Here is a 57671-nt window from a genome sequence, read left to right as displayed (position 1 = left end):
CCATGAATGCAAAAGACGCGGTGGCAGCGTCCCTTGCCGAATGCTTTGTGACCATCGACGGCCGGCGCTACAATTTCATGCAGGCCATCAATTTGGAGGCGAACTTCAAAAAAACCAAGGCCAAGGTGCCGATTCTCGGCAAGCCCGGGCAGGGCAACAAGTCCACCGGCTGGGAGGGCAGCGGAAAAGCGACCTTCCATTACAACTCCTCGGTGTTTCGCAAGCTGTTTTACAACTTCAAGGAAACTGGCGAGGACATTTACTTCGACATCCAGGTGACCAACGAGGACCCGGCTTCCTCGGTGGGCAGGCAGACCGTCATTTTGAAGGACTGCAATTTAAACGGCGGCGTGCTGGCGAAATTCAGCGCCTCCGACGATTACCTCCAGGAGAGCATCGACTTTACCTTCGAGGACTTCGAAATGCCGGAGACTTTTAAAAACCTGGCCGGTATGTAGGCCGGGGGAGCCGCCCTCCGGGAGAGTTTTCCCGGAGGAGCGGTTTTGTTTTTGATGAGAAGATTCTTCGTCCTGCGCGGGGAGGCAGCGGGTCCGCAAAACGGGCGGTCTCGTCTGTCCCGCGGGGGGCGGTTTATAGAGGAGGAAGGAAAAATGGATGGTTTGAGCGGCTTTTTGAAACAGAACGCGGTCAAGGTGGAAAACGAGAAAACAGCGGTGTCGGCGCGGTTTTTGGACGGGGAGAAAAAGCCCCTCTTATGGGAAATCAAGTGCATCACGCCGGCGGAGGACGAGGAAATCCGCCGGGAGTGCCTGCGGCGGGCTCCGGTGCCCGGCAAAAAGGGGCAGTACGCGGCGGAGGTGGACGCCGACCTGTACCTGGGCAAGCTGGCGGCGACATGCACGGTTTTTCCGGACCTCAATGACAGGGAATTGCAGGACAGCTACGGCGTTATGGGGGCGGACAGCCTTCTAAAAGCCATGCTGACGCCGGGAGAATACGCCGAATACCTGAACCGGGTGCAGGCCTTAAACGGCTTCGACGTGACCATGGACGAAAGGGTAGAACAGGCAAAAAACTGATCAAGGGGGGCGACAGCGACGCGAATCTGGCGTACTATTGCCTCCACAAGTTTCAGATGCGGCCTTCGGAGTTTTTGGGCCTCGACCCTTTCGAGAAGGCGTTTCTCATCGCGGCGATCCAGGTGTACGCCGAGGAGGAGAAAAAGGCCGGGGGCGGCCGATAGCGGGGATTTGACCGCAAAAATGTCCTTTGCCGTCAAGAGGGCGGCGGGTTTTGAATGTACCGCGGAGGCGGCCGGGGATTTCGCCGGCGGCTTCGGCAGAATGAGTTTGCGGGAAAGGAGGAAGATAGATGGCGACGATAACAGATCATCTCAGGCGGCGGGTGGCGGCCTACGGAAGCGCGGCGGCGCTGCGGGCCTTTCAGATGGACGGCGGGTTCGGCGGCTGGATTCCCGGCGCTGTTCCGGAAGGGGCGTCCCAAGTGGGCGGCCTGTCCAAAGCGGCGGCACGGGCGGGGGAATGGGTTTCCTCGGTGCTGCACCTTTGGGAGCGGGGCAAAGCGCCGGGCGGGGTTCCGGCGGCAAGGGCGCTCCATATGGCTCCCGAAGCGGCGCGGGCGGCGGTGACGGCGGCGGGGAATTACGCTCCGGTGAACAATTTGTTCCAGGCGGGCGGCTGGTCCGAAACGGTCACGAACCGCTGGGCAAACAATATGACAAGCAATCTGGCTTTACAGGCGGCGAACGCCCGATATCCGGCGGTTTTCGGCGTTGCGGGCGGTGGTTCACCCATGCTGGCGGCCGGTGAACAGAGCGCCGCTTTGGCGGCTTCGGCTGGGGTCGCGGCGGGGCTCGGCGCCGTTTCCGGCGACGGAAGCGGGTACCGGGAGTTGGCGGCGGCTTCTTCGGGGGCGGCTGGCGGCGCGGTGGTTCAGGTGGAAATGGTGAACCACAATTCGGTCAGCTCTGAGCTGGATTTGGACCGGGTGGTTTCCTATCTCACCGACAAGGTGGCGGAAGGCCTGCAGTCGGCGGCAGAAGGGGTGCATTGGTAAGATGAACCCTTTTGTTGAAAAGAGATCAAAAGGATGATAGAATAGGGATGAAAAGTCAGCGCTACTTGCAGTGGAAGGCTTATTTGGGGCCAACCACCTGCATGATGTGCAGAAATCTGCACGGGAAAGTCTACCCGGTGAGCGAACCGCCGAAAATGAGGCCTCCGCTGCATCCCCACTGTGAGTGCCAGATCGAATTTATCAGGGCAGTGGCGGCCGGGGAAGCGACCAAAAACGGAACGGACGGGGCAGACTGGTGGCTCAAGTACAAGGGGACGCTGCCGGATTACTACATAACAGGGCAGGAAGCAAAGAAATTAGGTTGGGTTCCAAAAGCAGGAAATCTGGATGAGGTTGCGCCGGGGAAGATGATCTTCGGCGGCGTGTACCGAAACAGCAACGGCCATCTGCCCGATGGGCCGGGCCGAGTTTGGTATGAGGCGGACATCAATTATAAATGGGGGCACCGGAATCGGTCACGGCTTCTGTTTTCCAGCGATGGGTTGATGTTTGTGACCTATGACCATTACGAAACCTTTCAGGAAATCGTTTGACGTCCGATCAGAAGGAGGAACCCAGATGGGAATTTATGAGGAACAGGCGGCGTGCGCCTTCAAGCCGATCCACGACAACCCGATTGTGCTGGACTTTACCGGGTGCAAATACCTGGGCGTGGTGCACCAGATCCTGAAGGAAAAGTTTGGGCTTCCAGATTACTACGGGGAGAACTGGGATGCACTGTGGGACTGTCTGCGATACTTGTTTGACGAGAAACAGAAGGTGGAAATCCGGGGATATGGGACGATGCCGAAGGAATTGCAGCAAGAGTGCGTCAAAATGCTGCAAGTTTTCGACGACGTGCACGAGGACACCCCCAACGTGACGTTTACGGTGATTTCCTGAGAAAATAACAGGGAGGACGGGCGATGAGCCTGTCCTCCTTTTGCGTGGCGGCAGGTTATTTCCCGCATATTTCCCGATTATTTCCGGAGTATTTCCCGAAAAGGGCGGTTTTATTTCCCCAATATTTCCCGGGGAGGCTCAGAGGGATGTAGGGGCGGTCAATGGCCGCCCGCAGTTCATTGAAAGGCGGAGGGGTGAGGGCGGGCGCGCGATACGCGCCCCTACAGATTTTGCTCTCGTCAAAACGGTTTACTTTCCTCTCCCGGCCTCTTTGACGTTTGCTCAATCACGATGTTCCCGACGGCGTATTCCAGCATGATGTTAATCAGTTCATTGCGGGAGTGACGGGTTTTAGCGGATAGCTTATCCAGACACCGGAGCAGCTCTTCCGAAATCCGGATGGTGGTTACGCGGAATCCGTCTTCACCTCGCACTCTTATTTTCAGCGGGTTGGGGCTGCTGTCAGACATTCTATCACTCCTCAGTTGACTGTCATTGACATGATGATAGCACAATTTTGCCGCCCTGTGGAAAAATGACGAAAAAATGACGCAATGGAGCGGCGACAGCACCATTTTAACAGATAGAAATCATCATGGATTGAAATGAGCACTTTGTGAGCTCACCGTGTCCCTCAAAATAGATATATTTGTGAAAATTGCCTAAAAAAGAGGCAACCCATACACGCGGACGTGTCCGGCTCGCTGACGAGCCTCGGGCACGTCTTTTTTCATCCAAAAAGACTTGTGACGAAAGGCAGGGATCCATTTGGCCTACATCTTTTACATCGACGGGGTGCCGCTACCGGTGGCTCCGTCCAAAATGAAGCTCTCCATGAAAAACCGGAACGGTTCCTCCACCCTCCTGAGCGGGGAGGAAGTCAGCATCCTCAAGGCTCCCGGCCTGACCGAGATTTCCTTCGAGGCCATGCTCCCCCAGAAAAAATACCCCTTTGGGTACTACCCGGAGGGGTTTATTCCGGCTTCTTATTACCTAAACCGCTTAGAGGCGCTGAAAATGGGCAGGAAGCCTTTTCAGTTTCTGGTGTCGCGGGTGACGCCGGAGGGGCGGCTTTTGCACGACACCAATTTAAAAGTGAGTTTGGAGGATTACGCCGTCAGCGACGACGCGGGGGAGGGCCTGGACGTGACGGTGTCCGTCCGGCTGAAACAGTATCGGGCCTACGGGCTCAAGGAGATTTCCAGCGGCGCTAACGGCTCCGGCGGGGCGGCTTCCGGCGGGGCCCGAGAGAATAAGGCCCCTGTAAAGAGCTACGTCGTCAAAAAGGGCGACTGCCTCTACAATATCTGCAAGGCGCAGCTGGGCCGGGGGGACAAATGCTGGGAGATCGCCAAATTAAACGGCATCAAAAACCCCAATCTCATCTATCCGGGGCAGGTGATCCGACTTGGCTGAGTATCTGCTGCGCATCACCCACGGGGGCAGAACCTACGAGCCGCCGGCAGAGGGCGGCGTCAAGTGGGAGACCTCCCGAAAAGGCGCACCGGGGAAGCTTCAGTTCACCGTGCTGGACGGGGGGCTTCCCGTGGAGGAAGGGGACGCGGTCACCTTTTCCGTTGACGGCAGGGGGCTGTTTTACGGCTTTGTGTTCACTTTGAGCCGGAGCGGAGCCGACGGGCGGCTCAGTATCACTGCTTACGACCAGCTCCGGTACTTAAAAAACAAGGACAACTACATCTACCAGAACAAGGCGGCGGGGGAGCTGGTCCAGATGATCGCCGACGACTTTTCCCTGAAAACAGGGGCGGTCGCGGCCACGGGCTACCGGATTCCCTACCGGGTGGAGGACGGGAAAACGCTGTTTGACATCATCGAGACGGCGCTGGACCTGACCTACGAAAACACTGGGAAGGAATTCGTGCTCTACGACGATTTCGGCAAGCTCCGTTTGGCGGCGGCAGCCGAGCTGGAGCTCCCGCTCCTCATCGACGAGACCGCGGCGGAGGGGTTTTCCTACGAGAGCTCCATCGACCGGGGGACCTATAACAAAGTGAAGCTCCTTCACGAGGACGGGCGGAAGAAGCTGCGGCAGATTTTCGTCAGGGAGGACGCTGAGACCCAGAAAACCTGGGGCGTTTTGCAGAGCTTCAGCCACGTGAGCGGCGACGAGGACGGCAATCAGAAGGCCCAGACGCTCCTTAAAGAGCATAACAAAAAAATGAAGTCCCTGAGCCTCCGGAAAGCGGCGGGGGACGTGCGGGTGCGGGCGGGAAGCAGCCTTTGGGTGCGCCTGGACCTGAAAAACGAGCGGGTGGACCGGCAAATGACGGTGCAAAACGTAAAGCACAGCTTCTCCAACGGAGAGCACCGGATGGACCTTACTTTGGAAGGGGGCGGTTTCGGTGGCTGATCTTGTAAACCTCATCAAACGGGCGGCGGTGGACGCGGTGGAGGGTGAAAAGCCCGCAGGCGTGCTGTTCGGCACGGTGACAAGCATAACACCTTTACGGGTAAATGTGGAGCAGCGGCTCACCCTCGGCGCCGAAATGTTGGTGCTCACCTCCAATGTGGCGGATTATACGGTAGAGATGACCTTTGACCACCGCACCGAGCCCACTATTTTCAATACTGCCCACGACCATCCCTGCGTGGGGGCGACGGTGGGCGAGGGGTCTTTTAATTCCGCCCACAGCCACCAGGTGCTGGGGAAGAAACAAGTCACCGTCCACAACGGCCTGAAGGCCGGGGAAAAGGTGATTCTTTTGCGGATGCAGGGGGGGCAGAAGTTCCTCGTTCTCGACCGGATACGGAATGAAGCATAGCTTCATTCCCGCAAAACGCCATTCGGAGTTTTTTAAGGATATTATGACAGGGTGTGCGTATATCCGGTAATAAAACAAGCTCGAGAACGACGGGCAGAGCAGAGCCCCGCCCCTACAAGGGGAAGGGTGATTCCCGGGGAGGGCTTCCGAACTGGCTGAGTATTTCCCGGGAAAAGCGTTTTGCCGGAGACAGCAAAGACAGATCAATCGGGCGGATACGCCCGGAAAGGACGTGATGATTGATGATACCGCAGACATCCCCTTTGACGGACACGGCGGCGGAACTTGCCGCGGAGCCCACCCGCACCTACGCGCTCAGCTGGGAGCGGGGGCGGATTCAGGGCCACGCGGACGGCGCCGAGGCCGTAAAGCAGGCCATCTACCTGATTCTCAACACCGAGCGGTACCAGTACCCCGTTTACAGCTGGAATTACGGCGTGGAGATGATGGAGCTGTTCGGAAAGCCGGTGAACTACGTGCTGCCGGAGCTGAAACGCCGGATCGCCGAGGCGCTTTTACAAGACGACCGGGTGACGGCGGTGGACCAGTTCGCCTTCGAGACCGAGGGCGGCAAGGTCCATGTGACCTTTGTGGCCCACACCGTGTTCGGGGAGATGGAACTAGAAAAGGAAGTGGATATTCATGTATGAAGAGATGACTTTTGAGCGGATCGTGAGGCGAATGCTTGACGCCGTGCCCCAGAACGTGGACAAGCGGGAGGGCTCCATCCTTTACGACGCCGTCTGCGGCGCGGCGCTGGAGCTGGCGAACCTGTATATTGAGCTGGACGTGGTGCTCAACGAAACTTTCGCCGACACCGCCAGCCGGGAGTACCTCATCAGAAGGGCGGCGGAGCGGGGCCTCAGCCCAGAGCCGGCCACAAACGCCGTCTTGCGGGGGGAGTTCAACATCGACGTACCGATTGGCAGCCGGTTTTCCCTGGAGGAGCTCAATTACGCGGTTTTTGAGAAGATTGGGGCCGGCGTCTACCGGCTCCGGTGTGAAACGCCGGGCGAGGCGGGCAACAAGAGGCTTGGGGACCTGGTTCCCATCGATTACATCGAGGGGCTCCAGAGCGCAAAGCTCACCCAGCTGCTTCTGCCCGGCGAGGACGAGGAGGACACCGAGGCGTTCCGAAAACGATACCTCGACAGCCTGACGAGCATCGCCTTCGGCGGCAACCAGGCGGACTATAAACAGAAGGTGACCGCCCTGGACGGCGTGGGTGGGGTCAAGGTGAGTTCGACCTTTTATGGGCCGGGAACGGTGCAGCTCATTATCAAGGATTCCGACATGGGGGTGCCTTCTGCTGAACTGGTGTCGGCGGTGAAACAAGCGGTGGACCCGGCGGCAAAAACCGGACAGGGGGTGGGGATCGCCCCCATCGGCCACAAGGTGACGGTGGAAGGAGCGGAGTGGACCATCCTGAACATTGCGGCGACTATCACCTATCAAAGCGGCTGGAACTGGGCGGCGGTAAAAACCAGCGCTGAACAGGCCATCGACGAGTATTTTATGGAACTCCGCACCCGCTGGCCCGACGACGGGGCAATCGTTGTCCGCATCAGCCAGATCGAGATGCGGCTACTCAATCTGCCCGGGGTGCTGGACGTGACCGGGACCACTCTCAACGGCAACTCCAACAATCTGTTGCTGGCCGGGGACCGGCTCCCTAAAAGGGGGACTGTAAGTGGCTAGAAAAGCGGATGTTTTGAGCGCTCTGCCGCCTGTTCTCGGCGAAATCTATGAGATGCAGGCGGCTGCCGAAGCGGAAAACAGCGAGCTGAACCTGCTGTGGCAGGGGGCGGAGGACTTGATGAACGACCAGTTCATCGAATCGGCCACCGAAAACGGCGTTTCCCGCTGGGAGAAGATGATGCTGCTGGGACACAAGGACACAGACACGCTGCCGCAGCGGAAATTCCGCATCCAGTCGGCTGTGAGCGGGCGGCTGCCCTTCACGGTCTGGGTGCTCAGAGAACAGCTGGATCACCTCTGCGGCGCAGGGGGCTATGAGCTCACCGTCGATCACGCAAACTACAAGGTGACGGTGCTGCTGGCCCTGGCGGCGCAAAATGAATTTGACGCGGTGACGGAGCTGCTCCAAAAAATGCTGCCGGCGAACCTTATCATCGAGGTTTTGGTGCAGTACCGCCGATACGGCGAATTGACTGAGTGGGGACATGAAGATTTGGCGTTTTATACCCACCAGTACATCCGAGAAGGAGGAGATTTGGCATAATGGCGACTAACACAACGAATTACGGGCTGAAAAAGCCAGCTACCAGCGATTTTTACAACATTGCCGACTTCAACGGGAACGCGGACATTGTCGATGCCCAGTTGAAGGCCAACGCAAACGCGGCTCAAAACGCTTTGGAAATAGGTATGGGTGCGGCATCCAGGACCGGCAACATGGAACCGAAAGTAACCTTTACCCTCACCTGCACCAAATCGGGAAAGGTGTATACTTTGGGAAATCCGGACAAAAATGTGTCGCTTCCCGTGTCCGGCCTTGCGTCCTGCCTGTTCAAGGTGCCCGCAAACGCGGATTACGCGGCGGGTGATTCCTTCAAGATGGACAACACGACCTATGCCGTAGCTACAAGCGACGGGGAGGAACTGCCGGACAAGGCGTTTGTATCAGGGGCCGTCGTCCCGGCGGTGCTGGACCAGACAAGCAAAACCATAAATTTTAAGCAGGCCGGAAGGAAGCTGACCCTTTCGGCCGAATCTTACATCATGGTGGCCTGCTATACCGAAGATGGAACTTTCACCGCCCCTATGACCGGAAAATACCGGGTGACCTGCATCGCTAAAGGCGGGGCCGGCTCCGGGGCCCAAAGAGCCGGAACGGGCATTTATCAGCAGTACGGCGTCAACGGAGCGGGAGGAGGCGCCGGAGGTGCGGGCCAAATTACCGTCACGTTGAAAAAGGGAACTTCCACCGCTATTACGGCAAACGCAGGCGCCTCCTTCGGCAGCCTTTTGTCCGCCACGGCGGGAAGCGCCGGTACTGTTCAGGGCAGCGGCAACGATTATGAGGCGGTGCCGGGAACAGCGGGAAGCTGTGCCGGAACGGGAAGCACCACATTTTCCGCCACCGCAGCCACCGCCGGAACCAACCAGGTAATCATCGACACCGGAACCGCCCAGGGCGGCAGCGGCGGAGCTTACGCCGCGTCCGGCAGCAGGTTCCTCTCCCGCGAAGGCGGAAAAGGCGGGGATGTAACCTCCTTCATGGGCGGAAGGACTTCGGTCAAGCCGTCCCCGTCCGGGGCGTTTCCCTATGGGACCGGCGGCGGAGGCGGGGCCTACCGCTGCTACAGCGCTGTTTTGGGCGGGTCCACCTCTATATCCTATCTGCCGGAGTACGGAAGCGGCGCGCCAGGCGGACAGGCGGCGGTCATCGTCGAGTTGTTGCTTGATTGAGGAAAGAGGTTCACGAAAAGGCTGTTGAGCCGACAGGTTCCTCTATAATTTGGAAAGGAAGAATAAAAATATGGCGAAAAAATATGCATTTATCGACTACGGCGGACAGGTGCTCAGCATCGAGACCCGCTGTTCCTGTGTACATCGCGCAGACAAAAAGACAGGCGAGCTTTCCATCGAGGATATCGTCCACCCGGAGTTCGTTGGGCGCTATCAGGAGATTCCAGAGAGCGCTGCCGTCGTTGAGGGGATGATTTTCTCAAACGGCGAGTTCAAAGAAAATCCAGCCGCACCCGGAGCTAGGGTAGACCAGCTGGAAAATAGGGTTTCCGCTACCGAGGATGCGGTACTGGCCCTGATGATGCAATAGAAAGAATCCGCTCAGGCGGCAAGTTCTTTCAGAACCTGAGAAAGGAGAGACAACATGTATAATTTTATCCTGAATTGCTGGCAGATGGGAAAAATCGCCGCAGCCGATGTGGAAGCCTTTGCGGCAAAAGGCTTCATCACCGAAAAAGAGGCCCAAAAAATCGCCTCCGAGCCCCAGCAGGCATAAGAGAAGAAATTCCGGGGAAGGACTCAAAATCGGCTTCCCCGGTTTGAGAAAGGAATGATAAAGGATGGCAAACGAGATCAGCATTTCCGTCGAGAAGCGGAGACTGACCTGCACCGTCGAAACAGAACTGGTGGGCGGAGGCGCAAACAGTATCGAATGCGTCTTTTCCTTTGACAAGGAGTGGGACGGGCTCACAAAAAGCGCGGTTTTTCAGTCAGTCCGGGAAAACGGAGAAATCGTCGAGACCATTCCTGTGATACTGATAAACGACCGCTGTATGGTGCCTTCGGAGGCGGCTTCCTCCGGGGAGTACCTAAAAATCGGCGCGGTGGGCACCCGGGACGGCAATGTGATCGTCCCCACCACCCTTTGCCAGGTGTTCTTCCACGAGGGCTGCTACACCGGAAACGTTGTCCCCACCATGGATATATATTCGCAGATGCTGGGCGTGTTTGGAAACAGCATGTCGAAGTTGAGCGCCACCGCGGATTTTGTCAAACAGTACGCCGATGAGGCGGAGAAAAACCAGCCCCTTGTCCGGCAGGACGCGGCCACCGCAGCGCAAAAGGCCGCCGAGGCCACCGCTGCGGCGGCAAAGGCCAAAACTTCGGAGATAAACGCAAAGGAAAGCGAGGATTCTTCCAGTCAGAACCTGTTGGACTTTTTGGCCATGCTGGGAACCGACGTGGCGACGCTGGTGGGGGGCAAAATACCGCCGGAACAGATTCCCGCTATCGCCACCACCGAGGTCTATACCGCTTCCACGGCGGCGGAGATGAACACTTTCACGGCCCAGAACGGCGACATCTGCATCCGCACCGATGAAAACAAGAGCTACATCTATAAAGATACCGGCTGGGTTTACTTGGCGAGCCCCACCGATTACGCATCCAGTGCCGGCCACGCAAACACGGCGGACAACGCGGTAAACGCCTCGATGATCAACAGCCACCGCCTGGTGGAGATGGCGGCGGAGGAGTTTCAGACCGCCGTCAAAAACCCGGATACCTATTACTTAGTGGGGTGAGGAAATGCCGATTTACATGGGCGAGACGAAAAAGACCTTGTTCAAGGGCGATTACCACCCGGCTGAATTTTATAAGGGCGGCGAAAAACTCACCGGGTACGAGGTGCAGACGGTGTCGGGGGCGGATATCACTGTAGAAGATACGTATAACGATACTTTGGCTCCTGCAATAAAGGGAAACGGAAAACAGCAGACGTATACCGGGAAAAATCTTTTTGACATGAGCAACTGCTTTCCGGGGGAGACAAGGGAATATAAAGGCATTACCTATGAAAAAACAGCCGATGGGATTCTGGCAAACGGTGTGGCAACTGCCCAGTCCTATACAATTCCCTATAAAATGAAGGAGATTCTGGAAGCCGGGAAGACCTACATCGTCAGTACAAACGACCAACGGGCAGTACCGACGATGGAAATTGATAAAAGCACCGGAACATTATATAGCCGCACATACACTGTGACAGGTGATGAAACGAGTATCGGTGTCTACTTTTATTTCAATTCCGGCGTGACAGTAGAAGATCTTTTGGTGCGGTTTCAGCTTGAAGAAGGCTCCACCGCTACTGAGTATGAGCCGTATGTAGGAGGAATGGCCGCACCAAACCCAGGCTATCCGCAGACTCCAACTTTCAGCAACGGAGCGCTCAACAGCGAGGGCTTAAACCTGCTGCCGGATACGGCGGTATTTACCAGCAGTACAAGGGACGGAGATGTATTTACATTCGCAGACCAGGTGTACGACCGGATTCTGAGAAAAGAATACTGGACGCCAAAGGAAGATACCGAATATACCATTGTACTGGATATTCTTGAAAACACTTTTACAGACGAAATGGTTCTAATTTCTGACAATAGATTTTATTTTAATGAAATGAGATACGTAATTCCTATTGGGATGATTGGAAGAGCAGCAGTCAATGTAAAAACATGGAGCAGTTTTGATAGTGTGACATCGGGCTCCATTTGGCTGAACACCCCTAAAACAGTGACCGGAATATTTAAAGCAAAAGTTTCTATCCTGCTTGGAACTTATACAGTGGACAATCTTCCTGAGCATCAGCCCTACCGTCCTCCCGTCTCCATCGAACTCCCCATCCTCCGGGCCATCCCCGACGGAAACGGCGGATTTTCAGCCCGGGACAGCCTCACCGCTGTGGAGGGGATGCCGGGGTGGTACGACCTGCGACGGGAAGTGGGGGAAGAACAGATTAGCAGGCTGGTGCGCAATGACCGGACAGCGGGAAGTTATATCTATTACACCGACGTTCCAGCAGAAGGACCGGGCGTTAAAATGTGCAGTCATTACAGATATAGGCCGGAGTTTAACCATGATGAAGGCTTTTTCTCAGACGGCGGTCTGAAATTTGGACAAGTGCTGTTTTTCAATCTGAAAGGATTTGTGTCTCAGGACAACAGCGAAATACCGGACAACACCGAGGCGATGGCGTGGCTCCAGGCCCAGGCGGACGCCGGAACCCCTCTCACGGTATGGTATCCGCTGGAAGAGCCTACAACCGAGCGAATCGAGCTGGGAGAACTAAGCACCTGCCCCTATTACACCCACATCTACACCGACTGCGCCGTGAAGCCGATGATAGAGGCGGATCTGAAGCGGATGAATACACGAGTCAGAAAAATCACCGACAGCGATGAGTCATATGCAAAAGCCGTACCGGACGGCGCCGATCACGCGTCGGTGGAAATGATAGGAGGACGCACCGGAGCTGTTGACGGCGGGCTGGTGAGCGCGGAAGTGGAGAGCGTCAAATGCAACGGAAACGTCATGGGAAAAATTCCCGGCGCAGTGCGGGCGCTCACAGGATATGGATGGTCCGCCGGAAGCGTATACAACAGCATAGAGCGGACCGATACGGGATGGCGGTACGTTCAGCGCGTAGATGCGCTTGTGTTAACCGGGCTGAAATGGCAAAGCGCTAACGGCGATTACCCCCACAAGGTTTACTATGTTGCTGCAGACGACCTCCCCCCGGACATCAAAGTTTCAGAAAACTTTATCGCCGGCCGATACGCAAACGCAGGGAACGGCGGATGGAGCGTTGTTGGAGCAAACGACAGGCAAATTACAATCAATTCATACACCGGAGCGATCAACCTGTCGGACGATCACTTTGATCCGTCCAATGCCGGAAGCATGTACTATGAGCGAAAAGAACCCATTATCACCGACGTTACCGGCCTCATGTCTGATTTTCCAAAAGGGTTTGCAGTGGAATCCGGCGGTACGCTTACGCTGGAAAACCCGGCGGAAATGCCTGTCCCAAATACCATAACCTATTTGATAAAAGAATAACTCATCGGAGGAAAGACATGATAGACTTTATCACAAAATACTGGCTTGAGGCGCTGTTCGGTTCAATTCTCGCAGGGCTTGGGACGGCCTTCAGTTTTCTTTCTAGGCGGGTTTCCAAACGGATTGAGGAGCAGGACGCCATCAAACTCGGGATGCAAGCCCTCCTGCGCGACCGCATCATCAGCGCATACAACCACTACATGGACAAGGGCTACTGCCCCATTTACGCAAGGGACAACATCCTCAAACTCTATGAGCAGTATCACAATTTAGGCGGAAACGGGACAGTGACAAACTTGGTGGGGGAGCTCAAAAAGCTCCCCACTGACAAAAGGGAGGAAAATTAAACGTTGGAAATCCTAAAAGCCTTATCGGGCCGGCTTGACAAGCTCTTGACCATCAAAAGCATCGTGACCTTGGCGCTGACGGCGGTGTTTGCGGTGCTGGCGCTGAAAAGCGTGGTCAGCGGGGAGCAGTTTCTGATGATTTTTACCACCGTCATCGCCTTTTACTTCGGCACCCAGTCTGAGAAAAGCGGCCCGGGGAAGGAGTAGCTCCCCATGAAAACCATCTTTCGCGAGAAATTCAAGGTGACCCAGGGCTACGGCCCCGTCCACGGCGGCCTCGACATCGTAGGCCTCTGCGGAACCGACATTATTAGCCCCATAGACGGAGTCGTCAAATCCTCGGCCATTATCACCGATAAAAACAACCTCACCTGGGAATGGGGAAACTACGTCCGAGTGGACGACGGGGAAGGGATGCGGTATTTTTTCTGCCACATGTCCTCCCGCTCTGTCAAAGCAGGGGACAAGGTGAAAACAGGCGACAAGCTGGGGGTCATGGGCAATACCGGCCTCAGTTACGGAGCCCACTGCCACTTCGAGGTCCGCACCGGCGGCAACATCCGGGTGAATCCGGCGAAGATTCTGGGCATCCCGAACGGGTGCGGCACCTACACCGTGGAATCCGCTCCCAAATGGGAGAAAACATCGGAGGGCTGGCGATACGGCAGCCTCAAAAACGCCTGGAAGCAGATTAACGGCCGCTGGTACTGGTTCGACGGCCGGGGAATTGCCGTCACCGGTCCATTAGTCGTCAATGGAAAAACCTTCTGGTTCGCCTCAAAGCCTTTTCACGAGGTGAAGGAGTGCCAGCTCCTGATGACGGACGAAAGCGGCGCTCTCCGATAAAACATGTCATGGAATGTCCGGTTCCCCCTGTGCTAGGATAAAATGGGGCAGGGAACTCGAGCGCCCCTTTCCCTCCGTGGAAGGGGCTTTTTCTGTTTGAGAAGCAATCCACTGACAACCGGTTTTGCAAAAGAAAGGAAAACATTATGAGTGAATTTGAAAAACGCGGCCTGGGACTATTGTCCACCGCCGCCGATCCCCGGGATTATGTGTTCGGGGCGGTTTACGGCGCGGAGACGCTTCCTGAGAGCTACCAGACCGACATTTCAGGCATCAAGGTCCACGACCAGGGGCAGTTTCAGAACTGCGGCACTCACGCCCTCTCCGCCCATGTGGAAATCGGCCTCAAAAAGGCGGGAAAATACCAGAAAGTGAGCTTTCCCTGGTACTACGGCAACCGCCGGTACTCGGAGAACAAGGGCGAAGGAACCGAGGCCCGCGGACTGTTGAAAGCCGCACAGAAGGACGGCGGACTCTACCTTGCGGACTACCCCTATGAAGAGGAAGTGCCAAAGGCCATCGAGACTTTCGAGAAGTATTTCGAGAGCTTCAAAACAAAGGCCCAGAACATCCGCATCAAGAACTATTACCAATGCAATACGGTGGACGAGGTGAAGCGGGCTGTCTATTACTACGGAAGCGTCCTCGTAGGCACCATTGTATTCAAAAGCTTCTATGAAATCACGGCCCAGAATCCGATTATGCCGGAGCCCCGTATCGACGGGACAAGCTTGGAACCCATGGCAGGAGGCCACATGATGCTCATCGTCGGCTGGGACAAGCAGGGCTTCACCGTCCTCAATTCCTGGGGGGAGGGCTTCGGCAAAAAGGGACTCTTCACCATGCCTTACAGCATCGTCACATGGAGCCAGCGCCAGGGCTTCCCATTGCCGCTGTTTGAAGCGTGGGCGGTGGACGGCGTTTACCTCAACGGCAAGCTCCTGGAGACAGGCGCAAACCCCGTCACCCCGCCGACCCCGTCGGGAAACGACGGCTGGTACAAGCAAAATGGCAAATGGCGCTACCGGGAGAACGGCAAGGACGTTGTGGGCTGGAAAAAGGTCAGCGGCGTCTGGTACTACCTGAATTCCGACGGCTATATGCGGGTCGGCTGGCTCAAGGACAAGGGGGAGTGGTACTTCCTCAATCAAAACGGCGCCATGCAGACGGGCTGGAAAAAGATCGACAGCCGCTGGTACTGGTTCGACGGTTCCGGCAAGGCGGTGAGAGGCTTTCGCACCATTAGCGGCAAGGACTACTACTTTGCCGAGCAGTGGTTCGAGGATGTGAAGGAATGCCAGATGATCCAAACCGACGCAAACGGCGCAATCCTATAGAAAAAAGCATCCCGGAGGGCGAAAATACCTTCCGGGTTTTTTTGCGTCCAAAAAAGATGTCATGGAGTGTCCGGTGGCTTTCGTGCTACCATAGAGACAGTTCCAGAGCGGGCCCGCTATGGACGGGAGATATTGTTGTATATCGTTTATAGAAGAAAGGAGTCCAGAGTCTACCTCTCCAACACCCACATCGAAGTCTACAACCGGGGCGGCTCTTCCCTTTCGGAAGCCTACGGCATTTTCATCTACAACCCGGCCGAAGGAGTGCGCTACCGGGATATCTACGCCCAAAACTGCGTTATTACAGCGGGGAGCTCCAACACTTCCGTCAAGGCCATTGGAATCAACGATGTTTTTGAGTCTTTGACCAGCCGGTACATCCGTATCAGCCTCATTGGATGCAGTTTCCCGGAACCCGAGTGGGGCTATCTGGGCGACAACGTGAGCGTGGGCTTCCCGGCAGAGGAAGGCACGCTGCGCCGGCCCTATCTGCACATCCAGGGCTGTAAATTCTCAAAATCCAGCATCTACGCGGGGACGCAGGCCTTTACTTCCAGCACCCAGGCCGACCTCTACATGCCCGCTAACTCCAACCTGTTCAACATCACTCTGTAAATTTGAGAGCGCAATCCAGCCGGAGACTGAATGTCTCCGGCCCTTTTGGTGTCCGAGGGTTTTGCGGAAAGGCCCGCCCTGTGCTATAATGGAGTTATCCCGGTTGGACCCGCACGCAAGCAGCTCGAAACCGGAGTGCTGTCCGTTGCTCTTTCAGAAAACCGGAAAAAATATTTCCCATTCTCCAATCACTTCGCCCTTTTGAAACGTCTTAGCTAATGAAGGGAGGAATCACAATTGTTGATTGAAACGGCTTACCGAACTTACAGCGAGAATATGCTTCAAGCGATGATTCGTTTCTCCCGGGACGAAACGGCGGCCAAGGACGCCGTCTCCCAGGCGTTTACCCAGGCTTTGATGAACCGGGCGATGCTGGAAGCCATGCCGGAACCGGCCATGAAGGCGTGGCTTTACTCCGCCGCCCGCAACGCCCTCATCGACCTGAAACGCAAGGAGAGCCGATACACTCTCACGGACGAATGGTCTTTCGCGGAAAGTCCCCCTTGGGACCCCACCGACCGCCTGCTGGCGGAAAATCTGGTACAGAAGCTGCCCGGCGAGCTGCAAACGGTGGTCTGCGGGAAGTATTATGAAGGGCTCAGTTCCTCGGAAATCGGAAAAACCCTTGGCATTCCGGCCTCTACCGTCCGGACAAGGCTGCGCACCGCTTTGCGCCTGATGCGCGCCATGATGAAAGGAGAAATCTGATGTTAGAAGCACTGATGAACAGCAACAAGCTCAACGTAAACTGCTCTGTCGCCTGCCTGATCAAGGATAATGAGGGCTTCCTCGACAAATTTGACGGCGTGAACCTGAACTGCGGCACCTACCTGGCCTCCGACAGCGTCAACGCAAAAATGCTGTCCCTGGGGGCCAACATCAACACCGACCGGACCATTATCACCGGGGACGACGAAAAGTTTGTCCAGATTTCCGGCGGCACCCTGGAAAACGGCGAGGATTTTACCGGCGTTTTCGTCATCGCGGAAGGAAACATCATCCTGCGGGGCGACGGGGTCCACGCCTTTGAAAAAGCGGCGGGAGCGGTGGTGTCCGGCATGGTGTACCATCCCGCTTCCTGCCCCCAGGACTTGTTGTCCCGGGTACAGGGAGAAAAGCGTCCCTATCCCGACGACGCCTTTGTCCTGCTGGGCGGGCGGGAACTGAAGCGCCTCCTGGCGGAAGTGCCTGAGGACGCCAAAAAAATCTGGCTGGCGGGGGAAGTGTCGGCCTTCGACGAAAAGGAACTGGTGGCGGCCGAAGAACGGGACCTTCGAATTACCTGTGATAGCCTTTTCACCACCGAAAGCCTCTACAGACACTACAAAACCTTATTTGAGACGGCCGACCCCATCCTGGTGCCCGACGGCTATACTGTCACCGGCCCCCTGACCTTAAACGAGGCCACTTCGGTTCTGTACGGCGATAAAATCTACGTCCGCGGCCCGTTTATGATGGAGGAGAAGGATGCCGATTGTTTAACCGGCTTCCAGTCGATTCTCGTCAAAGGCACCGCAAGCCTGCCCGTATCCTGCGCCAAGGCCTTCAAAGCGGTGGGAACCGCCGACAGCTACCAGCTGTTCGAAGGCCGCCTCTGCTCTATCAACGGGTGGCAGATTTTCTCTCACAGCCGGCTGAAAACCATGGTGGAGCGGGGAGAGCGGATAACTCTTCAAATCAACGGCTTTGCCGTTTTCCCCGAGGATGTGACAGCCCAGGACATGGACGCCATCGCTTCTTTAAGCTGCAACGGCTTTCTGATCATGCCCGGCGAGGCCCAGGGGGCGGTGTCCCAGCGCACAGCGCAGATGAACGGCTTTACCGTGGACATCGACACTGTGAAGCAGATGACCGGCCTGTCGGTTCAGGAGCTGATGGCAAAACTCTCGGGAATCGACCCCACAGGCGGAAACTTCAACACTGATATTTTTATGCTCAAGTAGAAAAAAGGCTGAATACTGACAGGCAAAGCATCCCGGAGGGCGAAAATACCTTCCGGGATGTTTTTTGTCGAATCCCGCCGGACATTTCCTGACAGAAAAATTCGCCGGAAACCCCTGATTTATGGGCATTTCTCAGCCGAAGGATGTCATGGAATGTCCGGACGCCTCCATGTTATGATGAATACAAGGAATTCATCCGGATGGTTCCAAAATAAACAATAGGAGGCATTCTCATGGCGACAATTACAAAATATTGGAATATGGCGACAGTGGAATTTGCTTGTCCCGACAGCCGCACTACTTTTCACACCCTGATCAGCGATTTTTTGACCGGAACCGGCCAGTACGCCAATACTAATTATGATAAGCTGCTTGTTACCGTAAAAGGCGGCAATCCTACAGTTGCATCCCAGCCCGATTACGGTACAGGAACCGAAGCGGATCCCTATACTTATTTCAGGTTTTCAACTCCGTCTACAACTACGCGCAAGGCCACTGTTGTAATCGACTGGAGCGGCATCAATTTGACCATCGGTTATTCAGACAACAATGTATACCGGTACATGGATCATAACCTTGCGCTGAACAGCACCATTCACCACATGAACCTCAATATCACAAACAATTGTAAGAAGGGCTATACCTGTTACATCGGCGGGCAGGGAAACGTCACCTTTGAAAACTGTGAAATTAAAGGCGGCGTCACCACAGAGGAATCCACCTATGCCGCCGTGCTGCACAACGGAGGCGGGACCGTCAATTTCCTCAACACCACAGTGGAAGGTACCAACAAGTCCAGAACCGTCTTGAACAACGGAAACGGCAAGATTTTTGCTTCTCACAGCAACTTCAAACACGACGACAAGTACTACTGGGGTATCTTCAATGATGTAGGCACCGTCTTCATGGACAACTGCAACTCCTTTGGATTGGTCAATTTAGGCGCGGCCTATGCCGATAACTGCTGGTTCAATAACGAGGTGTACTCCGAAGGCGAGATGCACCTGTCCAATTCCAAGGTCTACGGCCCCACCGGTGTCGCCGGCGGAAAATCCTTCATCGACAACTGCGAACTGTACAACCGGGTTGATTCTCAGATCCGGCTCAACGCACTCCAGGTGGAAAAGGAATCCATCCTGATGATGTCCAATACCTACTGCGTCGCCTTTAATACCGAGCGCACCTCCTCCTCTGCCGATGCGGTGGGCCTCTTTGTTGTTCCCAACCAGGACAGTCTTATCGTCTGCCGGGTCAACGCCGTAAACTGTGTGTTTGGCGGATTCCGCAATTCTGCAAACACATCCACAAAGGGCTACGGCCTTGCAAGCTATCATTCTAACGGCAAGAGCAACTGCTACATCAACCTGTCAAGCTGCCGATTCATCAGCAACGATCCAAATATTGTGGGCACCCACGATGTAGATTTGGAATTGGGCGACAAAGTGGGCAGCAATGTTTTCAAACCCAGCGGATATTCCATCGTTGGCTGTACCTTCAGCGACCCGTCTGTTTCCATCGGAGGTTCTCAGGTGACCTCGATGACTTCTTCCGGCTCTGAGTACATGCCCGCATATGCAAACCGCTTCTCAGAACCTGATTAATCCACCACTCTTTTGGAACCCTGCCAAAGAACGTCCATATAAAACATTTGCTGCAAAAATCCCCGGTGCTTCACCGCGCCGGGGATTTTTGCAGCAAGGGGCACCTTGACAAGCCCTCCCCGCATATCTTATCCTAATGGAAATCTCGCCGCGGCCAAATATCCGCGGTCGGATCAGGCGGCGGAACCTCCGCATAGCCGGGCCTTTTGGCAGCAGACCAGCGCGTCTGTGGGACAGAGAATGTTCCGTGGGCGCGTCGTTGCGTCCGAAAATTTTTTCCGGAGGGTTTTGCCATGAAAAAAGGGAACGAACGCATCGCCATGCGGGTGTCGGCCGTCAGCATCGCCTGGAACGTGGCCCTGTCGGTCTTCAAGCTGCTTGCCGGGCTCATCGGCCACTCGGGAGCCATGATTTCCGACGCGGTCCATTCCGCTTCCGACGTGTTCAGCACCGTCATCGTCATCGTCGGCGTGAAAATCGCCGGACGGGACTCGGATAAAAACCACCCCTACGGCCACGAAAGGCTGGAGTGCGTGGCGGCGCTGCTGCTGGCGGTGGTACTGGGGCTCACCGGGCTTATGATCGGCTTTACGGGGCTTAAAAATATCATTGCCGGGACTTCCGGCCACCTCGAGGCTCCTGGGGCGCTGGCCCTTGTCGCTGCGGTAGTGTCCATCGCCGTCAAGGAGAGCATGTACTGGTACACCCGGGCCGCCGCCAAAAAAATCCACTCCAGCGCTCTCATGGCCGATGCCTGGCACCACCGTTCCGACGCGCTGTCGTCTATTGGAAGCTTCGCGGGTATTTTAGGGGCGAGGATGGGCTTTCCCGTCCTGGACCCCATCGCCAGCCTTGTGATCTGCCTCTTCATCGTCAAAGCAGCGGTTGACGTTTTCCGGGATGCCGTCTCCCGGATGACCGACACCTCCTGCGGCGACGACACAGTGGAGGAAGTCCGGCGCGCCGCTTCGGATACGGAGGGGGTGCTGGGGGTAGACCTGGTGCGCACCCGGCTCTTCGGCGACCGGATCTATGTGGATATCGAGATCGAGGCCGACGGGAACCTGAGTCTTTTTGATGCCCACGCCGTGGCAGAGCGGGTGCACGACGAGGTAGAACAGGCGGTTCCAGCTTGTAAGCACTGCATGGTCCACGTGAACCCGGCGCCTCCCCTGGCGGATGGAGACGGTGCGGAGGATGACGGACTGCAAGCCTCTGCCGCCCCGGAATATGAGCGCCGCGCCGCACGGAACTCCCACCCAGACATGGCATCGCTGTCAAACGGCGAAGGGGCAGGGGAGACATCTTCCCCGAAAGCGCCGGACGGTCCCGCCACCTGAAAAACCCGGAACAGGTGCTCCTGTTCCGGGTTTTCCTTCTGTTATCCTGGGGGGAGGGAATGCCCCGCGCCCAGCAATTCATATTTTTGCCAGCAGCTCATGTTTTTTGTCGGCAAACTCCTCGTCGGTCAAAAGCCCCTGGCCGTGGAGTTCTTTGAGAATCTGAAACTGTTCTGTCAACTCCCCGGCAGCCCCCGTTTCACTGGGAGCGCCATTTTCTTTAGCCCTTTCCTCCTTCTGTAACCTGATGTAGGAATACTCCTTTTCCGGGAACCAGTCCATGAACAGATTGAAGGCGGCGTGTTCGAACCGGATGGCCTTGGGAACGCCGTTTTCTCGGTAGTGGAGGAGGATTTCCGCTTCCTCATACTCGTCCTTGGGCCTGAAATAGTCGATTTCCCCAAAGGGGATGACGGTGACCTTGGCGCTGCGGGCCAGCTCTTCCTCCAGGTGAATGGATACAAAATCCAGCGTCTCTTCGCTGGAATACCAGTCTGGAAAGAGGCAGAGGGCCTGCCCGTCCCGCCAGATGTGAAAGGTGCTGCACTCCTCAATGTCGTCCTCACCGCCGTTTCCAAAGGCGACGAGATTACACCGGAGTTGCTCGCAATCGTCCAGATCCAGTTTATCCATTTCTTCGCCGTAGCCCTCCAAAAACTGATCCTTGCCTTCCTCGTAGCGGTCCCGCTGCTCCTGCTCCTCCGGCGACAGCTCCCGGTGGGGGGTAAACGCCTGGGAGGAGGGAGCCGCCTTGTTCACCGCGGCGTAGATGATGCCAACGACGACGATCCCAATGATAACCAGTATAAACAGTTCCATATGAGTTCCCCTTACCATAGTTTTGAGGCAGTGCCTTAAAAAGCAGATTAACGTCCCCGACAAAGAACTGTCATATAACTGCCTATAAGTCTGTCTCCTGTTTCTTTCAGTATAGCAAACCCCCATTTTAAAGTCAATAAATTTGACGTTTTATGTCCCGGAAAGCGGAAAAATAACGAAAGTGGGAGGCATTTGTAGAACATTCCTAATTTTTTTCTCGGAATTTCCGTTTCCATTTCAGATTTTTCATAAAAAAGCTTGACAAATCGGCACTTCTAAGGTATGATAGACAAAGCGACAGAAGGTTAAGGTGAATGTATGTGAATGTTTCCGATACCGCTTCTCATTTAAGAGGCCTCAGCGACGCGGCACTCGTGCAGATGTGCGCCGGGGACAAGGACGCGGTGGCGGTTTTGATATCCCGCTACATTCCTTTGATCAACAAGTACGCGTTTCAGTTCAGCAAAATTTTAGATTTCGATGACTTGGTTCAGGAAGGCTCTCTAGGACTCCTGGACGCCATCAGCAGCTTTAGACCTGACAAAGACGTAAAATTCAGTACCTATGCAGCTGTCTGCATCCGCAACAAGATGCTCAAAGCGGTGGAAAAGGCCTCTTCCCAGAAAGCCGGTGCCTTTAGCGGGAGTGTTTCTCTCGACGATTTGCCGGAACGGGCCGACGACCTGACCCCCGAGAACATCTTTATCGGCAAGGAAAGCCTTTCCGCCGTCATGGACGACGTAAAGAAGGTGCTTTCACCGCTGGAGCGGCGGATTCTTTTCTCCCACCTGGGGGGATTGGATTACGGGACGATTGCACATAACCTCAAAATCTCGCAAAAGTCGGTTGATAATGCTCTGCAGCGTGTTCGAAGAAAACTGAAATCCATTCACCGGGCCTAGAGCGCGGTGTTTCACGGGTTGTTCCGTGTTTGCTAAACCCTAAGATGCCCCTGTAGCTTAATCGCAGAGCGTTGCAAAGACAAAGGTGACGGTGCAAGTCCGTCTTGCGGGCGAATATTTTATCCTAAGCGAGGTATTTTGAGATGTACGAAGACAAAACCCTAAGATGCAAAGAATGTGGCAACGAATTCGTTTTCACCGCTGGTGAGCAGGAATTCTACGCAGAGAGAGGCTTCGAAAACGAGCCCCAGAGATGCAAATCTTGCCGCGACGCCCGCAAAAACCAGAACAGAGCGCAGAGAGAGATGTTCACAGCTACTTGTGCATCCTGCGGCTGCGAGGCGAAAGTTCCTTTCCAGCCCCGCGAAGATCGCCCTGTTTACTGCAGCGATTGCTTTGCAAAGATGAGAGAAGAATAATCTTTCGTGAATGAAACGAGGCCGGTACGTCCGGCCTCGTTTTTTTGCGCCCAAAAAGGATTTTTGGGGACGTTGCGGAGAGGCCGTAGGGGCGGCTATCAGCCGCCCGCCCTGTTTCATAACTGCGTCCTGTTTATCGACAGATGCCTGTTTTGTCCTACTCCTTAATCGTTACAAATTTCTTTTCGATACGTCGCCGGGTCCCGTCCCGGCAGACGGCTTAGTCTTTTGCGCCGCCAGAAAGACGCCCTCATTTGAAAAATGAGGGTGGAACAAAAAGGCGGCCGCGTTTCCTCGGACCCCTTTTTGCGGTAACTTCGTTCCTTCAGGAATCCAAGAGCCTACACCTCCACTTCGGAATCAGGGGCACGACGACCGTGATTAACGCCGTCGTCATGTGAGCGCCTTGGTATCAAACTTTGGTTCCCCGTATACGACGACCCGCAGTGGGGCCGCTGAGATCCGAGAGCCTTGGTATACCGCCCGTCTTCCCCTCGTCTTCCGGGGCTGCGCGCTGAGGCCGCTCGCCCCTTTGGGGCCGTCGTCGCTGACGCTCCTCCGGCCCGCCTTTTTTCGAAAACGTCCCGGTTAACGACCGGGGCGGGTCCCGGCGACGTTACGAAAAGAAAATGGTATCGGCGAAGGCGAAGTCTTAAAATATTTAGAAAAAAATAAAAAAGCACTTGACTTTAGGACTCCCTAAGTGGTATACTTAAGGCGTCCTAAAGTGAGGTGATGATGTTGGGCACCAAAAAGATGGGACGTCCCACTGATAATCCAAAAGTGATTTCGTTAAAAGTTGGACTAGATAAAGGCACTTCCGCAAAATTAGACGAGTGTGTTCAAGAGATGAAGGTCTCCAAAGCGGAAATCGTCCGGCAGGGCATTCACAAGATGCATGATGGCCTCAAGAAATAATGGAACGAAACCCCTTCGCTCAGGCGAAGGGGTTTTAGCGTATATAATTATCTACAAAACATACTTGACTTAACAGGGTCAGTAAGTTATAATACTTAATGACCCGACTAAGTGAGGTGAAGAAATTGGGGAACGAAAAGAGGGATAAGCCTTAAAAAATAACGGAAGCGACGCAGTCCCGCAAAGAACACGCCGCTTCTGTATCCGCCAACAACTTCGAAAGGAAATTGCCGCATAAATATTATACCATGCGCCGCAAAACCTTTCAAGTGCGTTGGCAAAAAGATGTCAAGTAGAAATTAAAAAAACTCCTTGACTTTTGACTCCAAAAGTTATAGAATAGTTTTGGGGTCAAAAGTAGGAGGTGAAAACTTGACCGAGAAAAAGAAGATGGGGAGACCAACAGACGACCCGAAACCAAATAAGGTATCTGCTTGGGTGTCTGATGAAACTCTGGAAATTCTGGACGAATACTGCGAAAAAAAGCAGATTCGCCGGCCGGAAGGAGTTCGTCAGGCAATCAACCATCTGAAAGACAAAAAATAAAAGAAGTGGCGCAACCGTCGAAAAGTAGGCACCACTTCTATACCCGCCAACACACGCAAAAGCGTATGCGACGTAAATATTATACCATGCGCCGCAAAACCTTTCAAGTGCGTTGGCAAAAAGATGTCAAGTAGAAATTATTAAAAATCTCTTGACTTTTGGGCTGCATAATGATATTATAATTTTGGGCTGCAAAAGTGAGGTGAGTCATTTGCCCAAAGAAAAAAAGATGGGCCGCCCTACAGATAATCCCAAAGGCACTTCCATTCACGTCCGGCTAGACGACAAATGCGTCGATATACTGGAAAAGTATTGCGCACAGGAAAACGTCGGCAGGGCAGAAGCGACCCGCAGAGGAATTATCGGATTAGAGGACAAGCTCATCAAAAAATAAAAGAAGTGGCGCCACCGTCGAAAAGTAAGCACCACTTCTACACACGCCAACAACTTCGAAAGGAAATTGCCGCGTAAATATTATACCATGCGCCGCAAAACCTTTCAAGTGCGTTGGCAAAAAAGAAAGGATTTTTGCTATGATTATACGTCAGTTAAAGCACACCCAGTACGAAGATTTCTGCCATTCCCTCAGCAAAAGGGCCTGCGCCCAGCCCCTGAACGCCTTCTATACCGTCACCATGCATGTGGACGATTGGGAGTACGCCGTCCGACTCCAGCCGGAGCGCCACAACAAAATCGCCGTGTTGCAGGCGCTCCAAATCGACCGGCGAGACGATTCGCCCAACTTCGGCCTGATTACCGACGGCAAGCTCCTCTCCGCCTTCCTGGACCTCCTCCTTTGGCAGGGAATCCGCCGATAAAACAACCCGCCCCGCTTTCAAAGCAGGGCGGGTTTTCTATCCTCAAAGCTCCCGGAAATCCGTGTTCTTCTCCGCAACCGCCTTCCCTGATTCAGCCCGCTCCGGCTCGTCGGGGAACTGCCGCAAAAGCCTGCGGATGTTCAGGTAATAGGCTGTCGTCAGCGGGATGAGCGCCCCGATCCAGGCGATGGGGTTGGCGGCGCTGATGCCCGCGAATCCCAGGGGAGCCGCCAGGAAAACAGCGGTGCCGCTGCGCATGAACAGCTCGATGATGCCGGCAATCGTCGGCGTGAGGCTCTTGCCGATGCCCTGGAGCGTGTATCGATAGACAAACAAAAGCGACAGCAGAAAATAAAGAGAGCAGTTGATGATCAGGTAGGTCCGCGCCAGCTCCACAACTTCCTCCTGGCCCTTTCCCACGAAAACCCCGACGAGAGGCCGGCAGGTCAGGATGATAAACACCCCTAAAATCACGCTGGCAATGACGTTGATGAGGATGCAGCGGTTTACCCCCTGCTTGATCCGCCGCATGTTGCCCGCGCCGTAGTTCTGCGCGGCGTAGGTGGCCATGGTGATGCCGAAGGACATGAGGACCTGCACCGCCAGGTTGTCAATTTTCTGGGCGGCGGTAAATGCGCCCACCGCGGTGGAACCCAGCTGATTCAGGGGAATCTGCAAAATCATTGCCCCGATGGCGATAATGGAGGTCTGAAACGCCATGGGCAGGCCGATTTTGCAGTGAAGCCCGACAAAGGACGCATCCACCTTCCAGTCTTTTTTGCACAGCCGCAGCAGGGGAATCCGCTTGATGATGTAGACGATGCAGAGGGCGCAGGAAACCACCTGGGCAATCACCGTGGCCCAGGCGGCCCCGGCCACCCCCATCTTGAAGGCCAGGATGAACACAAAGTCCAGCACAATGTTTAATACGCAGGCCACAATGAGAAAAAGAAGCGGCGTCCGGGAATCGCCCAAGGCCCGCACCACGTTGGACAAGAGGTTAAAGAGCATCGAGGCGAAAATGCCCCAGAAAATAATGATGATGTAATCGTACGCGTCGTCGATGATGTTTGCGGGAGTCTGTAACAGCGTGAGCAGGGGACGAGCGGTGAGAACGGCAATGGCCGTGAGCACCACCGTCAAAACGGCGCTGATGAGAAGGCTTACCGTGACGCTTTTCCGCACGCCGTCGTAGTCGTCGGCCCCGAATCGCTGGGCGGTGATGACCGAAAGCCCGGCGGTGAGCCCCTGGGCGAAGCCGATGATTAAAAAGGAAAGGCTGCCGGTGGCGCCGACGCCTGCCAATGCGTCCACGCCGATGGTGCGCCCGACGATGATGGTGTCGGCCATGCTGTAAAACTGCTGAAAGACGTTGCCAATCAGCAGGGGGATGGTGAAGAGCAAAATGAGTTTGACGGGTTTTCCCCTGGTGAGATCCTGAACCATGGGCAGTCCTCCTTGCAGCGATTTTGTGGTGAAATGTAAACGTTTACTTTTAGCATAGACCATGATAGCACGAAGCGGCAAAGCCCGCAAGTACCCATCCGAAACTTTGGATAGTTGTCGAGAAAAGAGGCGGTGTTTTTCCCGCTTTTTATGCAGTTTGATAGAGGGGGGATTTTTGGCAAAAACCCCCGCTCTTCCGCGACTGGAACAAAAGAAGAACCGTCCCTATCCCGCAGCTTCGCCGCGGCTAAGGACAAAGGAAAATCTTTGCCCTCCCGCAGTCTGTGTAAGGCAAAACCCCGTCCTCCTGTAACCCCACCCTCCATGGGATAACCGGCCCCTGCCGCGGCTCTAATTGGAAACGGTTTCCTTGAACCGGGAAGGGGAGAGGCCGGTTTTGCGGACAAAGGCTTTGTAGAAGTTGGAGTAGTCGGAAAAACCGCATTTTTCCCCGGCGTCGGAGGCGGAAACCCCCTGCCGGATCAGCCGCCGGGCCAAACTCACCCGCTTTGAAAGGATGTAGTCGTAAACGGTGGAGTTGGTATAGGCCTTGAAACGGCGGCTCAAATGGTACTTGCTGACAAAAAACGCGCCGCAGATTTGGTCCAGGGTCAGCGGCTCGGTGTAGTGCTCGTCGATGTAGGCGATGACAGCCGGTATGATTTCCTGCTTCACCGGATTCGTCCCGGCGAAGGGACTTTCTCGGAAACTGTGGGAGATTTCCTCCAAAGCCGCCGTTAAGTAGGCCCGCTTGAGCACCTCCTTGAGTTGCATGCAGCGGATGAGGCGGGAAAGAGTTTCTCTGAGGTAGCGAAAAGACTGGGGAGACGGGCGGCAAAGGAAATTTTTGCGCTCCTCGGCATCGGCGAAGCAGCGGACGAAGCCGCCGCCCAGACTGTGGAGGAACCCGGAGTTTATCCATAAAACGATCCGCTCGTAGATGGGGGCGTTTTCGATGAGCACCGGCCGGTGCATCTTGCCCGGCGGAATCAGCAGCAAGTCCCCGGTGCAGAGGTCGTAGACCTTTTCTTCGATATAGTATGTGACGCTGCCGTCCAAAAACACATAAAGTTCGTAAAAATCATGGCTGTGAAAGTCCAGGGAATGAAAGTGGGGTTCCCTGTAATGGTAGGCTTCAAAATCCGTCCGGATCATCATCTGGGACGGGTTGAAGGCACTGATTTCCTGGGGCATGGCAAATCCTCCTTTCAAAATCCATCATACAGCAAGATTTGCAAGGTTTCAAGCAAAATAGACGATTTTTTTAGCAGATAGATATGATACAATAAGTTTACAGTATGAAATATATCCCCAACACGGGAAAGATTTACGCGCTGATACCAAAACATCTGCGAGAGGATGAATTTCATGGGAACCAATGACTTTCTGCTGCTCTGTCCGGCGGCTCAAAGGCTTTACGAGTCCTGCTGTGAGCTGCCGATTATCGACTTTCACTGCCATCTGTCGCCCCGGGCCATTTACGAGGACCGGACTTTTTTGAGCATCGGGGAACTGATGCTCAGCGGCGACCACTACAAGTGGCGGCTGATGCGGGCCTGTGGCGTAGAGGAGTATTACGTCACCGGCGACGCCCCCTGGTCGGAGAAGTTTAGGCGGTACGCCGCCTGTCTGGAGCAGGCCCCCGGCAACCCCATGGTGGACTGGACCCGGATGGAGCTCGCCGCCTATTTCGGCATCCACACCCCGCTGACTCCCAAAACAGCAGATGAAATCTGGACCGAGGCCAATCGTGTCATCGGGTCCAAAGCCCTCTCTCCTCGGAAGTTTATCGACGCCTCCAACGTCCGGTACATCGCCACCACCGACGACCCGGCAGACGAGCTCAGCTTCCACCAAAAGCTCCGGCAGCATGGTATGATGCGCACCATGGTGCGGCCCACCTTCCGGGCGGACAACCTGCTTACCATCCGCCGGGAGGGAAGCAGTACCTACGTGGGCAAGCTGGGGGTCATCGCCGGCGTGACCATTCGCTCTTACAAGGATTACCTGGAGGCCGTGTCCAAACGGCTTGTGGATTTTTCCCGGATGGACTGCCGGTTTATAGACGTTGGCATCGAGCGGTTCCCTTTGAGCCAGGGCGCCTTCCAGCAGGCGGAGACAGCCTTTCAAAAGGGGGTGGCCGGGCTCCCCATGTCCGACGGGGAATACGACGCCTTTTTGTTCGAGACGCTCGCCTTTCTGGCAGGGGAATGCCGCCGCCTGGACATGACGCTCCAGCTCCACCTGGGAGCGGTGCGCAACCCAAACTCTGTTTTGTACGAGCATCTGGGTCCCGACTGCGGCGGAGACTGCATGGGGGACGTGATGTCTCCGCAGGCCCTCTGCCGCCTGCTGGACGCGGTCAACAAACGCTCCGGCCTGCCCCGGGTAATCCTCTATCCCTTAAACCCCGCCATGGTGGAGCCCTTCGTGTCTATAGCAGGCAGCTTTCCCGGCGTGACGGTGGGGCCGGCCTGGTGGTTCAACGACCACCTCTGCGGCATCGATCGGCAGCTTCGGGCTTTTTCGGCCAACCTGCCCCTGGGGACCTATCCCGGCATGGTCACCGACAGCCGCAGCTTCACTTCCTATATCCGCCACGACTATTTCCGCCGGATTTTTGCCTCCTATCTGGGAAAAATCGTCGAATCCGGCCGATTTTCGGAGCAGGCGGCCATGGAAGTGACCCGCCGCGTCTTTTACGACAACGCCGAGCAGTTGGTCAACCGGCTGTAGCGGCGTTATCCCATATCGGGCGGCACATTTTGTAAAATCGTCCAAAATCCCAGTGAAATCGGCAAAAAACAAGCGGTGTTTTCTGGTACAATATTTACAGGCAGAAAAAGCAGGGACGGACGCCCACAGTGGTGTAAAAACCTCTGTTTTTTATTGATTGTTCATATGTGTATTAAAATATCTGTTGCGAAATTTCATTGGGCTTATTTCTTCATGATACATAAAAAATTTTATGAAATGATTGGCATCGGAAAATCCCATTTGCGCAGAAATTTCCTTTATGGACAATTCCGTATTCAAAAGCAAATCCCTGGCTTTTTTGATTCTTTCACTCAATATATATTTTTTTATTCCCATTCCGAAATTCATTTTGAAAAGCTTGCTGATGTAATCGGCATTATACCCGAAATGTCTTGCCGCCGTTTCAACCGTGATACCCTTATCCGCATGAATTCTGATATATTCTCCAATCTTGTTTGCAAGTGCCGATGCTTTTGTTGCCGCTGCAATTTGCGAAAGCTCATAAAAAAGCAACAATGCCGCAGAATCCTTTGCGCTGCTGCTGTAACCCGGAGTTTTTGACATATGTAACAATTTTTTCAAAAGATATTTGACATCATAATATTCGTCATCTTTATATACTTTAAAGGGCATTTTAAAATCGGTTTTAAAATGGAACCAATAAAACGATGTAGGGTTTTTACTCACTTTATAACCGAAATGTCTTTTTCCCGATTCCAGTAAGATACATTCGTTTTTATATAATTCGTAATTTTCATCCTCCTCCCGGATAAAAACTTCCCCCTTTGTTATAAAAATGAGTTCATAGCTGTCTAGAACTCTGTCGGGATGTATCCATTCGTTGTCCGATGAAAATTCACCTATACTCTCAAAACTGAAATAATTTGTATCGTCAATCTTTAACATGTCGGATTTTCTCACTTTTCCTCTGCTTTTGGGCATTGATTTTTTCTGCTAAATTATAATATATTTTATAAAAAGATGTCAATACCCTTGAAAAACCGTAAGAAAAAAGGAGCAAAAAATGGAAAAGATAGACTTTTCGAATACAAAAATAAATAACGGATTTTGGAAGCAAAAGCAGGATATGGTAAAGAACTCGACTCTGTATTCCGTATACGACCGTTTTGTCGATACACATCGTTTTGACGCGCTTTCCTGCAGATGGAAAGCGGGCGACCCCGATATGCCCCATATATTCTGGGATTCCGACGTTGCCAAATGGATGGAAGGTGCGGCATACATATTACAAGAAAAAAGAGATGAAAAGCTTGAAGCAATCATTGACGATGCCATAGATAACATAGTTAAAAACAGCGATGAAAACGGATATTTTAACAGCCATTATCTTGTCACCGAACAAGATAAGCGTTTTTCTGACCGTTCATGTCACGAGCTTTATTGCGCAGGTCATCTGATTGAAGCGGCAATTGCCTACAACAACGCCACCGGAAAGGGTAAATTTATAAAGGCGATGTGTAAATTTGCCGACTATATCGAAAAGGTGTTCAAAATCGAAAAAAGCGCCGCTTTTACCACTCCCGGCCACCCAGAACTTGAACTTGCATTGGTAAAACTATATGACGCAACCGGCGAGAGAAGATATCTTGAATTATCTAAATTTTTTATTGATGAACACGGAACAAAGAAAGAAGAACACGACTCAAACTACGACTACAATAATCTCCTTTACAATCAAGATGAAATGCCCCTTCGTAAACGTTCGACCGCCGAGGGGCATTGTGTCCGCGCTTTATATCTTTTATGCGGTGCTGCTGATATCGCAGACAGATACAACGATTGTGAACTGAAAGATGCCTGCAAGCGTGTTTTTGATGATATTGCAAACAATAAAGTATATATAACCGGCGGCGTTGGCTCAAGCCACCTCGGGGAAGCTTTTACAGTCCCGTATCATTTACCAAACAGAACCGCGTATACCGAAACCTGTGCGGCCATTTCTTTGGCAATGTTTTGTAACCGTATGCTTCAAATAGATACGGACTCAAAATATGCAGACATGGCGGAACGTGCAATATACAATGGTTTTTTATCAGGTGTTTCCATGGACGGAAAATCCTTTTTCTATGAAAATCCCTTGGAAATCGACCCGCGTTTTAACCATGTGAATCCGTCGGTCATCAATAAGGAACGCTTCCCGATAACACAACGGCTTGAAGTATTCGACTGTTCCTGCTGTCCTCCCAATATTGTCCGATTTATACCGTCTATTGCAGATTTTCTGTACACATATAATGACGAAACCGTTTATGTACATCAGTATATGGATTCTGTAACCGCATATGGGGAGATAAGCATCTCTCAAAATACCGGTTACCCGGCAGACGGTGAAATAAAAATAAAATGTACGGCACCACAAAAGAAAATAGCCTTGCGTATTCCCTCATGGTGTCAAAACTTCAGCTTAAATGTTGACTATACTTTAAAAAACGGCTATGCATACATTGAAATGAATGACAGCATTGAAATTGAATTAAAACTCCATATGCCTGTAGTATTTATCAAAGCAAATAAGCGCGTTCACGAAAATGCCGGAAGAATCGCCGTCATGCGGGGCCCTGTAGTTTATTGTGGGGAAGCCGTTGATAACGGCAATGATTTAAGATGTATTGAAATTGATACGAATGCACCAGCAAAAATTGAAGAAGGCGAATTTATTCTTCCTTCGGTTACTTTGCAAGCCTTTAGGCAAAAAGATGATGATAAACTGTACTCACCGGTCGGCGATGATTACGAGCCGTGTACTTTAAAGCTGATTCCTTATTACGCATTTGCCAACCGGGGCGAGTCCGAAATGCTTGTGTGGTTTTTAAAAAAATAATCTTTATAAAAGAGGCATCGCCCCTACCTACGGACGCCTTTCAAAAACCGTAGAAGCGTCCGCTACGTCGCGATACCTCAAGCCCGACTACAAGTATCCGCCCATCATGAACGCAGAACATAAAGGAGTTTTCCGCATGAAACTTACCTTTCGCTGGTACGGGGAAGACGACCCCGTCACCCTGTCCCAAATCCGCCAGATTCCCTGTATGAGCGGCATTGTGTCGGCGGTCTATTCCACCCCGGTAGGGGAGGTCTGGCCCGAACCGGCCATCGCCGCCCTGAAACAGCAGGCCGAATCAAACGGCCTCGCATTCGAGGTGGTGGAAAGCGTCCCCGTCCACGAGGAAATCAAGCTGGGCGGCCCCGACGCCCCCCGCCTCATCGAAAACTACTGTGAGAATGTCCGCCGCTTGGGGCAGGCGGGGGTAAAGGTCATCTGCTACAACTTCATGCCGGTGTTTGACTGGCTCCGTAGTGAGCTGAAACGGGTCCATCCCGACGGCTCTAATTCCCTGGCCTATGACCAGCAGACGGTGCTTAAGATGAATCCGGCGGCAGGGGGCCTCTCTCTGCCCGGCTGGGACGAAAGCTACTCGGCACCTGAGCTGCAGGCTCTCTTAAAACGCTATGAAGCGGTGGATGAGGAAGCCCTGTGGAAAAACCTCGAAACCTTCCTCCAAGCGGTGATCCCGGTGGCGGAGGAAAGCGGCGTCAAAATGGCCATCCATCCCGACGACCCGCCCTGGGGGATGTTCGGCCTGCCCCGCATCGTCACCTGTGAGGAAAACCTCCGGCGGCTGCTTTCCATTGTTGACAGCGAGGCAAACGGCCTTACCTTCTGTACCGGCTCGTTAGGGGCGAACCCGCAAAACGACCTGCCCCAGATGATCCGGGCTTTCGCCTCGCGGATCCACTTTGTCCACCTGCGGAACATCCGCATCACCGGCGACCGCTGCTTCGAGGAAACGGCCCATCCCACCCCCTGCGGCTCCCTTGACATGTACGCTATCGTCAGGGCGCTAGCAGACAGCGGCTTTGACGGCTATGTCCGCCCCGACCACGGGCGGATGATCTGGGGCGAGGAAGGCCGCCCGGGCTACGGTCTCTACGACCGGGCGCTGGGGGCCGCCTATATTCTGGGCCTATGGGAAGCCATCACCCGGCGAGATTCGTAAATTTAACCAAAAAGAAGAGAGAATCGGCAAAAAAAGTACGGGATTTTCAGCTACAATGGAGACGGGGAAAGATTGGTCCATAGCAGAGAAAATCCCGTTTTTCTGTTCAGCCGGGCCGCCCGGTAAAATCCCTCATAAAAAGTGTTTCCGGGGACTCGTCCCGTGCGGTGAGGCCCCAAAATCCTAAAACCGTCTCCCATTCAGGAAAGGAAGGATATTATAATGAACCCTAAAAACGTCGTCATCACCGGAGCGGGCGGAGTGCTCTGCTCCTGTTTCGCCAAAGCCCTGGCAGGGGAGGGCTGTAAGGTGGCCCTTTTAGACCGGAACCTTGCGGCCGCCCAACAGGTGGCCGACGCCATCGCCGAAATGGGAGGGAATGCCTGCGCCGTCGAGGCCGACGTCCTCGATAAGGAGAGCCTCCGAGAAGCCGCCGAAGCCGTCCATCGCGCTATCGGCCCGTGTGAAATCCTCATAAACGGCGCCGGCGGAAACCACCCAAAGGGCACCACGTCCGGTGAATTTTTTGACCCCGATGACCTGAGCAACCCTCAGCGGGTTTCCTTCTTCGATTTGGAGCCGGAGGGGGCCCAGTTTGTCTTTGATTTAAACTTTATGGGGACCTTCCTCGTAACCCAGGTGTTCGCCAAAGATATGGTGGAAACAGGCGGCGTCATCTTAAACGTCTCGTCGATGAACGCCTTCCGCCCCCTGACGAAAATCCCCGCCTACAGCGCTGCCAAAGCGGCGGTACAGAACTTCACCCAGTGGCTGGCGGTGCATTTCGCTCCGGCGAACATCCGGGTCAACGCCATCGCGCCGGGCTTTTTCGTCACAAATCAGAATAAGGGGATGCTCTTTGAAGCTGACGGAACGCCCACACCCCGGACCGAAAAAATCCTCTCCCAGACCCCCATGGGCCGCTTCGGCGAGCCGGAGGAGCTTCTGGGAACGGTGAAATACCTCCTGGACGATGAGATGTCGGGCTTTGTCACCGGCGTTGTGGTGCCGGTAGACGGCGGATTTTCCGCCTATTCGGGCGTGTAGGGAGCAATCGGCCCCTCTTTTATGAAACCACCAAATTTTGGGCGCAAGAGGCGTTTTTTCCGCCTTGCGCCCCGGTTTATTTGGTGATATAATCCCGAAAAACGGAGTGGAACGGATTACATTGCCGCAGGGAAAGGAGTTCATTATGGAAAAAGAACAGGTTTATGAAAGCATCACCCGCACCGGTGTTGTCGCCGTTATCCGGGGCGAGACGAAAGAAGAAGCCCTCCGGGTTGCCCGGGCCAGTGTGGCGGGCGGCATCGAGGCGGTGGAAATCACCTTCACGGTGCCCGGCGCGGAGGAAGTCATCCGCGTCCTGTCCGACGAGCTTGCGGGCAAAGCCGCTGTGGGAGCCGGGTCGGTGCTGGACGCCGAAACCGCCCGCATCGCCATCCTGGCGGGCGCTCAGTTCATTGTTTCCCCCTGCCTGTCGGAAGAGGTCATCCGGACCTGCAATCGGTATCGGGTGTTCTGCGCCTGCGGCATCATGACGGTGACTGAGGCGGTCAGAGCCATGGAAGCGGGGGCAGATCTGCTGAAAATCTTCCCGGCGGACACCCTGGGGATGGGCTTTTTGAAGGCGCTCCACGGCCCGCTGCCTCAGGCGAAGCTCATGCCCACCGGCGGCGTGACGGTGGAAAACACCGCCGATTGGCTCCGGGCGGGAGCTGTGGCGGTGGGGACGGGAGGCTCCCTCACAAAAGGCGACGTTTCCGAAAACGCCCGTCGCTTCCTCGCTGAGTCGGCAAAGGTTCTCAAAAAGTGAGGGCCATAAAACCGAGACGGCGGCTGAAGCCGGTTTTCTGGATGGTACTCCTGCTGTTCATTGCCCTCATTTGGGCGGGATTTTGGGCGGCCAGCTGCTTAAACCTTTTGCCTAAGCGCTCCTATACCGCCGCAGATTTCGGCATCGAGACTGCCATAAGCCCCAACGACGCAGACGGCGATGGCATCGACGACTACAGGGACATTATGCTGGGCGCCCGGGCCTTCGTCGAGACGAAACCCAAGTACGACGGCAGCTATTTCGCCGGAGGCTACCCGCCAGAGGGTATCGGGGTCTGCACTGACGTGATCTGGCAGGGTTTTCTGGCCGCCGGGTACGCCCTCAAGGATCTGGTGGACTTAGACATCGCCGCCAACCGGGAAGCCTACCCGGAAATCGACATTCCCGACCCCAACATCGATTTCAGGCGGGTCAAAAACCTGCGGATTTTCTTTGACCGCAATGCCGAAAGCCTGACCCTTGACCCCGATGAAATCGGGGAGTGGCAGCCCGGGGACGTCGTCGTTTACCCCAAGCACATCGCCATCGTCTCCGACAAGCGCAATAAAAAGGGCCGGCCCTACATCATCCACCACGGCGGTCAGCCGGTACTGGAAGAGGACGCTCTCACCCGGATGGAAATTGTCGGCCACTACCGCTGGAACTCCGCAAAATAGGAGCTTTTAATCCTGTAAACCAAAATAACTTTACATAGAAAGGCGGCGTCTCTATGATCGTCGGCGCACAACTGTACACCATCAGCAATTTTGCACAGGACGAGGCGGGTATCCGCACCTCTTACCAAAAACTCAGTGAGATGGGATACCGTGCCATCCAGTATTCGGGACTTCCCATGATCGGGGCGGAAAAGTTAAAGGAAATCGTCGATCAAAACGGCCTGTACTACGTGGTCTCCCACATAGGCGTGGAGCGTCTGCTCCACGAAACCGACGCGGTCATCCAGGAGCACCGCATCATGGGCTACCGGGACATCGGCATCGGAGGTTGTTCCGGCCGCTACCGGGAAGACGGCCTTAACGGCATGAGGGCTTTTATCCGGGACATGAAACCGGCTGTAGAAAAGATGAACGCCGCCGGAATGAAATTTCACTACCACAACCACTACCAGGAGTTCGAACGGTTCGGCGGCGTGACCCCCATGGACCTGGTCCTCGGGGAAACCGACTGGGGTGTCATCCTGGACACCTACTGGGTGCAGTACGCCGGCCTCGACTCCGCCAAAACCTTGCGGCAAATGGAGGGCCGGGTGCAGTTTTGCCACCTAAAGGACATGGAAATCTCCCAGATGGAACAGCGGATGGCGCCGGTGGGGCAGGGCAACCTGGACTGGCCGGAAATCCTCGCCGTATGCGAGGAAACCGGCGTCCAGTACGGCTTGGTGGAGCAGGATTACACCTACGGCCGGGACCCTTTTGAAGAAATGCGCCGGAGCGCGGAAAACCTGCGGAACATGGGCGCGCAATTCTAGCAAATGGGGCGTCCTTGTTTGAAAGGCCGCCGTTGGCACGCTATTTTGTTCCTCTGCCGTGAAAATTTTTGCACTCCGGGAACAAACCCCTTGGTTTTTGCGCCTTTGCCGCGCAGAACCGGCCCAAACACCTGGAAAGGAATGTTGATTTTATGGAACCAATCCGCGTCGGCGTGGTGGGCGTCGGCAACATGGGCAGCGCCCACGCCAAGAATATTTTGGACGGCAAAGTCCGGGGGATGACCCTGGCCGCCGTCTGTGACATCGAGCCGCAAAAGCTTTGTTGGGCGGAAGAAAACCTCCCCGGCGCGGCGCGGTTTTCCGACTATGAGGAAATGCTCCAAAGCGGCCTCATCGACATGGTCATCGTCGCCGCCCCACACTATCTCCACCCGCCTATGGGCATTTCCGGCTTCCGCCACGGGCTTCATGTCCTCATCGAAAAGCCCGCCGGGGTTTACGTCAAGCAGGTGGAAGAATTAAACGCCGCCGCAAAACAGTCGGGAAAGCTTTTCGGCATCATGCTGAATCAGCGGATGAACCCCCTCTACCGGAAGGCCCGGGCGCTCGTCCAGAGCGACGCTTTGGGGGAACCAAAACGCTGCGTCTGGATCATCACCAACTGGTACCGCACCCAGGCGTACTACGATTCCGGCTCCTGGCGGGCCACCTGGGCCGGGGAGGGAGGCGGCGTGCTTTTAAACCAGTGCCCCCACCACCTGGATTTGTGGCAGTGGATTTTCGGGATGCCAAAGCGCATCCGGGGCTTCTGCCAGTACGGCCGCTGGCATGACATTGAGGTGGAGGACGACGTGACCGCCTACGCCGAGTATGAAAACGGCGCTGCTGGGGTACTCATCACCTCCACCGGGGAAACCCCCGGTACCAACCGGCTGGAAATCTCCGGCGACAAAGGAAAGCTGGTTTTGGAGGACGGAAAAATGGCCTTCTGGGAGCTGGACACCCCGGAGCGGGAGCTCTGCTTTACGTCAAAGGACGGCTTCCTCACGCCTGCGGCAGCCTGCCGTGAAATTTTGCCCGACGGCGAGGACACGGCCCACATCGGCATCCTCCAGAACTTCGCAAATGCTGTCCTGTACGGGGAACCCCTCATCGCCCCCGGCTATGACGGGATAAACGGCCTCCAGATTTCCAACGCCATCCACTTTTCCGACTGGACGGGGGAGACGGTGGAACTTCCTGTGGACGGGGAGCGGTTTTATGAGCTGCTCCAGGAGCGGGCTTCCCATTCCCGGCGGAAAGAACACGTTGTGTCGGAGATCAGCGATTTACAGGGGACCTACAACGACCGGTGGAAATCGAGATAATTTATAAGGAAACCGCCTGATTTTGCAGAGATGCAAAACCGGGCGGTTTTTATAGGTAATGTAGGGGCGGCCAATGGCCGCCCGCGGTTCCTCGAACGGCCTTTCGTTTGGGACGGGGCTTGCCCGCCCGCCTTTCTTTCTGAACGTTTGCGGTTTATGGCGGGCGAACACAGTTCGCCCCTACACTCGCAACCTGCCGGAATGTTCCCGAAAACCGTAGGGGGCGATGCCCACATCGCCCCGCCTTCTTTGGGGTGTTTTCGATTTGCCGCGGGCGGACGTGGGCGTCCGCCCCTGCCTTTTCCGTTTTCCCGTCCGGGGGCCCGAAAACCGCGGCATGTCCCTCGATACCTGAGTTGCGGCGCAGTCCGATTGTACGGATAGAGGGGGTCTGCCTGTTCGCGGGAGGTGATATCAGGCCCCCGGACGGGAAAACGGAGCTGTATATTCTCCTTTCTCTTATATCCTACACCCTGTCAAATCAAAATTGGACATTCACTGAATGCCAATTCAAAAATTTTTTAAGAGCCTGTATACACCTCATCTAGCGTGTAAAAAAATAATCCGAACAAATTTTCGAAAACCTCTTGATTTTTTCGAACAGTTGTGTATAATAGAATTATAAAACAAATGTTCTATAACATAAAAACCTCGAAAGGCAAGGGATTTTCATGATGTTTGCAATCAAAATGCTGCTGGCGCTCTTCCTCTCCGGCGCAATTTTTCTTTTTACGCTATACCGTCTGCTGGGCTTTCAGTTCCGGCTCACCTACAAAAAAACCATCCTTTCCATCGTACTGAGCTTCTGTATCAGCACCCCCGTCCACGCCGTCCATCACAGCTATATGGGGCTTTCGGAGCACCTGTGGTTCGACAATTTAGGCATCGTTGTTTTTGCGGTGCTCCTTGCCTGCGCCGCGGCGGGGCTCATGCTGCCCCTTCCACGGAGGGCGGTCCGCCGACTTTTCTTGGGTAGGCGCGCCGCCGCCCCCGCCCCCCGCGCAATTTCCGGATACAGCCGTCCTGCGCCTCAGGCTGTCCGGACCTCCCTTCCCGCGGGACAAGCTGTGGCTTACACTCAGGCTGCCCTGCAAACCGAACCCTTCGATTACGCCGGGTATCCCGCCGTCGGCTTCCGCGCCCGGTAGGGAAGTGTGACCCGCTATCCGCCAAAACCTCTCTGGCACACCGTAAGGAAGGATTTCATATCCGCCCGTCACCTGACCGGCCAGCTGTTTTCCATTCCCCTCCATCGATAGAACTCTTTTCGTATAGACGCCCAAAAGGCCGAAACCCCGGTTATAAACCCGGGGTTTCGGCCGCCCAACCACAAGCTGTTTCCCTTGACAGTAGGCGGGAAACAGCCGTCATAAAAAGTACAAATTTTCGCTGAAAGGAGCGGAAGTTCACGCGAAAAAGAAAGGAGCGTCTCATGAGTGAAATCAAGCGGTACAACCTGGACGACGATTTCGCCAACGCCTGCGCCTGGTCGGAAGTCGTGGAGGCGGGGGATTTTGTTTTCCTGACCTTCTGCGTCGGGAACATCGGCGGCCCCGTGGAGGGCCAGGTAAACGGCGCACTGGACAGCCTGGAGGCCCGTCTGGCGCTGGTCGGCCTGCCCCTTTCGTCCGTCGTCAAGGTGGACGTGCTGATGAAAGACCTCTGGAACATCCCCGTCATGGAAAAGGTGTTCAAAGAGAGGTTTCAGGGGAATTATCCCGCCCGGAAGACCATCGCCACAGAGTTTGCCCATGAGGGCGGAGAAGGTGGCCTGCAAGTGCAGATTGACGCCGTCGCCTACCGCAAATGACATCAAAACCCGCCCCGGTCCTGAAACCGGGGCGGGTTTTCACCTGTTATGCTTTTTTGTCCGGTTGGGGCGGTCCGCCGTTGGGCGAACCCCCCGTTTCCACGGCGGTTTCGCCGGTTTCCCCGTCGCAAGACTGCCCGGTTTCCCCGTCGGCGCGGTTTTGGTCGGTTTTCTCCGCCTCACCGGCGGCCCCGACTGCTTCCTCTTCAGGATTTTCCGCTGTTTTGCGCCGCTTCCGCCTCCAGAGCACAGCCGCGGCCGCCGCGCCCGCGCCCAGGAGCAAAATCCCCCCGATTCCGCCCAAAATCCAGGGCAGCAGGCCGCTTTTCCCCTGAAGGATGACGAATTCGCCCTCTTTGCCGGTCTCGAACACCAGGTAACTGCCGTCCAGCTTGGACTGAGCCAAGGTGACCTTTCCGTTTTCAACCACGCCGATCCGGGGGTTTTTCACCTTGCCGGGAAGCCGCACCCGCACCCGTTGGATGCGGTACTCCTCGCCGCCTCCGTCCACCGAGAACCGGTAACAGGCCGTCAGTTGGTACCCCTCCGGGACCTGGCCATCAAACTCCGATTCTGTAGCCTCCACCGAAGCGTCCGGCCCAAAGGCCCCCTCCGCTAAGAGCAGGGGAGGGTCTCCCGCCGTTGCGATGGTAGTGCCCGCGTCTTCGTAGACCGCCCGGACGACGACGCTGCGCCGGATGTTTTCTCGCTCAAAGTCCTCCCACTGTCCGGTCAGGCCGTCTTTTTGGGGCACGGGCGGGAAATCCGCCTCCTCCACCGCCCCGCCGTAAGGCACATCCAGCGTCTTGACCGTCTCCTCTCCATTTCGGAAGGTGACGGCAAACCGGAACCGGGTCAGCTCCTCCGACTTGAGCCGCAGGGTTTCGCCCACCCACTTGGCGTCGCTGTGGACGATGGACACGAGCTGGGGCAGGGAGAGGTTCTCTGCCGCGTACCAGCTGTCGGCCCCGAAGCCCTCCATCTTGGCGGGCAGGCTTCCCTCCGACGCGAACTCCGCCGGTGGGACCGGAACGGCCTTTCCGTCGTAGTTCACGCCGTCTACGCCGCAGAGCTCCTCTTGGATGAAGTAGTTATGTAGGAGCTCCCCGTCAGCGATGCCCGCGATGGCCCCGATGCTCTCTCCCCGGGAATCCACCCGCACCATGGTGTAGCAAAGGCTCACGTCGGCACCGCTGCCGGTAATGCCCCCGGCGAAGTTTTCCGCCGTCAGGTCGCAGAGGGAGAAGCACCGGGTGATCTCAGCGGAGGAAAGCCCGGCGATGCCCCCGGCATACCCCTCCTTGGCGGAGATTTCCCCCGATGTGAAGCAGTCCTTGACGGTCCCCCGCTTCTGCTGCCCGGCGATGCCCCCGGCGTAGTAGGAGGAAGCTTCCACCGCCCCCGTGCTGTAGCACCCCCGCACCGCCGCGTTGACGCCAACGGTGGGATTTAAGGAAAAGTCCCCGTCGAATTCCACGTCGGCCTCCGGGTCGGCGCTCATCTCAAAGGCCATATTGCCCACGATGCCCCCGGCGTTGAGGGAAGCGGAAACCGCACCCTCGTTGAAGCTGTATTCGATGAGACAGCGGCCGCTGTTCTCCCGCACTTCCGCCTCATCGGGCAGGATGTTTTCAGCGGGGCGGTTTTTTGCCCGTTCCATGGTGAGGAAAGCGTCCAGCTGTCCGGCGTCGAACCCGCCGAAAGTGGCCTCCATGGGGACCGCTTCCAGCGGTTCGCCAAAGCGGAACGCGGTCCCTTGGGCGTTTTCGCCCGACGGGGAAGACGGCTCTCCCGTGCTGGGGAAAGGTTTTTCCTCATCCGGCGCGCTGCCTTCCGGCTGTGACGGAGCCTTTCCGTCCTCCGTTGGCCTTCCGGCCTCTTTAGAAGCGCCTGTTTCACCCTCCGGCGGCGCATGTTCCGCCCCGGAGCCGCTTTCCGGCATGGGGATGGGCGGCTCCTGCCTGGTGTCCGGCTCCGGCCCGCTTACCGGCCATTCGGGGAGGCCCGGAACCTCCGGCAGCCGATCCTTGATCCACTGGATCACGTCCTCGATGGTCTCCCGGATGTTCTGGAGTTCGTCGAACAGTCCGTCCAGCCGGGAAATCAGGTTTTGAAGCCGGTCGAGAATGTCGGCGATGTCGGTGACGGCCGAGATGATTTTCTCGACGAGCTGTGCCTCCTCCATCTTGCCGATGGCGTCCTCGATGGAACCCATGATCCGGTCGGCCCGCCTAAGCAGGGAGAGCACCTCGTCCCGGATTTCATACACGTCCCAGAGCAGGGAATCGAGCCGCTCCAAAAGCTGTTTTTTGAGGAGCTTCACCTGGTCGGTTACGTCGTCGATGGTATCGTTTATTTTGTCCGTCAGGGCGGTGATTTCGTCGATGGCGGTGTCCAGCGCCTCGCTGATCTCGCCCCCCACCTTGTTCACCTGGGTGTCGATGCTGTCCAGAACGCTCATCAGCTTATCCCGCGCCGCCGGGTAGTCGGCGATGAGGGGGTCGATGATGCCCTCGTTCAATTTATCGATCTCGCTGTCGATTTTCTCGAGGCTTTCCATGAGCTTGTCGGCCACCGGGCCGATTTTGTCTTTCAGTTCCCGGGCGATGCCCATCATTTCGTCGATTTGCTGCTTCATCTGCTGGATGGCGTCCTCGCCGAACACCACGCTCACGTTGGGCTCAAACTGCCCGGCGATGCCGCCTACGTCCTTGCGGCCCCGCACCGCGCCGTAGTTGCGGCACTCGGAAAGGTACCCGCTCTGCCGCCCGGCGATGCCCCCCACGTTGTAGCCGGTGCTTTTGTAGCCCACGTCCCCTGTGTTGAGGCAGTCGATAACGGAGCCTACAGAGCTCCCCGCGATGCCGCCCAGGTCGGTGGCCTTGTCGTTTGGCTCGGGGCCGATGAGCCCGGCGTTGGAGCAGGACTGGATGATGCCGCTGTTGTTCCCAACGATTCCCCCGGCCTTTTTGCCGCCGGACACCGCCGCCTTGTTGAGGGCGTTTTGCACTGTGCCCAGATTGAGCCCCGCGACGCCGCCCACATTTTCCACGCCGTCCACCGTCCCCGTTACGGTGCAGTTTTCGATACGGCCCCGGTTCTCCCCGGCGATGCCCCCAAGGTTCACGCCGGTGTCGTTTTTGATCGCGATGTCCAGGGTCAGGTTCTTCACCACGCCCTCTTCCTTAATAAAGCGGAAGAGCCCCGCATTATCCTGGGCCGTTTCGATGGAAACACCCTTGATGACATGGCCCTGCCCGTCGAAAACGCCGCCGAACACCGCCGCGGCCTTCTGGTTTTTGACGCCGCTCAGGTCGATGTCCTCGGTGAGCAAAACGGTTTTCCCGTCGGCGTAACCGTCGTTTTTGCAGCTGTCCGCGAATTTCTTCCAATCCTCCGCCGAGCCGATGGAAACGGTGCGGGAATCGGCGAATACCCCGCCCACCGCGGGCAGTACGCATCCGCAGGCAATCGCCGAGGCGACGAAAAGCGCCGCCGTTTTATGAAAAAGGCCTCGATGTGTCTTTCTGTACCGATTCATTCTTTCGCCGCCTCCTTTTCGGTTTTTTTGTTCCGGCCCTTGGGCTTTTTCCCGTTGGGGGAGCCGCCCTCCGGCCCTTCCTTCAACTTTTCCGCCCGAAAAGCGCCGTCCGTTTCGGTATTTTCTTCCCCGGAAACAGATTCCGCCGGTTTTTCGCCTTGGCGGGAAGAATTGGGCCCTTCAGCCGCTCCATCCGAGGCGCTTTCTGGGGGAACCCCTTTTTTGCTTTCCACCGCGGCGTTCAAATCGCCCCGGATAACGCCCTTGACCTCGGCGTCCAGATAGCCGGAGACATACCCCTGCACCCGTCCGTCCAAGTTCATGGCCACATTGCTTTCCTGCCGGTAGTTTTTGAGGCCGCCCACCGCGAAAGCGGTTTTCTCGATGATGGTGTCGCCCAGCATGAGGAGCTGGGGCAGCACGATCATGACGAGCAGGATGGAAATCAGCGTGCCCCGTCCCAGCAGCGACCCGAAGGACGCGATCATCGGCTCGGTGAACATGCCGCCGATGAGAAAGCTCGCCGTGGTCAGGATGGAGCCGGAGGTGAACACAGTGGGGAAGCACTGGCTGATGGTCTCGATGACCGCCTCGGTTAAAGGCATCTGTTTTTTCAGGGCCATGTACCGGTTGGTGATGACGATGGCGTAGTCGATGGTGGCGCCCATCTGGATGGCGCTGACGATGAGATAGGCTAAGAAAAAGACATTCTGCCCGGTGACGAAGGGGAAGGAGAAGTTAATCCAGATGCTCCCTTGGATGGTCAGCACCAGCAGAATGGGAAGCCCCGTGGACTGGAAGGTAAAGAGCAGGATCGCCGCCACGAACAGCACTGTAAAAATGCTGATTTTTAAGTTATCCCCCTGGAAGGAGGCGTGAAGGTCGTAGCAGTTTGTGGAGTTGCCCACCAAAATGGGGTCGTCGTAATACTGAAGGGCGTCGGCCCTGACCCGTTCCAGCAAGGCGAAGGTTTCCTCCCCCTCCACCGGCCCGTCGATGCTGAAGACAAGCCTCGAATAATGCTCCCCCTGGAGCTGGCCCTTGGCCTCGCTCAGCATCCCGCCCAGTTCGCCGATTTTGTCCCCGGCCTCGCCGCCCAGATCGATGAGGCCCGACTCCTGCTGCTCGACGAGGAAGCTGAACATGTCGATGATGGGCACCTTATACTGGTCCACGTCGCTTAAAGCGGCGTATTCCTCGTGAAAGAGCCCGTAAGCCTGGTAGAGGAGCCGGATGACTTCCACCGGCATCTCGGAGAGCTCCGAAAACTGCCGGGGGGAGAGCTTGGACGTGAGGGTGTAGTCGTCATTGATCGGGATGTTCGCAAGCCCCATGGCGGAGCTGACCATCTCCTCCTCACCGACCAGATTCAGAAGCTGCGCCTCTTTTTCGTAGTCCCCGGCGGGTACTAAAATCGCCAGCATGTTGGCCCCGCCGAACACCTCATTGATCTGCTCCGACGCCACGGCGGTCTCGGTTTTCTTGTTGCTGTTCAAGGATTCCTCGGAAAAAACGTAGGGGCAGAGGCTTTGGAGCACAAAGCTCCCCACCAGCACCACCGCGAAAATCACCGGGATGACAAACCGGGTTTTCACCACCGCTTTGCCCCAAAACCGCAGCTTCGGCACCAGCGATTTGTGCCGGGTTTTGAGAATGGGCTTGTTGAAGAGCATGACGAGCCCCGGCATCAGCAAAAACACCGACAAAAGGCTGAATACGATGCCTTTCGAGAGCACCATCCCCATGTCGAAGCCGATTTTCAGCTGCATGAGCATCAGCGCCACCAGGCCCGAAATGGTGGTCAGGGAGCTGGAGAAAATCTCCGGGATGGCCTTCGACAGCGCCGCGATGGCCGCCTCCTCCGGGGGCTTCGACTCCATCTCGTCCATGAACCGGTGGGAGTAGATGATGGCGTAATCAATGGCCAGCGCCAGCTGGAGCACCACGGCGATGGAGTTCGTCACAAAGGAGATCTCCCCAAACCAGTAGTTGGTGCCCATGTTGAGCACTGCCGCCGACCCGAACACCAGGAAAAACACCGGCAGCTCCATATAGCTCCGGGAGGTAAACAACAGCACCACCGCGATGACAACCACCGCCACAATGAGGATGAGGGTCATCTCTTTTTGGATCATGTTGGTGAGGGAATTGCCGATTTCGGTGGCTATGTAGCTGTCGTAGGGCGCCACCGCCTCCCGCACCGCGTCCATGGCGGCCAGATTGGCGTCGGTCTCGCCGCTTTCGTTTAAAGTGACGGCGTAGAGGGCGGCGGAGTCCTTATAGTGGTCTTTACTGCCGTCGAATTCCACCATCTTGACCCCGTCCACCGCCTGTAGCTCCTCGTTTATCGACTCCGCCGTCTCGTAGGTGATGTTTTTTACGAGCACGTTTGCCGTCCCAAAGGTGGTGAACTCCTCTTCCATCAGGGTCAGCCCCCGGCGAGTGTCGGTGTTTTCGGGGAGGTATTTTGTGATGTCGTAGTTGACTGATACTTTCGGGATGCAGATGACGCTGTAAATAATGCCCACGACGAACAAAAGCAGAAAGGCCTTCCGCTTCTGGACGATGAACCGCGCCACCTTATACATGCCGCTTTCTTTTTCCTTGTGCATGCTGCGAGCTCTCCTTTCTATGGGGATTTACCGGCAGAGCTTGCGGCCTGCCACCTGCATCAGCTCATCCACCCGGGACATGAGGCTCCGGATGCGGGTCAAAGTGCTTTCCTGGGGATTGAGGTAGTAGAAGTTCATGGTGCCGTCCCGCCTGACGCTGACGATGCCCGCGTCCTTCAAAACCTTCAAGTGATGGGAGACGGCGGGCCGGGACAGGCTCACGCTCTCGGTGATTTCTCCCACCCTCCGTCCGTCCTCAGCGCCCTCCAGCAGGGCGAGAATGATGGATTGCCGGGTTTCGTCACCGATGGCGGAGAGGGCGGTGGAGCACCGCTTGAATTCTTCGGTCAGCTCCTGTATAATCTGTAATTCCTGCATAAATAGGGTCATTCCTTTCTGGAAAGGGAAGCGTTTTTTCTCGAAGCCTTGCCGCGCCGACGCAACGAAATCCCGTCGTTTTCGCCACAGCAAAACCCGCCGCGCCACTCCGGCAAATTGCCGCCTCTGCAAAGCCCATCCGTCTCGAACAGCCTCAGTGAAACCGCACCGTAGGTCGCATGGCGTCGCACGATTCGGCGCGGAGTCCGATTGCTTCTCGACAACTTCTGGCATGGTATGTCAGCTATTCAGCACACATCGTTTGGAAGATGCCCGGCGTACGCGGCAAAAACGGCAGCCGCTCAGAGGACACTTTTTCTGCGGCAGACTGGGCAAGGCCGCTGCAATCATCGGAGCAGCTCTCCTCTCCCTTTCGTTCATAAGTTCGTTGGTTTAATCAGATAAACCATTATATTTCCATTATATCACAGCTTTTTTCCCTTTACCACATTGGGAAAGATATTCGAGACGAAAAAGCCGCCCGTTTTTTGTCACATCTCACAAAGGCGAAGCTCCTTTTCGCCGAAACAAACGAAAAATCACAAAACGATGTTGCATTATAATACAAAAAGTAACGAAATGGGTTGACAAATGGGAAAATTGGTGTTATTCTGGGAACAGAAACAAAAAAATCGGAGGCTTTACAAAAAGCGAACCGCTTTTCACAAAACCTCCGACCGTTTTCCCATATCACTATGGTCTAACTCGCAATTAAATCATAGCACAGGGAATCTCCGCTGTCAAGGTGCTGACCGGCGCGCCGCTTTTTCCGCCCCGATTTTTTTGTTTACTTTTTGTAAACGAGGTAATATACTATGAGTGTACTAATGGGAAAAAATGGGTACGAAGTGGGCTCGGTGGACTATTTCAAAAAATTGAACGAAAAACGCGTCATCGGCGGCCTTATGCGAGAATTCTGCGGGAGTTCTTCTTCCACCCAGTACGGCAAAGCCATCGAGGGCCTCTGCAAACGGGCCCAGGACGCTATCTACGATATCCACATGGATTTAAAGCAGTACGCTTCCTCCCTCCGCTACTTCCCTGGCGACGAGCGGGAAAGCTTGGCCCGGGAGGTGAACCGGTTGAACGGGCTTTCAAAGTTTGCGAGCTCCTATAGCAGCACGGCAGATTCCTGCCTTTCGCTGCTGTCGCTTGCGGCGTTCGAAACCCACGGAAAATCCGGGGAGTCCATGAGCAGCCTGCAAGACGCGGCAAAGCTCGTCCGGGACGGCGGCAGCACCCGAATGTCCTACTCCACCGGCTATGACCTTATGAGGCGGGCCGCCAGCGACGGCGTCCAGTGGGCGGCGGGCTCCGACCTGACAAAACAGCTCTTTTTCGACGAGATGGTGGGGGACCGCTCCAGAGAGTTCGTCCAGGACCTGTGGGGGCTGATGTATTATGAGGAGGAAAAGGGCCGTTTTACCGGAAGGTGCGGCAGGGTCATCTGCTCAAGGGACTACATCGAGAAAATCCAGCAGCAGGTGTTCGGCATAGCCCAAAGCTGGGTGAGGGATTGCGAGAGCTATTATGAGGAAATTTTTTCTTCGTTGGAAGGAATTCTATTAACGATTTCTATGGACTTTTCTCTATCCAATGGATATATACTGGCAGATAAAGCTGATGCTACGATAGCGGCTTTAAAGGAAATAGAAAAATATGGATTACAGGTCGATGCTCTCTATGGTTTGATTCGGTCAGCCATCCCTCTGCAAACGAATCAGGACTGGTCTTTCAATATACAAAGGCTTCAGCAGGATTTAAATGAAATGGGGAAGCTTTCTCCTGATTTTGTTCCATTAGAGGAAGATGGCATATACGGTCAGAAAACAGATGACGCCATGCAGCAGCTTTTCCGTGCACTTTTAGGCGGCGCGTCACCGAGAATCAAGCCGGAGGATCGATGGAACCGTGCAAAAACCGGACTAAGTGTTGACACAATAACGATGACAAAATCTAGTAGGAAGCCTAATGTACTTAAATATTACAACGGTCTCCCTGAACTGCCAGACTCAGTCGATGTTCCATTTCTTTTCAAAGACAAGCCGGGAAAAACGGAAACATTGACACGAATAAGTGATAGTTTGCCATTTAAGGCCGTAGAGCAAAAGCCCAGTACCGTCATTCACTATGATATTCCTCATGGATTAAAAGGAAATAACACTAACATAAAATATCATATCAATATTCAAGATATGGATTACGTAAAAAATAACAAAATCCTTAACGCTATATACGAGCAAATTCCTTCCCAATACATTCATGGTGCCGACGCCGACCATATTGAAATTCCTGATTTTACGATTAAAATTGTAAGTAATTGGGATATGGTAAAACGCACCTTCAAGATTGGCAACAGAATATTTGTAGCGGCCGGATATGCCATGGACGCTCTCAGCATTTATCAAGCCATTATGGAGGACATCAAGGATGACCAGCCAGGGTTTCCTCACTTGCACAAAACGATTGTGGAAATTGTATACGCTGAAACCCTTTCATTTGTAGGTGCGACCATTGGCGCAATTGCAGGCTCGGCAGCGGGACTTCCCGGCTCTATTGTATTTGGTATACTGGGCGGCATGATTGGTTATGCTATCGGGAAGTATGTTGGGGAATATGTAGTAGAAATCACCGATGTTGTTTTAGGAGGATAAAGATGTTTTTTCACTTATTTGGCAAAAAGAAGCGAGAGTTCCCCAAAATCCGGACAGAGGAAGATATGATAGCGGAAGAAAATAAACCCGACAGTCCTTATGGAAAAATTTATTTTAACTGGTATCCAAGCAGCTTGGAAGAAACAATGAAGACTGCTTATAGCATCGTTTCATATGATTGCGATGTTTCGGGCAATTCCATGGATTACTTCCGCCGTTTTAACCGAGTTGCCGCCGACATCGCTTATGGGCTTTGCAAGGATTATACCACCGCCACCTTACTGACTTGTCCGATTGGTATGGAAGAGCTCAGTTTTAATCTGGATAAATATGCGGAAAAGAAGATGCAAGAACCGCAGGGGGATGCTCGATTTTTTCATTGCCCGTTTTATGCCCTCCTTCGAATCGGCAAGGGAGTTGACCCTGAAATGCTTGAGGCTTACTACCGTGACCGTAGTAAGGACTTGTATGATCCCCTTTCATACAGTTGCTTTGCCATGAAGGATGGCTTTTTTGAAAGCTGCCCAGATAACTTGTTTGAATTCAATGAACTGGAGGATATCGAAAAGATCAGGAATTTCTTGAGTCAATTTGACCATCTCGTCTGGCATAGGGATATAGATTTTTGTCACAATGATGTTCAATTTACAGTCGATCGCCGGATTATCCCTCATGAACAGGTGGTAGAGATCGTCATGCAGGCTTGTAAAAATCAGGGGATGCCACTCCACATTTCGGAAAAATAAAAATCTGTTAAATTACTTCATGAGAGAAGGGGCTATTATGGCTATCGACAATGACACCATCTACCTTCTGCGCCCGACATCAGAAAAAAAATAGAGGCCTGATTGCATCGCATAGTAATTGATAGCGGCCTCCCACCAAAGGAGAATTAAAACGATGTTCTTCAAACGAAAATCAAAATCCAAACGCAAAGAAAATCCTTCGACCCAAAAAGAGGAAAATGCTCCCGTCATTCAATATGATCTGCTCTTCTCGAAAGATGGTATCGACGTAAAAGAAAAGGGGGTTTTCCTGTCCCAGTTTCCAAACAAAACCGAACCAAACCGCACGGTTTACGAACTGATGTCCTGTTACAACGATATGGATTCTTCGGAGGACAGCCGGGCGTTTATCGGTGCTGTTTTGGAAGCGATTGAGCGGCTTTGCGGGGACTATAAAACGGTAGTCCTGATTTATAATACAACGACCAATCCGCTGGAAGATGAGGTGCAGGAATACATGAAAGCCCATGTGGATTCAGACAGTGATATTTTTGTGGCGTATCCTTATGGAATGCTGGAGGTCAAAAGGGGTTTGGACGACAGGCTCAGAGCCGCATTTCAAGAAGACAGGGGAGACCGTGTATACGACAGCGGCGATTTTAGTTGCTTCGCCATGCCGGACGGCTTTTTTGAAAGCTGCCCTGCTGAACTGTTTGAGTTAAATTGCCTCGAGGACTTCAAGGCCTTTTTTTCTTCTTTATTCCGGCTTCGCACCGTCGCGACCTGCTATTGTATGGATTGTTTCCACAACGAGGCGACCATCGAGGTGGACGACACTTTTATCCCGGAGGATAAGGTGATGGCCATTCTCCGAGACTGTTGTGAGAAATATGATAGGAGTTTATATAAAAGAAAAATACAATAAACCTTGATTTCCAGGAGGATAACCATGTTTTTTAAAAAAGCAAAGAAAAAGCAAGAAAATTCTTTCAAAATTTGGACAGAGGAAGATATGATCGAGGAAGAAAATAAACCCGACAGCCCCTATGGAAATATTAATTTCAGTTGGTATCCAAATGATCTGGAGGATTTTCAAAATTGCATCAAGATAGCCTATCGCTTAGTTTCTCCAGGATGTGACATCAGCGGCAATTCCGTAGACTACTTCCGTCGGTTCAATCGCATTTCCACCGACATTGCCTGCACGCTGTGCAAAGACCGGATGACAGCTACTTTGATTGTCTATCGGAGACATTGGTCGGAGTACACGCCGGAAATGCAGGAGTATGTAGACCGCCTGCCGCAGTCGGGTCAAGACGCGCGGTATTTCCTCTATCCCAATATGCTTCTCCGCATCGGCCGAGGCGTGGACCGCGATCTGTTGACGGCCTATTATAAGGGGCGGGAAATAGATATGTGCGACTCAGTTTCCTATAACTGCTTTGCCATGCGGGACGGTTTTTTTGAAAGCTGCCCGGATTCCCTGTTTCAAATCGAAATCGGGAGCGGCGCGGAGCTGGTGGAAAAATTTCTCGCCCAGTTTTCTCCCATCGTTCGGCAGCGGGACATGGATGTATTCCATAACGAGGTGGAAATCACTGTCGACCGGCGGGTGATCCCCCACGAACAGGTCATAGAAATCGTACAAAAGGCCTGCGACAAACAGGGGGGAAGGCTTCATATCAGCGTTGAATAGAATCGCATCCAAAGAACGGTACATCTGCCGTTCTTTTTTGGTTTCTGGGGCAGGGGAGCCGATTACAGGCCGCAGGCTGTTCAAACATGGGAGCGGCGTTTGCAACATCATATCAAAACTGATCGAAAACGCCTGATTTTATATTGACATACCTTGTTCTCATGGGGTATCCTGTAAGAAGTGGCAATTTCATCCAAAGTGGAGAAAAATATGGAGATTTCTGGATGAATCAGAATGAACCCGGCGGGGCCGTCCCCCAATTTGCCGGGAATTTATCTGCAAACTGGAAATGTGAGGCGAAAACGATGGTAAAACTCAAACTCATAGGGGATATCAGTGATTTTGTCCCCGGCATTGAGGCGTTAAAACCGGACCTCCCCCTCTGCTTTGGAGAAGACGGCATCCCCGTCACGGTGGAAAAAGGCGACAAAATGGCCGCTTGCCTGTCAAACAAACAAGGAAAAATCGTCTACGGCGAAAAGGTGCAGTTTTTTAGGGCCCTTTCTTACTTTGCCCAGTGCGGCACCCTCTGTTCGGTGGAGGAAACCCCTTGCTTTCGGAAAAACGGCGTCATGTTCGATATGTCCCGCAACGCCGTCATGAAGCCGGAAACAGTGAAGTACTTCCTCCGCAAAATGGCTCTGATGGGCCTCAATCTGGGGATGATGTACACCGAGGAGACCTATCAGGTGGAAGGCTACCCCTATTTTGGCTACCTTCGGGGCTCTTACTCCCAAAAGGAACTGCGGGATTTGGACGATTACGCATACATGCTGGGCATCGAACTGGTGCCCTGTATCCAGACTCTGGGCCATCTGGAGCGGGCGCTCCACTGGGAGGCTATGGCCCCCTTGGCCGACACCGCAAGCGTGCTGATGGTCGGGGAAGAGGAGACCTACCGATTTGTCGAAACCCTCATCAAAACAGCCTCCGCCCCTTACCGCTCCAACCGCATCCACATCGGCATGGACGAGGCTTTCGACCTGGGGCTTGGCAATTACCTGAAAAAGAACGGCTACACCACTAAAACCGAGCTGATGGTCAAGCACCTGGCGAGGGTCAGCGAGATTTTAAGGGCCGAGGGCCTTGAAGCTATGATGTGGAGCGACATGTTTTTCAGCATGTGTTCGCCCACCCACAGCTACCGGGATTTAAAAGCGCCCATCCCCCAGGAAGTGCTCCAGTCGGTGCCCGACAACATCTCGCTGGTCTACTGGCACTATTCGGGAATCGACGAAAACGCCTACCGCATCATGATTGAGCGGCATAAACTGTTTCCCAACAAGACGGTATTTGCCGGCGGCCTCAGCACCTGGATCGGCCCCGTTGCAAAAACCGACATCGCCATCGCCGGGACCCAGCTTGCCCTGCGGCAGTGCAAGCTCCAGGGCATAGACGAGGTGTTCGCCACCGCCTGGGGCGACAACGGCGCCGAATGCAATCTGCTTGCCGCCCTCTATGGCCTGCAGGTCTGGGCGGAGATGGGCTACCGCGACGCCCTCTACGAAGAGCAGCATACAAAAGCGCGGTTTTTATCCTGTGTTGGAGCCGACGCCCAGGCTTTTCTCGATATTGCAAAGCTGGACGCCGTCGAAGGGGTGGTGCCTTCTCCCAACGTTGACAGCAAAGACCCCTGCAAGTACATATTGTATCAAGACCCCATGTTCGAGATTTTCCAGACCGACAGCGAGGACTTCGTTTTGTCGCCCTATTACGCCAAAATGGCAGCTTTGATGGAGCGGCACCGAGACCAAAACCCCGATTTTTCCCTCCTTTTCGACTTTTACGCCAAACTCTCCGCCGTTATGGAGAAAAAGTGCCTCTGGCACGAAAACGCCACCCGCTGCGTGCGGGAAAAAGACCGGGTCACTGCCCAGATGCTCTGCGGCCAGATTCCCGAAATCATCGCCCGGTATCGTAACCTTCTCACCGCCTGGGAGACACTCTGGTTCTCCACCAGCAAGCCCTATGGCTTTGACGTCATTGAGCAGCGTTTGGGCGGCGTCATCGCCCGTTTCGAGACGGCCGCCATCCACATGGCCCAGTTTGCCGCCGGTGAAACGGACAGCATTTCCGGCCTCTGTGAAGAAAAGCTCCCCTATGAGTCCTCCTATCCCCAGGGCCACTTAAACTGGCACCCCTATTGGGATTGGATGGTTTCCAACAACTATGTGGGCATCCGGGACTAGGAGCTTTCTGAGAAAGGGGAGGACCAAAATCCTCTCCATTTCCCGGGAAATGAGCTGGAAATGAAAGGGCCGACTTTCAAAAAAGGCGGCTCCCTGCGATGAAAGGATATGATGGAATGTTACAGCTGAAACTCACCGGCGATATTGCCGGTTTTGCGGAAGGGCTGAAGCTTACCCTTCCACTTTTGCCCATCCGCCTCACCGACGGCGGCATCCCCGTCAAGGTGGAGAGGGGGGACCGCCTCACAGCAGCCCTCACCGAAAAAGAGGGCATCATCCGCTGGAGCAAAAAGGCCGAGTTTTTCCGGGCCCTGTCCCTGATCGCCCAAAACGGCGTGGGATGCTCTGTTACCGAGAACCGCTCCTTTGGCCACAGCGGCGTGCTCTTAGACCTGACAAACAACAATATGCAGAAGCCCGGGAGCCTGGGGATGCTTTTCGCCCGGATGGCGCTGATGGGGCTGGACACGGTGTTTATCCAGCAGATCATGCAGGTGGAGGACTACCCCCGCCACGGCTATCTGCGGGACGCCTATTCTTACGACGAATTAAAGGCCATCGACGACATGGCCTACTCCTTGGGTATTGAGGCGGTGCCCTTTGTCAACACCTTAAACGAGCTGATGCGGGACCTGTGGTGGGACAACTGGTGCCCACTTCTGGACGTGACCGGCGTGGCTCTGGTCGGAAATGAGAAAACCAACCGGTACCTGGAGGCCGTCGTCAAAGCGGCGGCCGCCCCTTACCGCACCAGGCGGATTCACCTTGGCATCTACCCGGCGCAAGGGGTGGGGCTGGGCCGTTATCTGCGGGACAACGGCTACCGTACCGTTCCCGAAATCATCCGGGAGCACGTGGGGTACATGGGGGAGATTCTCGATAAACTGGGCCTTCATGGCGTCATGTGGGCCGACGTTTATCTCATGCCCGAAGCTTCCGAGGAAATAAAACAGTCCGCCCCCGCCTCTATTGAGCTCATCTACCGGGCACAAAACGCCTGCGCCGCCGACATGGCATCGCTGCAAAAGCTCCCCGCCCATATGATGTACGCCGCGGAGGGATGCACTAACTTCGGCCCCGCCCCCCGGTACGACCTGACGGTTGCCCCAATGGCCGAATCCCTGAAAGCCTGCCGGGAAAACGGCGTGAAGGACGCTTTCATCTACTTTAAAGGGGACGACGGCGCCGAGTGCAGCCTCTTTACCGCCCTTTACCAGATGCAGGTCCTGGCCGAGGTGGATTACACCGGCAGCTACGATAAAATAGCGGTCAAATCCCGGTTTGCCGCCTGCGCTTCCGGGGACGCTGACGCGTTTTTGGGCCTCGACGGCTTTAACGTCATCGGCGATTGCACCGGCTCCCCCTGCAAGTTCCTCCTCTACGAGGACCCGCTTACCCTCCTGTTCGAAAAGGACTGCGAGGGGCGGGAATTTTCCAAAGCCTACGCCGCTTTGGAGGAAAAATGCACAGCTTGGCGGGAGCAAAATCCCGTCTACGCCCAAATGTTTGATTTTTACGCCAAACTGGCCGCCGCCCTTCAAAGAAAATGCGCCTGGCAGGAGCAGGCGGGAAAAATCGTCCGGGCAAAGGACGGGGCCGCCGCCAAAGCGCTGGCAGCCTCGGCGCCCTCAGCCGTGTACGCCCTCCGCGCATTAAAAGACGCTTGGAGAAGCTTGTGGTACGCCACCCGAAAAACCTCCGGCTTTGAGGTTATCGACCTGCGCCTCGGCGCTCTCGTCCAGCGGATGGAATCCGCCGGGCGGAGGATGGCCCTCTTTGCCGACGGCAAGGTTGACGACATCGAGGAACTAAGCGCCGAAAGGCTGCCCCTCGCCACCTACAAAGACGGCAGAATCGGCATGGTTCTCCGCTGGAAGGACATCACCACACCCAGCAGTTTAATAATGTAAAGATAAATTGCTTTACACGTTTTGAATCCAGCGGGAAAGGGCTTTTTAGACGGTACGCTTCAAAATTTGCCTGCCTCGCCGGAACCTCTCTCATTTCGCTGCAAACGCCTTAGGCGTTTCGATAAAAATAGGAATACACCGGCTTTGGAAAACCAGAGCCGACAGAAAGGAAAGAAAATCTCTATGAAACCAGTATTTTCCCCCGAAGGGAAGGAATGGGGCCGCTTTCAGCCTGACTGCGCCGGCTTCACCATCAAATCCTTAAACGTTCCCGCTTCCTGGGAGTACATCTACCAAAACCGCGACGTGCTGCTAAAGGTCGACCAGTTCGGCCCCGTCTATGTCCAGGCCCACCCCCCCGGCGACATCATGCTCTTCAAGCGGGAGAACGGCCAGAAATTTAGTAGCTGGATGGTCTGGCTCACCTCCGACGAGTTTTCGGAGCCTTTTACAAACTTCTACCGCCCGGTAGTCGACGGCAAAAACCCCTCTAAGGAGCCGGAAAACTTAGAAATCAGCTTCCGCCCCGAGTGCGCTTCCTACTCCTTCCAGAACGAAGGGCTACAGCTCTGCACCGAGTTCATCATCCCCGCCCACGGCACCGAAATCGCCATGAAATTCAAGGTGAAAAACGTCGGGGACAAAGTAAAGAAATTCTCCGTCCACCCGTCTCTCGTTCCTTACGTGAACCCGGCTCAGATGGCCCCCTGGGACAAATTTGAGTGGTATCTCCAGACGGGCTACGGCAAAACGACCCAAAACGTTTTTTGGAGCCAGCTTCTAGACGCAAACTCCGACGCCTCCAAACGCCGCACCGCCGTTTTCTGGACCGACGCGGAAGGGGCCGCCGGCACCGAAATAAGCCTGGAGAAATTCGTCGGAAACGGCGATTTGTCCTGCCCTGAAACGGTTATGACCGGAAACTACCGCCTGCCCGGCGATTCCGGGTGCGATTTCGCCCAGTACGGCGAAAACAACATGCTTATCGCTTACCCGCCGGTCTACGCCACAAAGTACGACTGGACGTTAGCCCCCGGCGAGGAAAAAGAGCTGACCCAGGTGCTCTCCATGCCGCAAAACGATGAAGACGGCTGGTTCCCGTCCATTGCCGACGCCCAAAAGACCCTCTGCTACTTCGACGACGCCCAGTACGCCGCGAAAAAAGCCGAAGCCAAAGCCTATTTTGACGCCCTCTGCTCCAAAAACGCGGTACATACCGGCGACGAGGATTTTGACTACTACGCAAACTACTGGATTCCCCTCCAGATGGACTGGGTGGCGTCCCTCGACCGTGGCTGGCCCACTGGCATGCGCGGCAGCCGGGACAGCGCCCAGGATTACGCGGCTCTTCTGTTCACCGACCAGAAAAGCTGCAAGGAAGTCCTGCTGACCATGCTGGAGTGCCAGCGGTCCGACGGCTGGTTCCCCCGGCAGTACTCCGCAAAGGGAAGGAAGGGCAACCACGACCTTCGCGGCCACGTGGACGGCGGCGCCTTCGCGGTGGAATTCTTCTATAACTACTTCGCCCATACAAACGACTACGCCATCCTCGATCAAAAGCTCCCATGGCTGGATTCCGACGAGGAAAGCACCGTCTTTGAGCATATGGTGCGGGCCATGGAATACTACATCCTCCCCGAAAATATCGGCGAGCACGGCATCTGCAAAATCCGGGAAGGGGACTGGCTCGATTCCGTCAACCGGGCCGGCGTCAAGGGCCGGGGCGAATCGGTCACCGTCTCCTGCCAGACCGTCATGAATCTTGAGCTGATGGCCGACATTTACGAGAAAACCGGCCGGAACC

The 57671-nt window shown here is 54.9% G+C and carries 57 protein-coding genes, 1 tRNA gene and 1 riboswitch (2 of these 59 running past the window's edge); of the genes, 50 read left to right on the top strand and 8 right to left on the bottom strand.

Annotated features, from left to right (window positions below):
- The 5 genes from H8710_RS06255 to H8710_RS06235 all read left to right on the top strand — a co-directional run.
- On the top strand, nt 1–458 hold the 3' portion of the coding sequence (locus tag H8710_RS06255) for a phage tail tube protein (protein ID WP_249294568.1). It extends 7 nt beyond the left edge of the window; only the last 458 of its 465 coding nucleotides appear in the window; its start codon lies beyond the left edge, outside the window; its stop codon occupies nt 456–458.
- A 153-nt stretch (nt 459–611) separates the two neighbouring features.
- The gene (locus H8710_RS06250) at nt 612–1040 is read left to right on the top strand and encodes a phage tail assembly chaperone (RefSeq protein WP_249294567.1); all 429 of its coding nucleotides are present in this window, start codon (nt 612–614) and stop codon (nt 1038–1040) included.
- Between the two features lie 292 nt (nt 1041–1332).
- Nucleotides 1333–2037 carry a hypothetical protein gene (locus tag H8710_RS06245; protein ID WP_249294566.1) on the top strand — a complete coding sequence of 235 codons (705 nt, stop codon included), beginning with the start codon at nt 1333–1335 and terminating at the stop codon, nt 2035–2037.
- Between the two features lie 47 nt (nt 2038–2084).
- Nucleotides 2085–2591, top strand: a complete 507-nt coding sequence (locus tag H8710_RS06240; RefSeq protein ID WP_249294565.1) for a ribonuclease domain-containing protein — start codon at nt 2085–2087, stop codon at nt 2589–2591.
- 25 nt (nt 2592–2616) lie between these two features.
- Complete coding sequence (locus H8710_RS06235) at nt 2617–2940, top strand: barstar family protein (protein WP_249294563.1); 324 nt, start codon at nt 2617–2619, stop codon at nt 2938–2940.
- A gap of 239 nt (nt 2941–3179) precedes the next feature.
- Here H8710_RS06235 and H8710_RS06230 read toward each other — a convergent pair whose 3' ends face one another.
- Nucleotides 3180–3410: a ribbon-helix-helix domain-containing protein gene (locus H8710_RS06230; protein ID WP_249294561.1), complete on the bottom strand. Its 231-nt coding sequence runs from the start codon at nt 3408–3410 to the stop codon at nt 3180–3182.
- A gap of 298 nt (nt 3411–3708) precedes the next feature.
- Here H8710_RS06230 and H8710_RS06225 point away from each other — a divergent pair, with 298 nt between their 5' ends.
- The 20 genes from H8710_RS06225 to H8710_RS06135 all read left to right on the top strand — a co-directional run bounded on the left by H8710_RS06225 (nt 3709) and on the right by H8710_RS06135 (nt 21078).
- Nucleotides 3709–4356 carry a LysM peptidoglycan-binding domain-containing protein gene (locus tag H8710_RS06225; RefSeq protein WP_249294559.1) on the top strand — a complete coding sequence of 216 codons (648 nt, stop codon included), beginning with the start codon at nt 3709–3711 and terminating at the stop codon, nt 4354–4356.
- Complete coding sequence (locus tag H8710_RS06220; RefSeq protein ID WP_249294558.1) at nt 4349–5311, top strand: XkdQ/YqbQ family protein; 963 nt, start codon at nt 4349–4351, stop codon at nt 5309–5311. Before H8710_RS06225 ends, H8710_RS06220 begins: the two co-directional genes overlap by 8 nt.
- Complete coding sequence (locus H8710_RS06215) at nt 5304–5723, top strand: DUF2577 family protein (protein WP_249294556.1); 420 nt, start codon at nt 5304–5306, stop codon at nt 5721–5723. Before H8710_RS06220 ends, H8710_RS06215 begins: the two co-directional genes overlap by 8 nt.
- Nucleotides 5724–5965: 242 nt before the next feature.
- A complete protein-coding gene (locus H8710_RS06210; protein WP_249294554.1) occupies nt 5966–6373 on the top strand; it encodes a DUF2634 domain-containing protein in 408 nt (135 codons plus the stop codon).
- The gene (locus H8710_RS06205) at nt 6366–7421 is read left to right on the top strand and encodes a baseplate J/gp47 family protein (RefSeq protein WP_249294553.1); all 1056 of its coding nucleotides are present in this window, start codon (nt 6366–6368) and stop codon (nt 7419–7421) included. The genes H8710_RS06210 and H8710_RS06205 overlap by 8 nt, the downstream gene beginning before the upstream one ends.
- A complete protein-coding gene (locus H8710_RS06200) occupies nt 7414–7965 on the top strand; it encodes a putative phage tail protein (RefSeq protein ID WP_249294552.1) in 552 nt (183 codons plus the stop codon). Before H8710_RS06205 ends, H8710_RS06200 begins: the two co-directional genes overlap by 8 nt.
- Nucleotides 7965–9155, top strand: a complete 1191-nt coding sequence (locus tag H8710_RS06195; RefSeq protein WP_249294550.1) for a hypothetical protein — start codon at nt 7965–7967, stop codon at nt 9153–9155. The genes H8710_RS06200 and H8710_RS06195 overlap by 1 nt, the downstream gene beginning before the upstream one ends.
- 70 nt (nt 9156–9225) lie before the next feature.
- Complete coding sequence (locus H8710_RS06190) at nt 9226–9525, top strand: hypothetical protein (RefSeq protein ID WP_249294548.1); 300 nt, start codon at nt 9226–9228, stop codon at nt 9523–9525.
- A gap of 54 nt (nt 9526–9579) precedes the next feature.
- Nucleotides 9580–9711 (top strand): hypothetical protein, encoded by a 132-nt coding sequence (locus tag H8710_RS13335; protein ID WP_283242771.1) that lies wholly within the window; start codon nt 9580–9582, stop codon nt 9709–9711.
- A 64-nt stretch (nt 9712–9775) separates the two neighbouring features.
- Nucleotides 9776–10738: a hypothetical protein gene (locus H8710_RS06185; protein ID WP_249294546.1), complete on the top strand. Its 963-nt coding sequence runs from the start codon at nt 9776–9778 to the stop codon at nt 10736–10738.
- A 4-nt stretch (nt 10739–10742) separates the two neighbouring features.
- Nucleotides 10743–13049 carry a hypothetical protein gene (locus H8710_RS06180; RefSeq protein ID WP_249294545.1) on the top strand — a complete coding sequence of 769 codons (2307 nt, stop codon included), beginning with the start codon at nt 10743–10745 and terminating at the stop codon, nt 13047–13049.
- Between the two features lie 17 nt (nt 13050–13066).
- Nucleotides 13067–13396 carry a hypothetical protein gene (locus tag H8710_RS06175; RefSeq protein ID WP_249294543.1) on the top strand — a complete coding sequence of 110 codons (330 nt, stop codon included), beginning with the start codon at nt 13067–13069 and terminating at the stop codon, nt 13394–13396.
- Between the two features lie 3 nt (nt 13397–13399).
- Nucleotides 13400–13603 (top strand): hypothetical protein, encoded by a 204-nt coding sequence (locus H8710_RS06170; protein WP_249294542.1) that lies wholly within the window; start codon nt 13400–13402, stop codon nt 13601–13603.
- Between the two features lie 6 nt (nt 13604–13609).
- Nucleotides 13610–14242 (top strand): M23 family metallopeptidase, encoded by a 633-nt coding sequence (locus tag H8710_RS06165; RefSeq protein ID WP_249294541.1) that lies wholly within the window; start codon nt 13610–13612, stop codon nt 14240–14242.
- Nucleotides 14243–14388: 146 nt separating this feature from the next.
- Nucleotides 14389–15579, top strand: a complete 1191-nt coding sequence (locus H8710_RS06160) for a C1 family peptidase (protein WP_249294540.1) — start codon at nt 14389–14391, stop codon at nt 15577–15579.
- A 66-nt stretch (nt 15580–15645) separates the two neighbouring features.
- A complete protein-coding gene (locus tag H8710_RS06155; RefSeq protein ID WP_249294539.1) occupies nt 15646–16194 on the top strand; it encodes a hypothetical protein in 549 nt (182 codons plus the stop codon).
- Nucleotides 16195–16431: 237 nt separating this feature from the next.
- Nucleotides 16432–16902 carry an RNA polymerase sigma factor gene (locus H8710_RS06150; protein ID WP_249294538.1) on the top strand — a complete coding sequence of 157 codons (471 nt, stop codon included), beginning with the start codon at nt 16432–16434 and terminating at the stop codon, nt 16900–16902.
- On the top strand, nt 16902–18137 hold the full coding sequence (locus H8710_RS06145) for a hypothetical protein (RefSeq protein WP_249294537.1): 1236 nt from the start codon (nt 16902–16904) through the stop codon (nt 18135–18137). Before H8710_RS06150 ends, H8710_RS06145 begins: the two co-directional genes overlap by 1 nt.
- Before the next feature lie 233 nt (nt 18138–18370).
- On the top strand, nt 18371–19738 hold the full coding sequence (locus H8710_RS06140) for a hypothetical protein (RefSeq protein WP_249294536.1): 1368 nt from the start codon (nt 18371–18373) through the stop codon (nt 19736–19738).
- A gap of 159 nt (nt 19739–19897) precedes the next feature.
- Nucleotides 19898–19977: riboswitch (NiCo riboswitch) on the top strand.
- 54 nt (nt 19978–20031) lie between these two features.
- A complete protein-coding gene (locus H8710_RS06135) occupies nt 20032–21078 on the top strand; it encodes a cation diffusion facilitator family transporter (protein ID WP_346727091.1) in 1047 nt (348 codons plus the stop codon).
- A 78-nt stretch (nt 21079–21156) separates the two neighbouring features.
- Here H8710_RS06135 and H8710_RS06130 read toward each other — a convergent pair whose 3' ends face one another.
- Nucleotides 21157–21897, bottom strand: coding sequence for an SHOCT domain-containing protein (locus H8710_RS06130; RefSeq protein ID WP_249294535.1), 741 nt, complete (start codon nt 21895–21897; stop codon nt 21157–21159).
- 314 nt (nt 21898–22211) lie between these two features.
- Between H8710_RS06130 and H8710_RS06125 the strand changes: the two genes are divergently transcribed.
- The 7 genes from H8710_RS06125 to H8710_RS06095 all read left to right on the top strand — a co-directional run bounded on the left by H8710_RS06125 (nt 22212) and on the right by H8710_RS06095 (nt 25500).
- Nucleotides 22212–22799, top strand: a complete 588-nt coding sequence (locus tag H8710_RS06125) for a sigma-70 family RNA polymerase sigma factor (RefSeq protein ID WP_249294534.1) — start codon at nt 22212–22214, stop codon at nt 22797–22799.
- 46 nt (nt 22800–22845) lie between these two features.
- Nucleotides 22846–22912 (top strand) — tRNA-OTHER (locus tag H8710_RS06120).
- 30 nt (nt 22913–22942) lie between these two features.
- Nucleotides 22943–23218: a zinc-ribbon domain containing protein gene (locus H8710_RS06115; protein ID WP_249294533.1), complete on the top strand. Its 276-nt coding sequence runs from the start codon at nt 22943–22945 to the stop codon at nt 23216–23218.
- A 735-nt stretch (nt 23219–23953) separates the two neighbouring features.
- On the top strand, nt 23954–24136 hold the full coding sequence (locus H8710_RS06110) for a ribbon-helix-helix domain-containing protein (RefSeq protein WP_249294532.1): 183 nt from the start codon (nt 23954–23956) through the stop codon (nt 24134–24136).
- A gap of 372 nt (nt 24137–24508) precedes the next feature.
- Nucleotides 24509–24682, top strand: a complete 174-nt coding sequence (locus tag H8710_RS06105) for a hypothetical protein (RefSeq protein WP_249294531.1) — start codon at nt 24509–24511, stop codon at nt 24680–24682.
- 202 nt (nt 24683–24884) lie between these two features.
- Nucleotides 24885–25076 (top strand): hypothetical protein, encoded by a 192-nt coding sequence (locus tag H8710_RS06100; RefSeq protein WP_346727090.1) that lies wholly within the window; start codon nt 24885–24887, stop codon nt 25074–25076.
- 139 nt (nt 25077–25215) lie between these two features.
- Complete coding sequence (locus H8710_RS06095; protein WP_249294529.1) at nt 25216–25500, top strand: hypothetical protein; 285 nt, start codon at nt 25216–25218, stop codon at nt 25498–25500.
- Between the two features lie 42 nt (nt 25501–25542).
- Here the strand turns inward: H8710_RS06095 and H8710_RS06090 are convergent, their stop codons facing one another.
- Both H8710_RS06090 and H8710_RS06085 read right to left on the bottom strand, forming a co-directional pair.
- Nucleotides 25543–26946 (bottom strand): MATE family efflux transporter, encoded by a 1404-nt coding sequence (locus tag H8710_RS06090; protein ID WP_249294528.1) that lies wholly within the window; start codon nt 26944–26946, stop codon nt 25543–25545.
- 351 nt (nt 26947–27297) lie between these two features.
- Nucleotides 27298–28140 (bottom strand): AraC family transcriptional regulator, encoded by an 843-nt coding sequence (locus tag H8710_RS06085; protein WP_249294527.1) that lies wholly within the window; start codon nt 28138–28140, stop codon nt 27298–27300.
- Nucleotides 28141–28314: 174 nt separating this feature from the next.
- On the opposite strand from H8710_RS06085, the gene uxaC reads away from it, so the two are divergent.
- Nucleotides 28315–29682: a glucuronate isomerase gene (uxaC, locus tag H8710_RS06080; protein WP_249294526.1), complete on the top strand. Its 1368-nt coding sequence runs from the start codon at nt 28315–28317 to the stop codon at nt 29680–29682.
- A gap of 150 nt (nt 29683–29832) precedes the next feature.
- Here the strand turns inward: uxaC and H8710_RS06075 are convergent, their stop codons facing one another.
- Nucleotides 29833–30609, bottom strand: a complete 777-nt coding sequence (locus H8710_RS06075) for an AraC family transcriptional regulator (RefSeq protein ID WP_249294525.1) — start codon at nt 30607–30609, stop codon at nt 29833–29835.
- 118 nt (nt 30610–30727) lie between these two features.
- Between H8710_RS06075 and H8710_RS06070 the strand changes: the two genes are divergently transcribed.
- From H8710_RS06070 to H8710_RS06030, 9 genes are all read left to right on the top strand, one after another.
- Nucleotides 30728–32545 carry a glycoside hydrolase family 127 protein gene (locus tag H8710_RS06070; protein WP_249294524.1) on the top strand — a complete coding sequence of 606 codons (1818 nt, stop codon included), beginning with the start codon at nt 30728–30730 and terminating at the stop codon, nt 32543–32545.
- A 136-nt stretch (nt 32546–32681) separates the two neighbouring features.
- A complete protein-coding gene (uxuA, locus tag H8710_RS06065) occupies nt 32682–33722 on the top strand; it encodes a mannonate dehydratase (RefSeq protein WP_249294523.1) in 1041 nt (346 codons plus the stop codon).
- 222 nt (nt 33723–33944) lie between these two features.
- Entirely contained in the window at nt 33945–34769 is an 825-nt protein-coding gene (locus tag H8710_RS06060) for an SDR family oxidoreductase (RefSeq protein WP_249294522.1), read from the top strand.
- Nucleotides 34770–34914: 145 nt separating this feature from the next.
- Nucleotides 34915–35535 (top strand): bifunctional 2-keto-4-hydroxyglutarate aldolase/2-keto-3-deoxy-6-phosphogluconate aldolase, encoded by a 621-nt coding sequence (locus H8710_RS06055; RefSeq protein ID WP_249294521.1) that lies wholly within the window; start codon nt 34915–34917, stop codon nt 35533–35535.
- Nucleotides 35532–36212, top strand: a complete 681-nt coding sequence (locus H8710_RS06050; protein WP_249294520.1) for a DUF1287 domain-containing protein — start codon at nt 35532–35534, stop codon at nt 36210–36212. Before H8710_RS06055 ends, H8710_RS06050 begins: the two co-directional genes overlap by 4 nt.
- A 53-nt stretch (nt 36213–36265) precedes the next feature.
- On the top strand, nt 36266–37024 hold the full coding sequence (locus tag H8710_RS06045; protein WP_249294519.1) for a sugar phosphate isomerase/epimerase family protein: 759 nt from the start codon (nt 36266–36268) through the stop codon (nt 37022–37024).
- A gap of 152 nt (nt 37025–37176) precedes the next feature.
- A complete protein-coding gene (locus tag H8710_RS06040) occupies nt 37177–38352 on the top strand; it encodes a Gfo/Idh/MocA family protein (protein ID WP_249294518.1) in 1176 nt (391 codons plus the stop codon).
- A gap of 671 nt (nt 38353–39023) precedes the next feature.
- Nucleotides 39024–39500, top strand: coding sequence for a hypothetical protein (locus H8710_RS06035; protein WP_249294517.1), 477 nt, complete (start codon nt 39024–39026; stop codon nt 39498–39500).
- A gap of 284 nt (nt 39501–39784) precedes the next feature.
- Nucleotides 39785–40162 carry a RidA family protein gene (locus H8710_RS06030; RefSeq protein ID WP_249294516.1) on the top strand — a complete coding sequence of 126 codons (378 nt, stop codon included), beginning with the start codon at nt 39785–39787 and terminating at the stop codon, nt 40160–40162.
- Nucleotides 40163–40208: 46 nt separating this feature from the next.
- Here H8710_RS06030 and H8710_RS06025 read toward each other — a convergent pair whose 3' ends face one another.
- Genes H8710_RS06025 through H8710_RS06015 form a run of 3 tightly spaced genes read right to left on the bottom strand, consistent with a single transcriptional unit; the run spans nt 40209 to nt 46705 of the window.
- Complete coding sequence (locus H8710_RS06025) at nt 40209–43703, bottom strand: GLUG motif-containing protein (protein ID WP_249294515.1); 3495 nt, start codon at nt 43701–43703, stop codon at nt 40209–40211.
- Nucleotides 43700–46315, bottom strand: a complete 2616-nt coding sequence (locus H8710_RS06020) for an efflux RND transporter permease subunit (RefSeq protein WP_249294514.1) — start codon at nt 46313–46315, stop codon at nt 43700–43702. The genes H8710_RS06025 and H8710_RS06020 overlap by 4 nt, the downstream gene beginning before the upstream one ends.
- Nucleotides 46316–46342: 27 nt before the next feature.
- Nucleotides 46343–46705: an ArsR/SmtB family transcription factor gene (locus H8710_RS06015; protein WP_249294513.1), complete on the bottom strand. Its 363-nt coding sequence runs from the start codon at nt 46703–46705 to the stop codon at nt 46343–46345.
- A gap of 803 nt (nt 46706–47508) precedes the next feature.
- Here H8710_RS06015 and H8710_RS06010 point away from each other — a divergent pair.
- From H8710_RS06010 to H8710_RS05975, 8 genes are all read left to right on the top strand, one after another.
- A complete protein-coding gene (locus H8710_RS06010; protein WP_249294512.1) occupies nt 47509–49347 on the top strand; it encodes a hypothetical protein in 1839 nt (612 codons plus the stop codon).
- A 2-nt stretch (nt 49348–49349) separates the two neighbouring features.
- Nucleotides 49350–50093: a hypothetical protein gene (locus tag H8710_RS06005; RefSeq protein ID WP_249294511.1), complete on the top strand. Its 744-nt coding sequence runs from the start codon at nt 49350–49352 to the stop codon at nt 50091–50093.
- Nucleotides 50094–50247: 154 nt separating this feature from the next.
- Nucleotides 50248–50997: a hypothetical protein gene (locus tag H8710_RS06000; protein ID WP_249294510.1), complete on the top strand. Its 750-nt coding sequence runs from the start codon at nt 50248–50250 to the stop codon at nt 50995–50997.
- A 24-nt stretch (nt 50998–51021) separates the two neighbouring features.
- Entirely contained in the window at nt 51022–51768 is a 747-nt protein-coding gene (locus H8710_RS05995) for a hypothetical protein (RefSeq protein ID WP_249294509.1), read from the top strand.
- Nucleotides 51761–51904, top strand: coding sequence for a hypothetical protein (locus H8710_RS05990; protein WP_249294508.1), 144 nt, complete (start codon nt 51761–51763; stop codon nt 51902–51904). The genes H8710_RS05995 and H8710_RS05990 overlap by 8 nt, the downstream gene beginning before the upstream one ends.
- Before the next feature lie 88 nt (nt 51905–51992).
- Nucleotides 51993–53957, top strand: coding sequence for a beta-N-acetylhexosaminidase (locus tag H8710_RS05985; RefSeq protein WP_249294507.1), 1965 nt, complete (start codon nt 51993–51995; stop codon nt 53955–53957).
- A gap of 116 nt (nt 53958–54073) precedes the next feature.
- Nucleotides 54074–55867 (top strand): hypothetical protein, encoded by a 1794-nt coding sequence (locus H8710_RS05980; RefSeq protein ID WP_249294506.1) that lies wholly within the window; start codon nt 54074–54076, stop codon nt 55865–55867.
- Nucleotides 55868–56050: 183 nt separating this feature from the next.
- A protein-coding gene (locus H8710_RS05975) for a GH36-type glycosyl hydrolase domain-containing protein (protein ID WP_249294505.1) crosses the window boundary here: on the top strand, nt 56051–57671 show its 5' portion. Its footprint extends 863 nt past the window's final position; 1621 of the gene's 2484 nt are visible here — the first part of the coding sequence; the start codon lies at nt 56051–56053; its stop codon lies beyond the right edge, outside the window.

Source organism: Fumia xinanensis, assembly GCF_014384905.1.
Taxonomy (GTDB): Bacteria; Bacillota; Clostridia; order Oscillospirales; family Ruminococcaceae; genus Fumia; species Fumia xinanensis.
The sequence above is the reverse complement of the archived record's forward strand: the minus strand, read 5'-3'. Positions and strand labels throughout refer to the sequence as shown.

Coding starts and splice junctions, on each gene's coding strand:
- H8710_RS06250 (WP_249294567.1), top strand. CDS start 612: ATGGATGGTTTGAGCGGCTTTTTGAAACAGAACGCGGTCAAGGTGGAA.
- H8710_RS06245 (WP_249294566.1), top strand. CDS start 1,333: ATGGCGACGATAACAGATCATCTCAGGCGGCGGGTGGCGGCCTACGGA.
- H8710_RS06240 (WP_249294565.1), top strand. CDS start 2,085: ATGAAAAGTCAGCGCTACTTGCAGTGGAAGGCTTATTTGGGGCCAACC.
- H8710_RS06235 (WP_249294563.1), top strand. CDS start 2,617: ATGGGAATTTATGAGGAACAGGCGGCGTGCGCCTTCAAGCCGATCCAC.
- H8710_RS06230 (WP_249294561.1), bottom strand. CDS start 3,410: ATGTCTGACAGCAGCCCCAACCCGCTGAAAATAAGAGTGCGAGGTGAA.
- H8710_RS06210 (WP_249294554.1), top strand. CDS start 5,966: ATGATACCGCAGACATCCCCTTTGACGGACACGGCGGCGGAACTTGCC.
- H8710_RS06205 (WP_249294553.1), top strand. CDS start 6,366: ATGTATGAAGAGATGACTTTTGAGCGGATCGTGAGGCGAATGCTTGAC.
- H8710_RS06195 (WP_249294550.1), top strand. CDS start 7,965: ATGGCGACTAACACAACGAATTACGGGCTGAAAAAGCCAGCTACCAGC.
- H8710_RS06190 (WP_249294548.1), top strand. CDS start 9,226: ATGGCGAAAAAATATGCATTTATCGACTACGGCGGACAGGTGCTCAGC.
- H8710_RS13335 (WP_283242771.1), top strand. CDS start 9,580: ATGTATAATTTTATCCTGAATTGCTGGCAGATGGGAAAAATCGCCGCA.
- H8710_RS06185 (WP_249294546.1), top strand. CDS start 9,776: ATGGCAAACGAGATCAGCATTTCCGTCGAGAAGCGGAGACTGACCTGC.
- H8710_RS06180 (WP_249294545.1), top strand. CDS start 10,743: ATGCCGATTTACATGGGCGAGACGAAAAAGACCTTGTTCAAGGGCGAT.
- H8710_RS06175 (WP_249294543.1), top strand. CDS start 13,067: ATGATAGACTTTATCACAAAATACTGGCTTGAGGCGCTGTTCGGTTCA.
- H8710_RS06165 (WP_249294541.1), top strand. CDS start 13,610: ATGAAAACCATCTTTCGCGAGAAATTCAAGGTGACCCAGGGCTACGGC.
- H8710_RS06160 (WP_249294540.1), top strand. CDS start 14,389: ATGAGTGAATTTGAAAAACGCGGCCTGGGACTATTGTCCACCGCCGCC.
- H8710_RS06145 (WP_249294537.1), top strand. CDS start 16,902: ATGTTAGAAGCACTGATGAACAGCAACAAGCTCAACGTAAACTGCTCT.
- H8710_RS06140 (WP_249294536.1), top strand. CDS start 18,371: ATGGCGACAATTACAAAATATTGGAATATGGCGACAGTGGAATTTGCT.
- H8710_RS06135 (WP_346727091.1), top strand. CDS start 20,032: ATGAAAAAAGGGAACGAACGCATCGCCATGCGGGTGTCGGCCGTCAGC.
- H8710_RS06130 (WP_249294535.1), bottom strand. CDS start 21,897: ATGGAACTGTTTATACTGGTTATCATTGGGATCGTCGTCGTTGGCATC.
- H8710_RS06125 (WP_249294534.1), top strand. CDS start 22,212: ATGTATGTGAATGTTTCCGATACCGCTTCTCATTTAAGAGGCCTCAGC.
- H8710_RS06115 (WP_249294533.1), top strand. CDS start 22,943: ATGTACGAAGACAAAACCCTAAGATGCAAAGAATGTGGCAACGAATTC.
- H8710_RS06110 (WP_249294532.1), top strand. CDS start 23,954: ATGATGTTGGGCACCAAAAAGATGGGACGTCCCACTGATAATCCAAAA.
- H8710_RS06095 (WP_249294529.1), top strand. CDS start 25,216: ATGATTATACGTCAGTTAAAGCACACCCAGTACGAAGATTTCTGCCAT.
- H8710_RS06090 (WP_249294528.1), bottom strand. CDS start 26,946: ATGGTTCAGGATCTCACCAGGGGAAAACCCGTCAAACTCATTTTGCTC.
- H8710_RS06085 (WP_249294527.1), bottom strand. CDS start 28,140: ATGCCCCAGGAAATCAGTGCCTTCAACCCGTCCCAGATGATGATCCGG.
- uxaC (WP_249294526.1), top strand. CDS start 28,315: ATGGGAACCAATGACTTTCTGCTGCTCTGTCCGGCGGCTCAAAGGCTT.
- H8710_RS06075 (WP_249294525.1), bottom strand. CDS start 30,609: ATGTTAAAGATTGACGATACAAATTATTTCAGTTTTGAGAGTATAGGT.
- H8710_RS06070 (WP_249294524.1), top strand. CDS start 30,728: ATGGAAAAGATAGACTTTTCGAATACAAAAATAAATAACGGATTTTGG.
- uxuA (WP_249294523.1), top strand. CDS start 32,682: ATGAAACTTACCTTTCGCTGGTACGGGGAAGACGACCCCGTCACCCTG.
- H8710_RS06060 (WP_249294522.1), top strand. CDS start 33,945: ATGAACCCTAAAAACGTCGTCATCACCGGAGCGGGCGGAGTGCTCTGC.
- H8710_RS06055 (WP_249294521.1), top strand. CDS start 34,915: ATGGAAAAAGAACAGGTTTATGAAAGCATCACCCGCACCGGTGTTGTC.
- H8710_RS06045 (WP_249294519.1), top strand. CDS start 36,266: ATGATCGTCGGCGCACAACTGTACACCATCAGCAATTTTGCACAGGAC.
- H8710_RS06040 (WP_249294518.1), top strand. CDS start 37,177: ATGGAACCAATCCGCGTCGGCGTGGTGGGCGTCGGCAACATGGGCAGC.
- H8710_RS06035 (WP_249294517.1), top strand. CDS start 39,024: ATGATGTTTGCAATCAAAATGCTGCTGGCGCTCTTCCTCTCCGGCGCA.
- H8710_RS06030 (WP_249294516.1), top strand. CDS start 39,785: ATGAGTGAAATCAAGCGGTACAACCTGGACGACGATTTCGCCAACGCC.
- H8710_RS06025 (WP_249294515.1), bottom strand. CDS start 43,703: ATGAATCGGTACAGAAAGACACATCGAGGCCTTTTTCATAAAACGGCG.
- H8710_RS06020 (WP_249294514.1), bottom strand. CDS start 46,315: ATGCACAAGGAAAAAGAAAGCGGCATGTATAAGGTGGCGCGGTTCATC.
- H8710_RS06015 (WP_249294513.1), bottom strand. CDS start 46,705: ATGACCCTATTTATGCAGGAATTACAGATTATACAGGAGCTGACCGAA.
- H8710_RS06010 (WP_249294512.1), top strand. CDS start 47,509: ATGAGTGTACTAATGGGAAAAAATGGGTACGAAGTGGGCTCGGTGGAC.
- H8710_RS06005 (WP_249294511.1), top strand. CDS start 49,350: ATGTTTTTTCACTTATTTGGCAAAAAGAAGCGAGAGTTCCCCAAAATC.
- H8710_RS06000 (WP_249294510.1), top strand. CDS start 50,248: ATGTTCTTCAAACGAAAATCAAAATCCAAACGCAAAGAAAATCCTTCG.
- H8710_RS05995 (WP_249294509.1), top strand. CDS start 51,022: ATGTTTTTTAAAAAAGCAAAGAAAAAGCAAGAAAATTCTTTCAAAATT.
- H8710_RS05985 (WP_249294507.1), top strand. CDS start 51,993: ATGAATCAGAATGAACCCGGCGGGGCCGTCCCCCAATTTGCCGGGAAT.
- H8710_RS05980 (WP_249294506.1), top strand. CDS start 54,074: ATGTTACAGCTGAAACTCACCGGCGATATTGCCGGTTTTGCGGAAGGG.